At 46.1% G+C, this 57,671-nt stretch carries 45 protein-coding genes and 1 pseudogene (2 of these 46 only partly in view); 7 read left to right on the forward strand and 39 right to left on the reverse strand.

What is annotated here, in order from left to right; all coding sequences use genetic code 11:
- The 4 genes from MHH25_RS30190 to MHH25_RS30205 form a co-directional block, all read right to left on the reverse strand.
- Positions 1 to 553 carry the 5' portion of a response regulator gene (locus MHH25_RS30190; RefSeq protein WP_100526689.1) on the reverse strand. The gene continues 341 nt to the left of window position 1, outside the view, so 553 of the gene's 894 nt are visible here — the first part of the coding sequence; its start codon is at positions 551 to 553; the stop codon falls past the left edge of the window.
- A complete protein-coding gene (locus MHH25_RS30195) occupies positions 525 to 1,844 on the reverse strand; it encodes an ATP-binding protein (protein WP_100526688.1) in 1,320 nt (439 codons plus the stop codon). The genes MHH25_RS30190 and MHH25_RS30195 overlap by 29 nt, the downstream gene beginning before the upstream one ends.
- A gap of 168 nt (positions 1,845 to 2,012) precedes the next feature.
- Positions 2,013 to 5,150 carry an ATP-binding protein gene (locus MHH25_RS30200; protein ID WP_100526687.1) on the reverse strand — a complete coding sequence of 1,046 codons (3,138 nt, stop codon included), beginning with the start codon at positions 5,148 to 5,150 and terminating at the stop codon, positions 2,013 to 2,015.
- A 3-nt stretch (positions 5,151 to 5,153) separates the two neighbouring features.
- On the reverse strand, positions 5,154 to 6,311 hold the full coding sequence (locus MHH25_RS30205) for a response regulator (RefSeq protein WP_100526686.1): 1,158 nt from the start codon (positions 6,309 to 6,311) through the stop codon (positions 5,154 to 5,156).
- Between the two features lie 175 nt (positions 6,312 to 6,486).
- Here MHH25_RS30205 and MHH25_RS30210 point away from each other — a divergent pair, with 175 nt between their 5' ends.
- On the forward strand, positions 6,487 to 6,984 hold the full coding sequence (locus MHH25_RS30210) for a DinB family protein (RefSeq protein ID WP_340018787.1): 498 nt from the start codon (positions 6,487 to 6,489) through the stop codon (positions 6,982 to 6,984).
- A gap of 137 nt (positions 6,985 to 7,121) precedes the next feature.
- Here the strand turns inward: MHH25_RS30210 and MHH25_RS30215 are convergent, their stop codons facing one another.
- The 6 genes from MHH25_RS30215 to MHH25_RS30240 form a co-directional block, all read right to left on the reverse strand.
- Positions 7,122 to 8,072 (reverse strand): SMI1/KNR4 family protein, encoded by a 951-nt coding sequence (locus MHH25_RS30215; protein ID WP_340018788.1) that lies wholly within the window; start codon positions 8,070 to 8,072, stop codon positions 7,122 to 7,124.
- Between the two features lie 214 nt (positions 8,073 to 8,286).
- Positions 8,287 to 9,912 carry a rhamnogalacturonan lyase B N-terminal domain-containing protein gene (locus tag MHH25_RS30220; RefSeq protein ID WP_036611768.1) on the reverse strand — a complete coding sequence of 542 codons (1,626 nt, stop codon included), beginning with the start codon at positions 9,910 to 9,912 and terminating at the stop codon, positions 8,287 to 8,289.
- 352 nt (positions 9,913 to 10,264) lie between these two features.
- Complete coding sequence (locus tag MHH25_RS30225; protein ID WP_340018789.1) at positions 10,265 to 11,137, reverse strand: AraC family transcriptional regulator; 873 nt, start codon at positions 11,135 to 11,137, stop codon at positions 10,265 to 10,267.
- Positions 11,138 to 11,306: 169 nt separating this feature from the next.
- Complete coding sequence (locus tag MHH25_RS30230) at positions 11,307 to 13,415, reverse strand: TerD family protein (protein ID WP_340018790.1); 2,109 nt, start codon at positions 13,413 to 13,415, stop codon at positions 11,307 to 11,309.
- A 339-nt stretch (positions 13,416 to 13,754) separates the two neighbouring features.
- Positions 13,755 to 17,783 (reverse strand): S-layer homology domain-containing protein, encoded by a 4,029-nt coding sequence (locus MHH25_RS30235; RefSeq protein ID WP_340018791.1) that lies wholly within the window; start codon positions 17,781 to 17,783, stop codon positions 13,755 to 13,757.
- 177 nt (positions 17,784 to 17,960) lie between these two features.
- The gene (locus tag MHH25_RS30240) at positions 17,961 to 19,097 is read right to left on the reverse strand and encodes a response regulator (protein WP_253504502.1); all 1,137 of its coding nucleotides are present in this window, start codon (positions 19,095 to 19,097) and stop codon (positions 17,961 to 17,963) included.
- A 177-nt stretch (positions 19,098 to 19,274) separates the two neighbouring features.
- Here MHH25_RS30240 and MHH25_RS30245 point away from each other — a divergent pair, with 177 nt between their 5' ends.
- The gene (locus tag MHH25_RS30245; RefSeq protein ID WP_340018792.1) at positions 19,275 to 22,355 is read left to right on the forward strand and encodes an ATP-binding protein; all 3,081 of its coding nucleotides are present in this window, start codon (positions 19,275 to 19,277) and stop codon (positions 22,353 to 22,355) included.
- Positions 22,356 to 22,621: 266 nt separating this feature from the next.
- On the opposite strand, the gene MHH25_RS30250 is transcribed toward MHH25_RS30245, so the two are convergent.
- From MHH25_RS30250 to nikA, 6 genes are all read right to left on the reverse strand, one after another.
- Positions 22,622 to 24,127 carry a malate:quinone oxidoreductase gene (locus MHH25_RS30250; RefSeq protein WP_237178362.1) on the reverse strand — a complete coding sequence of 502 codons (1,506 nt, stop codon included), beginning with the start codon at positions 24,125 to 24,127 and terminating at the stop codon, positions 22,622 to 22,624.
- Between the two features lie 378 nt (positions 24,128 to 24,505).
- Positions 24,506 to 25,477, reverse strand: a complete 972-nt coding sequence (locus MHH25_RS30255; RefSeq protein ID WP_340018793.1) for a dipeptide/oligopeptide/nickel ABC transporter ATP-binding protein — start codon at positions 25,475 to 25,477, stop codon at positions 24,506 to 24,508.
- Entirely contained in the window at positions 25,474 to 26,274 is an 801-nt protein-coding gene (locus tag MHH25_RS30260; protein WP_340018794.1) for an ABC transporter ATP-binding protein, read from the reverse strand. Before MHH25_RS30260 ends, MHH25_RS30255 begins: the two co-directional genes overlap by 4 nt.
- Complete coding sequence (gene nikC, locus MHH25_RS30265; RefSeq protein WP_340018795.1) at positions 26,271 to 27,125, reverse strand: nickel transporter permease; 855 nt, start codon at positions 27,123 to 27,125, stop codon at positions 26,271 to 26,273. The genes MHH25_RS30260 and nikC overlap by 4 nt, the downstream gene beginning before the upstream one ends.
- Positions 27,122 to 28,069 carry a nickel ABC transporter permease gene (gene nikB / locus MHH25_RS30270; RefSeq protein ID WP_340018796.1) on the reverse strand — a complete coding sequence of 316 codons (948 nt, stop codon included), beginning with the start codon at positions 28,067 to 28,069 and terminating at the stop codon, positions 27,122 to 27,124. The genes nikC and nikB overlap by 4 nt, the downstream gene beginning before the upstream one ends.
- Positions 28,069 to 29,619, reverse strand: coding sequence for a nickel ABC transporter substrate-binding protein (gene nikA, locus MHH25_RS30275; RefSeq protein ID WP_340018797.1), 1,551 nt, complete (start codon positions 29,617 to 29,619; stop codon positions 28,069 to 28,071). The genes nikB and nikA overlap by 1 nt, the downstream gene beginning before the upstream one ends.
- 370 nt (positions 29,620 to 29,989) lie before the next feature.
- Here nikA and MHH25_RS30280 point away from each other — a divergent pair, with 370 nt between their 5' ends.
- Positions 29,990 to 30,415 carry a hypothetical protein gene (locus MHH25_RS30280; RefSeq protein ID WP_340018798.1) on the forward strand — a complete coding sequence of 142 codons (426 nt, stop codon included), beginning with the start codon at positions 29,990 to 29,992 and terminating at the stop codon, positions 30,413 to 30,415.
- A 57-nt stretch (positions 30,416 to 30,472) separates the two neighbouring features.
- Here the strand turns inward: MHH25_RS30280 and MHH25_RS30285 are convergent, their stop codons facing one another.
- The 7 genes from MHH25_RS30285 to MHH25_RS30315 all read right to left on the reverse strand — a co-directional run bounded on the left by MHH25_RS30285 (position 30,473) and on the right by MHH25_RS30315 (position 35,021).
- Positions 30,473 to 30,877 carry an Imm7 family immunity protein gene (locus MHH25_RS30285; RefSeq protein ID WP_076329331.1) on the reverse strand — a complete coding sequence of 135 codons (405 nt, stop codon included), beginning with the start codon at positions 30,875 to 30,877 and terminating at the stop codon, positions 30,473 to 30,475.
- Between the two features lie 79 nt (positions 30,878 to 30,956).
- Positions 30,957 to 31,286, reverse strand: coding sequence for a hypothetical protein (locus MHH25_RS30290; RefSeq protein ID WP_340018799.1), 330 nt, complete (start codon positions 31,284 to 31,286; stop codon positions 30,957 to 30,959).
- Between the two features lie 31 nt (positions 31,287 to 31,317).
- Entirely contained in the window at positions 31,318 to 31,800 is a 483-nt protein-coding gene (locus tag MHH25_RS30295) for a hypothetical protein (protein WP_340018800.1), read from the reverse strand.
- A gap of 125 nt (positions 31,801 to 31,925) precedes the next feature.
- Positions 31,926 to 32,321, reverse strand: a complete 396-nt coding sequence (locus tag MHH25_RS30300; RefSeq protein WP_340018801.1) for a hypothetical protein — start codon at positions 32,319 to 32,321, stop codon at positions 31,926 to 31,928.
- A 98-nt stretch (positions 32,322 to 32,419) separates the two neighbouring features.
- Positions 32,420 to 32,830, reverse strand: coding sequence for a hypothetical protein (locus MHH25_RS30305; RefSeq protein ID WP_340018803.1), 411 nt, complete (start codon positions 32,828 to 32,830; stop codon positions 32,420 to 32,422).
- 2 nt (positions 32,831 to 32,832) lie between these two features.
- Positions 32,833 to 34,032, reverse strand: coding sequence for a WXG100 family type VII secretion target (locus MHH25_RS30310; protein WP_340018804.1), 1,200 nt, complete (start codon positions 34,030 to 34,032; stop codon positions 32,833 to 32,835).
- Between the two features lie 185 nt (positions 34,033 to 34,217).
- Positions 34,218 to 35,021 carry a hypothetical protein gene (locus tag MHH25_RS30315; protein WP_036611803.1) on the reverse strand — a complete coding sequence of 268 codons (804 nt, stop codon included), beginning with the start codon at positions 35,019 to 35,021 and terminating at the stop codon, positions 34,218 to 34,220.
- 164 nt (positions 35,022 to 35,185) lie between these two features.
- On the opposite strand from MHH25_RS30315, the gene MHH25_RS30320 reads away from it, so the two are divergent.
- Complete coding sequence (locus MHH25_RS30320) at positions 35,186 to 35,533, forward strand: helix-turn-helix transcriptional regulator (protein WP_036611805.1); 348 nt, start codon at positions 35,186 to 35,188, stop codon at positions 35,531 to 35,533.
- Between the two features lie 75 nt (positions 35,534 to 35,608).
- Here the strand turns inward: MHH25_RS30320 and MHH25_RS30325 are convergent, their stop codons facing one another.
- The 5 genes from MHH25_RS30325 to MHH25_RS30345 all read right to left on the reverse strand — a co-directional run bounded on the left by MHH25_RS30325 (position 35,609) and on the right by MHH25_RS30345 (position 42,757).
- Positions 35,609 to 37,303, reverse strand: a complete 1,695-nt coding sequence (locus MHH25_RS30325; RefSeq protein WP_036611807.1) for a diguanylate cyclase — start codon at positions 37,301 to 37,303, stop codon at positions 35,609 to 35,611.
- A 333-nt stretch (positions 37,304 to 37,636) separates the two neighbouring features.
- Positions 37,637 to 38,407 (reverse strand): AAC(3) family N-acetyltransferase, encoded by a 771-nt coding sequence (locus tag MHH25_RS30330; RefSeq protein WP_036611810.1) that lies wholly within the window; start codon positions 38,405 to 38,407, stop codon positions 37,637 to 37,639.
- A 160-nt stretch (positions 38,408 to 38,567) separates the two neighbouring features.
- A complete protein-coding gene (gene araA, locus MHH25_RS30335) occupies positions 38,568 to 39,986 on the reverse strand; it encodes an L-arabinose isomerase (RefSeq protein WP_017691494.1) in 1,419 nt (472 codons plus the stop codon).
- Between the two features lie 274 nt (positions 39,987 to 40,260).
- Entirely contained in the window at positions 40,261 to 40,956 is a 696-nt protein-coding gene (locus MHH25_RS30340; RefSeq protein ID WP_036611813.1) for an L-ribulose-5-phosphate 4-epimerase, read from the reverse strand.
- 175 nt (positions 40,957 to 41,131) lie between these two features.
- The gene (locus tag MHH25_RS30345) at positions 41,132 to 42,757 is read right to left on the reverse strand and encodes an FGGY-family carbohydrate kinase (RefSeq protein ID WP_340018805.1); all 1,626 of its coding nucleotides are present in this window, start codon (positions 42,755 to 42,757) and stop codon (positions 41,132 to 41,134) included.
- A gap of 433 nt (positions 42,758 to 43,190) precedes the next feature.
- Between MHH25_RS30345 and MHH25_RS30350 the strand changes: the two genes are divergently transcribed.
- Complete coding sequence (locus MHH25_RS30350) at positions 43,191 to 44,282, forward strand: GntR family transcriptional regulator (RefSeq protein ID WP_036612022.1); 1,092 nt, start codon at positions 43,191 to 43,193, stop codon at positions 44,280 to 44,282.
- 157 nt (positions 44,283 to 44,439) lie between these two features.
- On the opposite strand, the gene MHH25_RS30355 is transcribed toward MHH25_RS30350, so the two are convergent.
- Positions 44,440 to 45,204 (reverse strand): leucine-rich repeat domain-containing protein, encoded by a 765-nt coding sequence (locus tag MHH25_RS30355; protein ID WP_036611818.1) that lies wholly within the window; start codon positions 45,202 to 45,204, stop codon positions 44,440 to 44,442.
- 178 nt (positions 45,205 to 45,382) lie between these two features.
- Between MHH25_RS30355 and MHH25_RS30360 the strand changes: the two are divergent.
- A pseudogene (locus tag MHH25_RS30360) lies at positions 45,383 to 45,529 on the forward strand (ABC transporter ATP-binding protein); the annotation flags it as partial.
- Between the two features lie 277 nt (positions 45,530 to 45,806).
- Here the strand turns inward: MHH25_RS30360 and MHH25_RS30365 are convergent.
- The 4 genes from MHH25_RS30365 to MHH25_RS30380 form a co-directional block, all read right to left on the reverse strand.
- The gene (locus tag MHH25_RS30365; RefSeq protein WP_036611821.1) at positions 45,807 to 46,946 is read right to left on the reverse strand and encodes a 5-methyltetrahydropteroyltriglutamate--homocysteine S-methyltransferase; all 1,140 of its coding nucleotides are present in this window, start codon (positions 46,944 to 46,946) and stop codon (positions 45,807 to 45,809) included.
- Between the two features lie 192 nt (positions 46,947 to 47,138).
- Positions 47,139 to 48,992, reverse strand: coding sequence for a hypothetical protein (locus tag MHH25_RS30370; RefSeq protein WP_340018806.1), 1,854 nt, complete (start codon positions 48,990 to 48,992; stop codon positions 47,139 to 47,141).
- 11 nt (positions 48,993 to 49,003) lie between these two features.
- Entirely contained in the window at positions 49,004 to 51,295 is a 2,292-nt protein-coding gene (locus MHH25_RS30375; RefSeq protein WP_340018807.1) for a glycosyltransferase family 2 protein, read from the reverse strand.
- The gene (locus MHH25_RS30380; protein WP_340018808.1) at positions 51,295 to 52,389 is read right to left on the reverse strand and encodes a bifunctional glycosyltransferase family 2/GtrA family protein; all 1,095 of its coding nucleotides are present in this window, start codon (positions 52,387 to 52,389) and stop codon (positions 51,295 to 51,297) included. The genes MHH25_RS30375 and MHH25_RS30380 overlap by 1 nt, the downstream gene beginning before the upstream one ends.
- Before the next feature lie 452 nt (positions 52,390 to 52,841).
- Between MHH25_RS30380 and MHH25_RS30385 the strand changes: the two genes are divergently transcribed.
- Positions 52,842 to 53,564, forward strand: a complete 723-nt coding sequence (locus tag MHH25_RS30385; protein ID WP_340018809.1) for a YheC/YheD family protein — start codon at positions 52,842 to 52,844, stop codon at positions 53,562 to 53,564.
- An 84-nt stretch (positions 53,565 to 53,648) separates the two neighbouring features.
- On the opposite strand, the gene MHH25_RS30390 is transcribed toward MHH25_RS30385, so the two are convergent.
- The 6 genes from MHH25_RS30390 to srtB form a co-directional block, all read right to left on the reverse strand.
- Positions 53,649 to 53,987 carry a hypothetical protein gene (locus MHH25_RS30390; protein WP_051449797.1) on the reverse strand — a complete coding sequence of 113 codons (339 nt, stop codon included), beginning with the start codon at positions 53,985 to 53,987 and terminating at the stop codon, positions 53,649 to 53,651.
- A gap of 244 nt (positions 53,988 to 54,231) precedes the next feature.
- Positions 54,232 to 54,792 (reverse strand): DUF4303 domain-containing protein, encoded by a 561-nt coding sequence (locus MHH25_RS30395; protein WP_340018810.1) that lies wholly within the window; start codon positions 54,790 to 54,792, stop codon positions 54,232 to 54,234.
- 28 nt (positions 54,793 to 54,820) lie between these two features.
- On the reverse strand, positions 54,821 to 55,099 hold the full coding sequence (locus tag MHH25_RS30400; RefSeq protein ID WP_340018811.1) for a hypothetical protein: 279 nt from the start codon (positions 55,097 to 55,099) through the stop codon (positions 54,821 to 54,823).
- An 11-nt stretch (positions 55,100 to 55,110) separates the two neighbouring features.
- Complete coding sequence (locus tag MHH25_RS30405; RefSeq protein ID WP_076329313.1) at positions 55,111 to 55,728, reverse strand: hypothetical protein; 618 nt, start codon at positions 55,726 to 55,728, stop codon at positions 55,111 to 55,113.
- A 337-nt stretch (positions 55,729 to 56,065) separates the two neighbouring features.
- Positions 56,066 to 56,611: a 50S ribosomal protein L25 gene (locus MHH25_RS30410; RefSeq protein WP_036611836.1), complete on the reverse strand. Its 546-nt coding sequence runs from the start codon at positions 56,609 to 56,611 to the stop codon at positions 56,066 to 56,068.
- Between the two features lie 502 nt (positions 56,612 to 57,113).
- Positions 57,114 to 57,671, reverse strand: partial view of a class B sortase gene (gene srtB / locus MHH25_RS30415; RefSeq protein ID WP_340018812.1) — the 3' portion only. It continues 219 nt past the right edge of the window; only the last 558 of its 777 coding nucleotides appear in the window; its start codon lies off the right edge, out of view; it ends in the stop codon at positions 57,114 to 57,116.

Consider the following 57,671-nt stretch of genomic DNA (forward strand, 5'->3'; position numbering starts at 1 on the left):
GATCAATCGCATACTCCATGAGCGCAATGATGTCCTTGCTACCACTTTCTCCGATGATCCCCAGATCCATTAGAATGTTTCGTGCCGCATCTCGCACCGTACGACCTTGGGCAGGGGCCGGCGCTTCCGCCAGATTCAATCGGGCCATCGACTGCTTGATCTCCAGCACGTATCGTTCATACTTCCACTGGTCATTCACTTTGCTGAGCACATGCTCCACTTCCACCCGATTAATCGGTTTATGAATAAAGAATTCAATGCCGTTTTGGTAGGCCGCTCCTACCATCTCTTTGTTCTCCACCTGAGAGATCATGATGAATTTCCCGGTATAACCCCCGTGCTTCAGCTTCGCCACCGTCTCAATTCCGTCCTGATCCGGCATCAGCAGATCAATCAGCACCACATCGGGACGCAGATCCATGATCATGCGTGCTCCTTCTATTCCGCCCTCCGCCATGCCCGCAAGCTCGCCGATACCACAGGATTCAATGATATCATGCAGCATGCTCCGACTTACCACATCATCATCCACGATCATGATAGAAAGTGTCATCGACATCGGCCCCCTTGATCAGATTTATTTTGGGAATAGCTATAACAAATGTTGTCCCTGTCTCTCCCGGAGGCGCCGACTCTACCTTAATTTGTCCCGCCAACGACTGAACGATATCACGTACATGGGACAAGCCAATGCCCGTCGCAGCAATGCCAACTTCATTGAACTTTGTTGTATAGCCTGGTTCAAAAATAACATCCCGTTTGGCTTCAGGTACGCCTTTTCCAGTGTCCATCACGACGAAATGCACGTCATCTTCTTGCTCATACACACGAATTCGGACCCTCCCGTCATGCTCAATCGCTTCTACCGCATTGGCAATCAAGTTATTCATTACCGTGAGAAGAGGAATGTAATACGGAGACTCACAATCATACTGTTGCTCAATATCGATCTCGACCTGCTTATGCAGCATTTCGCTATATTTTCGGTTTGCTTTGCTGGCAAAGTTCAGTACTTCAGATAGGCTCATGTTGACTGCTTTTTCGTTATCATACAGCTTCAGCAGACCCGCGAGAATGCGTTGTGAATCCTTCTTCACTTCATGAATCTGCTGAGCGATGCCCAGGGTGCGCTGACTGTATTGATTCATGTCCTGCTCCCGGAGATCGCGATATAGATCATAGCTGTCAGCCGTAATGCCTTCGATCGTATTCATCGCTTTCTTCAGGTAAAAGACCTCGCCATACAGACCCGAGTTCACACTCAGCATCTGCTCCATCCGCTTCTCCTGCTCTGCATGTAAGAGCCGCATCTGCCTCACCGCAATGCTGTTATATAGCCCAATCACAAAGTAACTTCGCAGACCACCTACCACAAGCAGATACAACCATTCCTTCATATAAAAGATATTGGTCCCGCTTAACATTCCGCGAAAAAGCAGCTCAACAAGATTAGAGGAGAAATCGATACATGTGATTAACCCGCCGAGCAGAAGAGGCTGCATCTCATGGAATCGATGCTTGAATTTGCTAAGCCCATAGGCAAAGAAAACATAATACATACCTGCACCCAGATTGTCCCGCATGCTTTCCAGTATAGACACCGTCTGTACATGATTGATGAGATCTACCGACTGAAACAGCAAATTCGCGATGCCTGTCAGGATTCCTGTCTTCACATAAGACAAGTGTGGCATGATCATCAGCAGAAATAAAAGGATGCTAACCCCCAGCCCGATTCGGAAGTAATCTTCCCGGAACGGATTTATCTTGAATTGCGCCCCTACCGCAGTGGTAAAGGCAATGGCCGTCATCTGCACATTCTCATTTTTGACCCAATTGCGCATCGATCTCTTCACCCACTATAACAACGTTTAGCGCCCAATGCCGGAACCCGCGCTTCTAATGTTAAATATACTAACATATGAAAGAAGCATTAGAAATAATTAAAATTAGGGAATGAACGCTCAAGCAAAATAAAAAGGCCGGAAGTTTTCACTTCTGCGGCCTTTTCCTTATATCTCATCCGGAATATCAAATGACACCATCGTTCCCTCACCCGGCTCGCTTATAATCGATAATCCCTGACCATAACGTTGTAGCAACCTACGGTTCGTATTTGCAATGCCTATTCCGCCTTTTCCACCCAGTGTAGCACGCAGTAGCTCAGCAACCTTCTCGGGTTCCATGCCTTTGCCATTATCCTTCACCTCAATACGGGTATAACCCTCATGACGAGTGATGGATAGGCATAACGTACCGCCTACATTGCGGCTTAATAGTCCGTGTCTGACGGCATTTTCAATCAAAGGCTGAATCGACAGCGGCGGGAGAAGCAACGGAAGATCCGGTTCGACGTTTAATACCACCGACAAGCGATCTTCAAATCGTGTTTTTTCAATAAAAAGATAGGCTTCAACGAGTTCCAGCTCATATGATAATTTCACCAGTTCCCCTGTGTTGAGATAGTTGAAGCTGATCCGTAAATAGGATGAAAAAGCATCGCCAAGCTTCCGCATATGCTCTGTATCAATATCACTTAAAACCATAAGTGAATTCAACGTATTAAACAGGAAGTGAGGCTGAATCTGAGCCTGTAAATAAGCGGCCTCCATGCGCAGGCGCTCTTGGATAGACTGATTTAGCATGGTCAATGCACGTATCCGATATTTCAGTTCCACCGCATCTACAGGCTTCGTGACATAATCATTGGCCCCCGATGCAAATCCCGTGTAGATATCTGGCGGCTGACTTCGTGCCGTCAACAGCAGCACAGGAAGCTCAGACATCGAGAATTGTTCCCTCACCTTCTGGGTTAACTCATATCCGGACATATTGGGCATCATCACATCTGTAATGAGCAGATCCCACTGACGTGTGCCGAGCAATTCCATCGCTTCCTGACCCGAACCTGCTGTAGTTATATCATATGGTTCCGTCGAAAGAATGCTGACCAACACATCCAGATTCACCGGATCATCATCCACAGCCAGAATGGTAGCTCTCCCCTCTTTTAACAACGGAGCCATCTCTGCTGTCGCCAAGGCTTCCGCGTCCCCCATACCTGGGCGGGGTAACAGGAATCCGCTAGGTGCATCTTCCATCATCTCCGCGGCCTGTTCCCAAATTAGAGGTAGCTGCGACTGAGCCTGATCGGCGGCTTCATCCGCGAGTGGTAGATCGAAGCTGAATACCGAGCCCTTTCCGAGTTCCGAGTGAACCGTAAGTGCCCCGCCGTGCAGTTCTACGAGCTCTTTGCAGATGTTCAGTCCAAGCCCGATGCCTTGTCCATCACTGATTCCATACGACCCTTGTTCATACGGGAGGAAAATACGCATCCGTGTATCCTCATCCATGCCAATGCCTGTATCCGTCACATGAATCAGAGCATGTCCTTCACGAATTTCGGCACTTACGGATATCGTTCCTTCCTCTGTATGTTTAAGCGCGTTATGCAGTAGATTATACAAAATCTGAACGAGCCTTTCTTCATCAGCCATGACCTGAGGGAACGATTCCGGAATCTCCATATGAAGGCGAACTGGTTTTCGTTCTGCCATGAATTGCAGCATGGCGATAACGCCAGGCACAACCGACTGTATGGAAAGAGGCCCCTGACGTAACTCAATGCGGTGCTCCTTCAGCCGGACTACATCCAGTAGATCACCAAGAAGATGTGACATCCGTCTACCGATCGTAATCAGCAACTCCATATCCTCCAGGCTCCGTTCATCCAACCGGTTTTTCTCCCGGGTGATCACGTTATGAGCGATGTTAATGATCCCGTGCAGCGGGGTCCGCAGTTCATGTGATGTATTCGCCAAGAATTGATCTTTAATTTTGTCGCCCTTCTGTAGTTCTGTGTTCAGCTTCATATTCTCCCTGACATTCCTGAAGTATTTCTTGAACCAATAGGCGGAGAAGCCGGTAATCGCAAAGATAATGTCAATGGGATAATAGACTGTTGTCACATCTTTGGCTGTCTCGACCACACTCCATATCAGGTTGGATATAATGCCTCCTGCAGTAAGCAGCAGAAAAACAATATCCCGGTCCGCCTGTTTCCTGAAGATCATCGTTCCGACGATGTATAGAAACCAGATCATGGATACAAGAAAGAATAGGTTAATGACGTTGTAATGGATCATGGCATATGTAATATGAATGGGCACCACCACAATCACGGCCGTATAGATCAAGGTCATGACAACATGCCACTGTAGCCATGCCTTTCGTACATGAACCATCGTTAATCTCTGGAATAACAGAAGGATACAAACATTTTGCAGCAACAATGAGATCAATCGAATTTTAATGCCCCAAGTATAATTAATAGGAAGCCATAACATCAATATATTGTCATGACCCATCGTAACCGTGATGCCCACAGATAAAGTTAATACGGCTCCAACCAGCAAGGAACGTTCCTGTCGATTAAATGCGTAAAGAATACAGGCATACATGCCGTGGAGGAGCAGAACCAGAAAGGTGAGCATCTGAAAACCAATAGAATACCAACGCGAAAAATCAACAGCTGCCTGTGAACCGAAGCGAACAGGTTTGCTAATTCCGCCCATATACGGGCTATCGTAATTGGCTACACGAACCAATAGTTCAATGGAGGTTGTTCCTTCCTGATCATAGGTCGCTGTATATGAAGTGCTTCGGGGTATATATGTACTGCTATCCGAGGAGACCTCACCCATACCCCCGTCGTTGTGTCCATTCATCTCAACCTCGGATGAACTTCGGATTCCCTTGAACCAGAAAGTTACCGGTGTCTGAAGTGGATCTGTCAAAATGCGCAATCGATATGTTCCGTAACCGTACGAACTCTCGTGTTCCTGATTCTGTGCACTCCCCCAGTCTCCTGGGACCTGAACACTCTTCGCACCGCCATTCCTCTTCGCAATATCTTGTTGGGTCAGCAACTCATCCGGGTAAATTTCCCATTCCCCATTCAAGTACATGACAGGGGACTGATCCAGATCCACATCTCTCAAATCAAGCACCCCGTTAACGGCGCGATGCTCATCTACTGTGTGGAATAGCTCAGACCATACCGAGCGCATGCCAATTAACACTCCAAAAATGATTAGCATGATGAACAAATATCTGTAACGGTCCATACGTTTCGTTTGAAGTAATTTCATTAATTATTTTTTCATGACTTTGGTTAAACCGAGCTTCCAGTCCTGATACCATTCGGTAATGTCCTCACTGATCGGTATCTCCAAATCTTGCTCCATTCTGGTGGTTAAGAGACGATACTGCTCCTCCACACCGAGATCGTTGTGCATTTCATCATATAACTTCATTAGCATAAAATAACTTTCTTCTTCGTCCGGAAGCATATGCTGGATACGTTGTGTACTCTCGACCACTTTCTCCGCCAGCCCATGCTGCTGGTAATACAGACTTAGTTGTCTCATATGATACAGCCACAGATAGCGTAATCTTTCCCGCTCAGGTTCAGCCCACATGTATTCGTAATTGCCAAGATAGGTACCCTTATATAGATGAAGCGCTTGCTCATAGGCATGAACGGTACTTGCGTCTACGACTTTCCATTGCCTGATTTCCCGTTCCCACTGCTCACTATCCAACTGAGCCTCACCCAATTCGAGTCGATAGCCTGCCTCCAGGTGTCCACTCTGAATCGTGATCATATTCATATTGCAAGTTTTCAGGGTTTGGCGGACATGATACATTGCAGTGTAGAGTTGATGTGTCGTCTTCTCCTCTTCCATTCCCGGCCACAGAAGCTCCAGCAGAACACTGCGATGGATGACCTGGTTCCGGTGGTGAAGCAAGTATGCAAACAGCTCCTGCGCCTTGCTTGTACGCCATTTGGCCACCTGAACATCCTTGCCTGGAAGCTTAAACTGAATCTGATTAAAACAGCAAATTAAAGGTACGTTTGTATCCTTTGACCGCTGCTCGCGTTTTACGCTCAGTTTCTCTCTTACGCGGCTCACCGTCTGCTTCAATCGATCCTTTTGGATCGGCTTCATCACATAGTCCAAAGCCTGTAATTCGAAAGCATGCACCGCATATTGATCGTAACTGGTCACAAATATAATTTCGGTGCCCGGTGTTGCCGCCTGAATCTGTCTTCCCAGATCCATACCATCCATCTCCGGCATATGAATATCCAGAAATACAACATCAGGACGGTGCTCCACAATACCCGCCACAGCCTCTGTTGGATTCATATATGTAGCGATAATTTCAATGCCGCTTACTTCTTTTTCTAGTGATTTTTGAAGGCCTATCAACGCTAGACGTTCGTCGTCAACCAATATCACTTTCACAGGAGCTTCCTCCTCGACCCTGAGGTCTTGAGATTTATTTTCACTATTATATCATAGGCATTTTAAGTATTTAGCGTTCTTCGTTACCCATTTTTAATTTTTAGCAATTTAATTGTATAATACTAAATAGAAGACAGGTTATCAGATCCGGTCTTGGAAGAGAGGAAGGTTCCATATGTCAGATGTTAATCAAAGCTTTGGGCAAGCCCTTGTCAAATCATTAGTGGGGGAACGCGGTCATATCCGCATCGCCCGTGCTCTACCCGATATCGATGTCACACTTGCTACTCGTACGCACGATGCCATGCCATATACGATCTATCAGTTGGTGAAGCACATGCATTATTGGCAACAATTCATGCTCGAACACTTGGAAGGACGCAAGCCACAGCTCCCTGCTAACGTGAGTGAAAGCTGGCCTGAAGAGAAGGGTCCACAGGACGAAGCGACGTGGAAGGCAGATATTCAGGCATTCTTGGATGGAGTTGATCAAGCCGTAGCCATTGCAGAAACTGCACAATTAGATGATCCACTGCTCTATTTCCCGGGTGAAACTAAAGCAGGACTTCTGCGCAATATCGCCTCCCATAACTCGTACCATCTAGGGGAGATTGTTCTGCTACGTCGCTTCTACGGCGCATGGCCGCCTCCAGGTGGCGGATATCCGGCGTAAACCGGAAAGATTCCGATAGAATGAAGCAAGCCGCAAGGGAATGTATCTCCCTCGCGGCTTGTATTGTTTTTACCATACTCTACATTGTCTAGTTAGCACTAGTATAGAGGCGCTTCAACACAATGATATTATTCATACTAGACTTCTGGAGTCATCAGCCCTTGGATAAACGTCTCAAAGTTCGGTGCCAGCGGAAGGATCTCTTTGGGATTCTCCCTCTTCACATAAACGACCTCAGGTTCTCCATCATTACCGAATGAACGATAATCGAGCATGACAACCCCCGACTCCGAAGGAGATACCGCGATGACCACACCAATCTCCGGATACCCTTCACGTTCAATCAAATTCCAGCTGCCTTGAATACCCGCTAGTGTGCGAGGCTTCTCACGGCCAATGCCCAGTATACCTTCAATTTCAACATAATCCGTAGCTCCCGTATCTGTGTTCGCCACAGGGAAATAACGATTGTACGGAATACCGCCGTTATGTAGCTTCATCATCTCAATGTAGGAAGCCGGCAGTCGGAACACCAATTGCTCCTCAACAGAATCAATGAGGCCATCACTTGGCGGATTGGACACATAGTGCTCCAGTGCCTGCTCACTATCGTTCCAGAATTCGCCGGATTCCGGTCTGGGAATCGCTTCAAAGGTCGCTACAACGTCAACGGGTACATGGAATTCTCCAACAGCCTCTGGATCAGTTTCAACTTCAGGTTCAGATTCGGACGGCTCCTCCATTTTGCTTCGAATCCATCCCAGAAACTCCAGCGTATCTTCATCCTCAGGGTCCAATTCATCCGCTCTTTCAAACGCCTGCAGCGCATGCGCATATTGCTCCAGATAATAATAAGCCAGTCCAATCCGATAATGCCAGAGTGGGTCACCTGTGCCCTCTTTAGCAACCGTCAGGAATTGTTCAACCGCTTCTTCATACTGTTCCAAGTTATTCAGCGCTCGCCCCAAATGGTTAACCAGCTCATAATCTCTTTCTTCCACAGGAATTGCCTGAATTGCATCTACAATTTCCTGAAACTCATCTTCTTCATGCCACTCTTGCAATTGAACCAACAGATCGTCTCTCATTCTCTTTTCCTCCCCGTTCATTCACTCATGATTACGTATTGAAAATTATACCACTATCCGGATCACCATCTCCAGCAAAGCAAGATCCTTAGGGATATCACGAAGCGATATCTTTTCATTTCGGATGACAAAGCTAAAAGAGGTAACCTGAACCTGGTTAAGAAAACCAGGCAGGCTACCTCCTATATTCCTTCCACTATATTGCATTCTTCATTCAATTCAGCAATTCAACACAATCATAGACCCAGCCTGCACTTAACCAGTTACCCAAGTCACTAGAACCGCTGATCGGCGTAATCGTGATAGTATTGGAACCATTCACGAAGTAGGATGCTGGAACATTCCAGCTAAAGGTTGTGTTGTTCCCACGATACGTACCAATGGTGAAGCTACGAGAATTGGGTTGTGAAGATGCAGCAGGATTGGTTAAAGCATGTCCATTAACCGTTACACTCGGTCTGCCATTATTGTAAGCTGCCGTAATACCGATGTTGAGCGTATGAGAAGATGCCGCTTGAGATGCATTCAAATTAAACGTTATTGTGGTTGGAGAATTCTGACCACGGAACTGGATTGCCGGGAATCGATTGGTCGCGCTACCGGTGGCATAGGTGACAGGTCCCCAGCTTGGGTTGCGACTATCGGAAGGGTGACGGATCGGAATCGTCTGTCCATTCAGCAACTCCCGTGGTGTACCATCCCAGTTGCCGATTCGCCAGATGTTAGAGGCTTTACTTGGGTCATTGTTGATCGTACGTGTATTCAGAGTCGTCGTTTGCCCTGCCGTGACATTAACCGTTTCCGTATATACGGCCAGTTCTCCCTTATAAGCTGTCATAGTGTACGTGCCCGGGATCATGCTGTATTTGGCGGCCGCCCCACTTGAAGACGTCCCCACCCAATACTGGGCATTGCTATTAGCGAACCCAATTGTGTAAGCATATCCTGTATCCATCCCGGAGAGGCCATTAAGCACTACGTTCCCCCGACTGGATACCCAACCCTGCAGATTCAGACCAGACATCCAGCTGAAATCGGGTACACTTGGCGTACCTCCCGTTGTAAAGATCAAAGCGTACGGCCCATGTAGACCCAGGCGCCAATTCTCCGTCTGTGCATGTCCCGAGTTCATATAGTTATATACTTCCGTCTCTGTTCCACTTTGGAACTGGATGTCGCGGAAGAATGGACCACCAGAGCTTTTTTCCCGATTGCCGTAGGCCATAAATACACCGACGCCATTCCCCGTAACTCCACGAACGGATAAATCTTTGGCCTGATCATTACCATAATATTTGGAGGCCGACTGTCCATTTGCAAACCCGAACACATCCTGACTTTCAATCGCTCCTGTGTTACCTCGATTATTGGAATTCGCCGGAACACCTGTCAACACACTACCATTACCGCGGAAAATGTACCGCAGCTCCCCGATCGAAGGTTGAGCTGTGATATGCGTGGCCATGTATATGATGTTCTCCCCACCACGCGAAGCATAATAGTGAGTCAGTGTGCTTGTGGATACCGTGATTAACACGGTTGATCCTGAAGGAGAGGTATTCCACGTCACATTGGCGGAGGAACCCAAACCTGAGCCGATATGCGATCCTCTGTTGCTGTTCAGCTCCGTACCGTTCATTTTGGCCGATATAATATCCCCATTGGTTTTGTTCACCACATAGACTAATCCTGATCCGGTGTTTACTTCAATTCTGGAGCCGTTATCCGTAACATTAATGGTTGCCGCGTGTCCGGTAGATGCAGGGTATACAACAGCTGTTGCGATCATAACGATGATTAAAAACAAACCAAGCGCCTTTCTCACTATACTTTTGGTCATGAGTAATTCCCTCCTTGGAACTCATTTAATAAAGCGCTTACATAATAATGTATAATAACTGGCACTTCCGTCTCATATCGATATGTCTGCTATGTGAGCCTGTCCATAATCAATGGAATGTTATGTCTGCGTGCGTATAGAATAGAGTCATCACTTCATGTAAACCTGATCTCGCCACCCCCTTCTTAAATCACTCTTCTAAATACAAGTATTCTTACAATTCCAATAAAATAATACCATTATATTACATAAATTTGCAATGAAAACGGCTCGCATATCCGATAGCAAATTCTGAATACAAAAAACGCAGCTTCAAAAAGCTGCGCCCGCAGATACCAAGCTAGAGACAGTATCATCTCTTCCGAATAGGTATCCATATCTCACTTCTATATTGCTCTACAGTAACATCCTTGTGCTCATTCCATAACATTTCCGGGCCCTCACTCAGCTCATAGTCCGATGAAGGAAACCATTCCGCGTAGATCCGGCCCCACACCTCCTGAAGCGTGCCTGGAAACGGGCCAACGACAGTAAATACAGCCCACGTCGAAGCAGGAACCTCCAGGTGTTCCAGTCCTTTAGGCGTCTCTTTTGTCGTAGCTGCACCAATGTAATGATCCAGTTCTCCCTGTTCCGCCATCCGTCCCTCACTGAAATGGGCTGAAGCACTGATTAAGCCCATAGGTTGGACGTTTGATGCCCCCTTGATCGAATCAATCAATTCCGGTGTAAGGCTCTGGTACATCGCCGCGATCTCCGGATTTACCCCGTTGAATACGATTGGCACCCTTTTACGAATACCCACGATTCTAAACGCCTCTTTATCTTCAATACGGTAGTTCATTTCGCTTCCTCCTTGAATGGTCAGTTGAAATGTCATCCGTGGGAAGGCTTTAAGGGATGGACCATGGTTACGCGCTTCGGAGGGCGTAGTGCCATGCATGCTTTGAAAAGCACGCGAGAAAGAATCCGGCGATGTATACCCGTACTTTAGCGCAATATCAATGATTTTGCTGTCACTGTGGCTTAACTCCATGGCTGCAAGTGTCAAGCGGCGACGTCGAATATATTCCGAGAGTGTTACACCACTAAGAAAAGAGAACATGCGTGTAAAATGATACTCCGAGCAGCAGGCAATCCGGGAAATCACCTTCATGTCCACGACATCCATCAGATGCTCCTCAATATAATTCAAGGCTTCATTTAACCGCCTCAGCGTATCCATATCATCCCTCCCACGATAATTCAAGCTTAGCAAAGTCATTCTCTTTGCATCCGACATTACCTGCACCATTCTGTAGGCTCTTTGCATTTAAACCAGAAAAAAAGAGCAGCATCAGCTACTCTTTTCTAACTTTGATATTCACATATCACCAGTAGTCAAGTCAAACAGGTCAAACCAGATACTCCGCCATAATCTGCTCGATATCATAGGGTGTAATACCTTGATCGACCGAATAGATTGTATCCGCCTGATCTATTGTATCCACCAGTTCTCCTCTAGCTTTGGCGTGGAGCATGAACAAGTCGTGCAGATCGGGTTTGCGTAAATTCGTTAGTGCTTTACCCATCAGCACGATACCTTTCTGATTCCCCTCTACGTTATTGTAGTATTCCGGATATCTGGTCAGCGCCAGGTCTGTCCAGATGACGGTGCGTTCGACCAGATCCATAATGACAGGGATCGCAATCTGCGTATCTGCGGTAATATCGATTTTGTTCGCTACGGTAGACGGTTCGAAAATCTCGCCAGACCCCGGCTTCTTCCTCATCATCCAGCCCACAAAACATTCGGGCAGATCACAATACGGATGACTGGTAAACGATAGCAGTGTCGCCACCACATATCGTCCACCATAAGCCACGATGGATGGAATATGCAGATCAATAAACTCACTTGCTCCGTTAGGTGCAGTCACGATATCTCCGCTATGGACAGCCTTATAGTTAGAGGATCGCAGATTCGTATAGGAAATATGCTCCACATAGTTCCAGTCCTTATCGTACATCACCGCAGACAAGTCAATGTCCACGCGCCCTGTAGACTTTCCATCCACGTCCCCCTCTTTCCACCAGTTGAAGAAACGAATGGTATCACCCTCTGCCATCGGCACACGGCTTCCACGAACGATAGTATGCAAAGCCTTGCTCGCCGATCTCTGGGAAAAGGGTACCAGATAATCATGAAGCTGCGGATCGACATAAGTCTTTCCAAGCGGGGCAAGGGCAGCGAAGCGCTCTACCAATGCCTGTTCGCACAATTGCACGACATTCTGGCACGTGGCTTCATTGATCTCTGGCAGCTCATTCGGAACAGCAAAAGCTTTGGCTACATTGCCTTTCGGGAAAAAGACACGCAAATCCTGCGGTTCATTACGGTGGGCAAAATGCTGTCTTACCTGCAATAACACCGGGGTAGATACTTGCTCCAGTACCTCACCAAATGCCAGCAGTACATACGCTTCATCTTCGGTCATCCGCAGCAAGTGATCCAGTCTTCTCGCAAATTCACCTGGACGCTGTGACAACAGATCAATCAGACTCCAGACATTCCGATATTGGAAGGCAAGCTCCACACTTCCGTTGAAGGTCGAGTAAGGCTTATTATTACGCAAAATATCAAAGGCTTCTTCGCATCGCGGATACCGAAGCTTATATTCCGAAGGATGCAGAATTTCGCCAAGGCGAATCCAGCGATCTTTATAGCGGAGCATATCCTCCGTGATGGAGCCACATTGCTCCAATAATCCGAGCAAAAGGCGTCTCTCGCGGCGTTTGAATTTCCGGAAGGGAGAAGCCGCAGCCAGGCTGACATCACCATCGGACCAGGCAACAGCCAGACGCAGGACATCACTTGCCGTTTTGAAATACGGACAGATCCGGTCGATGTTCGCTTTTTCATGCTTCAACAGCGAGGCAATCACAAAGCCCACATTTTCTTTGAACGGAATCTCAGCGGGTAATAGCGCATCCACGTCTTCCGGGTCTGCATGCTCCAATACCGTGTCGATATCCGCCTTGTCTGTTTCCGAGATGGAACCTTTTGCTTCAATGATCTGACGGATGAGTGTCTGGAATGCTTGCTGGTTTCCCAAACCAATGACTTTCAAGTCCGTCTTCTCCAGCAAAGGCATTCGCTCCACAGATTGTTGATCCGGATAGACCACAGTCAGGTTGGTCAGATAATGAATAATCGCATTGAGATATAACTCGGCCTCATCCGCTTGCATCACCTGCATCGGGAATCCTGCATACATCGGTGTGTACTTCACATGTGCGCCGACCATGACTCTTAGATCAGCCACGAGTTGATGATACACTGTTTCAAATTGTTCCTTGGACAGCTGCCGCATCGCCTGCAGTAACTCATCCGAGAATGTGTATCCGAGTGCTTCAATATTTTTGAGGGCAGTCGCCAGATGTGTCTTAGGCAACTGTTGTTTCCCTTCGTTTGATTCGATAATGAGTTCATTCGCTCTGCGCAAATAGATTGTATTGTTCATGATAAAAGAGTCCAGGAAAGCCACATCCCTATATAACGTGGAAGGTTAGGGTTAGAAGGAAGGAATGTGATAGCCTGGACGCCTCCTCTCTGAAATAAAATCTTCAGGAGAGCTGCGACCCTATGATCTCCAATGATTGTAGAAGGAAGGATCGCAATAGCCTGAAGGCCAGCAGTTCAAAGTTTGTCACCCGAACCTCTGGTGAACCCATCATCTCAGATTCCACGATCTGCCAACAGGGCGAAAGTATTACGACATGAATTTAAGAATTTAATAAAAATAGAAAAAAGCCTTTGCCGACCCCCAATGTCAGCAAAGGCTTTTCATTTTAGATTGTGTTTATTGATCAATCAAGTTGGTTACTTTCAACATTCTTGCAATCAATGCAGTGACCTCGGCACGAGTCATCGTGGTCTTTGGACTCAGCACCTCCGGCCCATTACCTTGGATGACCCCCGCTGCAATCAACTGGGCTACATCTTCTTTGGCCCAATTCGATACATCCGCTGCATCACTGTAACGTTCCAGTTCAGAGTTCATCTGATCCGGGCTAATTGCCGCTTCCGGCTCAATCAGACGGTAGGCACGAGCAACCATAGCAAATCCTTGCTCACGTGTGATCTCCTGATTACCGTTGAAGTTCCCATTATCGTAACCGCGAACGATACCGAATTCATTTGCAAGGGCTACCGCAGAGCGGAACCATGCGGAATCGTTAACGTCAGGGAATAGATTCTGTGGTGCATCCTGACGCATTAAGCCCAGTCCAAGCACAACAATCTCGGCAAACTCAGAACGAGTAACCTGACGGTTCGGTGAGAATGTGTTATCTCCGTTACCCTGCAAATCCAGTCTTGCAGCAATGTTGTTCACATCAATTTTACCCCAATGGGATCTGGCATCTTCAAAATCCTGCGGGTTCCAGATAACCGAGTAACTTCCGCTGCTACGCAAGTCATTAATGAGTGCGTAGTAACGACTACTGATCTTAGTGACAACCGTTGGTACATGGAAGATGCTACCGTCCGGATTAATGATTACGCCTGTAGTAATCCGGTTCGGATCGATACCTTCCGGAAGTGCAATATACTTCGGTGCATAACCGTTCAGCTGGCCGGATCGCACGGTCTGTCCATCTTTCGTAAACGTCAGATCCAGATCAACCGGTGTGACAAGTAGCTCGTATCCTTGGGATGCGGCTCTTGTCTCAGCGCTGTCAATCAAAGCATCCGAGGAACGTGCGATATCAACATGGACATCAATATCATTCAACGCTGCATTACCAAGCTGTCTGGACACACCATTCACGTCCATTTTACCGCCAGGTACCGGATAGATTGCCAGCGGATTGCTAATGTTCAGTTTGGAACCTTGATCCACCAATTGTTTCAGTGTTTCGAGGGTTAAACCGTCCACCTTCATATCCCCATCATTCGGTGAATGAATGGCGAACTGCTGGCCTGTGCCTTGTGACATGGCAACATTCAGCTTGGCTGGATCAACTTGAACCAATGTTTCTTTGTTATTAGATGGTTTGGATGTAGCAAATGGTTGATGGCTGCCATCCCGTGTTGTTTCCAAATTATCCTTCACGGGTGCCGGAGTTGGCGTTGGTACTGGCGCAGGTGTAGGTGCTGGTGCTGGTGTACTTCCGCCGTTACCTCCCGTATTTCCACCGCCGCCATTGTTGCCTCCACCATTGTTACCATTGTCACTGGATGCTCTAGTCACGTTGATTTTATACGCCGTAACATTTCCAAGTGAATCGGTTACTCTAACAACGATCTTATTCCCACCGACTTGAAGCGGTAGATTCTCACTTACACTGCCACTTGAAACCTCGTTCCATTCTCCATCTCCAACAGCTATTTCAATCTTCGCAAGTGGATCAAGTGCCGTTGGCGTTAACTGAAATTGATATACGCTATTCGGAACAGAGATGGTGTACGTGTCTTTAGCCGGATCAAAGGCCGGGGACAAGCTTCCCACGGAAGGGACCAGCGTCTGCAACGTAGATTCATCTGTACCAATTACTTTGGTAAGTCCCGTTCTAGCGTTAGTCAGATCCTGAAGTGCCTTATCTACCAGCGCTTGAGTCGCTGTCGGTTCATTTAACACTCGCTCTGCTTCATTCATCGCAACTTTGAGTGCTTCCCAGCTCGCTGGTGTGTACGCTGACTCTTCGAGGCTTTCACCTGTAATTTCAGTTACTTTCGCTTGCAAAGCTGATTTATCTACAACAGGTACAGATGTTGTAGGGATTAGGCCCGTTCTTGCATCAGTCAGATCCAAAAGAACCTTGTTTACCTGCGCTTGGGTCGCTGTCGGATCATTCAACACTCGCTCTGCTTCATTCATCGCATTATCCAGTGCTGTCCAGCTCGCTGGTGTGTACGCTGACTCTTCCAGGCTTTCACCTGTAATTTCAGTTACTTTCGCTTGCAAAACTGATTTATCTACAACGGGTACAGATGTTGTAGGGATTAGGCCCGTTCTTGCATCAGTCAGATCCAAAAGAACCTTGTTTACCTGCGCTTGGGTCGCTGTCGGATCATTCAACACTCGCTCTGCTTCATTCATCGCATTATCCAGTGCTGTCCAGCTCGCTGGTGTGTACTCCTCTTCGTCCAGTTCGCCTGTTTCGATATTACCGTTAATCTCATCGATTTTGGCTTTCAACTTCGCCTTATCAATAACATCATAACTTTTCGAATTCGACTCTTCTGAATCTGAATAGGCTGGATTGTTCGTCTTCGCTGTTACTGTCACTTTGTAGGTGCCAACTTCTAGCGATGGTACCAATTGCGACAGGTTAAGCGCCATTCCGGTTACTTCCACCGTCCGCTTCGTGCCGTCTTCCAGTTCGATTGTTACTTCATATTTATCTGCATGTGCAACTGCTTCCCATGTCAACTCATCGTCGGTCAGTGTGACGTCGGGTACCGTCAAAGGAGTAGCAGCAGTTGCAATGGTAAAGTACGAGTTCGGACCAAAACTAGAGGTATTCAGGGTTAATTGGCCATTCTCAATTAAATGTAATGAGTTTGGATTACCAAATTTAGCATCATCGCTGATCACAACATATTGAGGCAACGCCGGGTTAGCTCCCGTTTCGTCTACCTGAAGTGTAATCTGTGATTCAGTCCAGTTTGCTTTCTGTACCTTGTAGATACGCTCCATCCCAAGCATTTTTTTCTCATCTTTCGTAATCGGTGTTTTGAATTCAGTACTTGCTCCATTGTCACCAAACGTAAAGAAAGAAGAATCCTTTGAGAATTCATTTTTATTTGCAGAATTGGTATCCTCAACACTGTTGCCCAATGCAATCGTCAACGCAGATCCCTGTTCCTGCGCTTTGGCTTGTTTCTGCATCAATCCGCTCTGATCATCTCGACCGATGCTTGTAATGCGATGGGTAAAGACTGCGTTCTCCTGGGCATCCCAGATCGTAGCCATGTTTGAATCGACATATGAATTGGCTTTCGTCTGATCAAGCGTATAGCCGTATTTGATCGCCAGATATGTGCTGACTTTTTGGCGTTCTGCGTCCGTAAGAGCATGGTCAAATACGATGATTTCTTCAATCGTACCCTGCCAATATCCACTATTGGACGCAGTTGCCGGAATTAGCTTACCAACTACGGCTCCGTCCGAGTTACCAGTATTCCACGCCTTATTAAGTTCTTTTCCCCAACCACCCAGTTCCTGTACCTGCTTCATTTTACTGTACAATCTAGCTATATTCGTTCCAGTGTCTCCACCTGTCCAAGTAACAAATAGCTCGGTCGGGAATGTCATTTCCATAAACTTGTTGGGAGTGTATAAAGTCTGATTACTGTCACTGTTAAATGTTGTCAAGCCGCCCCTTGCGTCAACTTGAAGCATCCCCATACCCGTATAACCACCCGTTTGTACTCCCCATGAAATAACATAATTGATGCCATCAGTTTTATTGGTTTTACTAACGGTAATGATCGATCTGGGACTCTTCCCTTGAGGAAGCTTACTTACATCCAGATTCATAAAACTACTCGTGCCGTTATATTCCAATACCGGATTGAAATTGATATTATGATTTTTATCATCCCAATAGGTCGGTTGATTAGCTTCCGTACTTTGGGTTGCGTTGTTTATTTTACTGCCTTGATCTTCCCAGATACTCACCTTTTCGCCGCTGGCAACTCCGCTTACCCGCTCTGGTCGTAGCCATAGTGAAGGGGATCCAACTCCGCCCGGACCAACAGGAGTCTGGTTAGTTGCCTCCGCTTGAGCCAAACTCATGGGCAACGTTCCAATCGCTAGAATAAAGGAAAGAACCAGCATGGAAATTCTTTGCCATGGTTTCTTCCGGATTTTTGCTGTGTACATAGTTTCCTCCTACTTAATATGTTATTTTTGGACTGCTTACTGACTCAAAACATCATATCTACCCTCATCTTGCTTATTCTACACATGGCCTCTTACCAAACTCTTACCAAACCTTTCACTAGCAAATACAACAAAAAACAGCCTTGCAAATGAAGCTGCAAGGCTGTATATTTCCAATTAACTATTCGAATTTTTCCATTGTTGGTACCATAACTCAACTTCTAGGCCAGGGCGTATACCTGCCTCTTGTTCTAAAGCGATAACCAACTGATTATATTGAGCGACCACAGGATCTTTATTGCCTAATCGATCGTAGGTCTTCATTAAGGCCAGTCCGACTTCCTCCAATGATGGTTCGAATTGCTGTACCCGGTAATATAACGTGAGTGCTTCCGTATTCTGTCCCAGTTCGATGTAATATTGTGCAAGTTGCATGGCATGATTACGCCATAGTGCATGCAAGCGCTGACGCTCCAGTTCAGCCCATACGTAATCGTCCTCACCATAATATTTGCCTTCATATTGATCTGAGGTCTGCCGATGTTCAGTTATTGTAGACGAAGATAATAGAGGCAATCGGGTAAGACGACTCTCCCATTCTTCCGCATCAATCCTGAATTCACCCGTTTCCAACAGATAACCAAACTGTTGATAACGAATGACCATCTTGTCCTCACCCATGAATTCGTTCATCATGCTGCGTAAGCGATGGATCCCACTGTGCAGATTGGATATACCTCTCCGCTCATCCAACTCTGGCCACAACAGTTCAAGTAGCGTATCCCGCTTAATTGGTTTGTTCCGATGGTGGAGCAAATAGGCGAATAACTCTCTAATCTTGGTTGTTCTGAACTTCATATGTTTTGGCGGCTCATTTGGGTGCACTTGGACTTGAAGCATCCCCAGACAACGGATCATCATGGATGGCCCTTCTGTTATATTCAGACTTGCTGACACCGTTCGGCGTTGATACATCTTCATCGTTTTTTCCAAACGGTCACGCGTTACAGGCTTCATAATATAGTCCAGCACTTCAAGCCCATAGGCTGTCAGTGCATGTTCGTTATATGCGGTTGTGAAAATAACTTCTGTTCCAGGAGAAACCTCATGGATACGTTCGGTCGCCTCGATCCCGTTCATCCCCGGCATTTGAACGTCCATGAAGACGATTTCCGGCAGATGAATTTCGATCTGATCTATGGCTTCCTGTGCCGTCAGAAAAGAGCCGATAACTTCGCAATCCTCTCTCTCTTGCAACAGTTTGTTCAACCTGCTCAGAGCGAGATATTCATCATCTACCAAAATCACTCTCATATGCACAACTCCTCTGGCTCACTGATCACCCTTTAATCTATAATTTTACCATAAATCCTAACGTGGGACCGCTATCATTTAAATATAGAATCTATGTTCCGGTATTCAAAAAAATGTTCATCTTTGGCAGAGGGCATGCAGGAATTTGAAGTAAACTGTCGAAAACTAAAGTCTGCCATGAAACCAATAACCTATAAAAAGATACCCCGATATGTAGTGCTGTCGATTCTATTCCTGACTATTTTGCTTGGCTTTCGCTGGATATGGTCCGAGACTTTCACTATACCCGCACATCCTGAACCCATTGAAGGCTTGTTAGACCTTCGAGGCTGGGACCTCGCCAACACTTCACCCATATCCCTGGATGGAGAATGGGAGTTTTATCCCCAGACGTTAATCTCTGATCGTGACGCGAAAATAGCGGATAACCCATCCACACCGATTCAAGTTCCCGGTGACTGGCGTGATGCATTACCACAATCCTCATCGTCGTTTGGATATGGGACATACCATCTTCGCATACTTTTAGATCCATCTGTGGAGGAAGTCTCTCTCTGGGCTCAGAAAATCCAGACATCATCGATTATCGAGATGAACGGCACCATTGTTGCCGAATTCGGCCAACCTGCCACTCATGCCGAAGCCTATCGACCAGAAAGGACTGCATTTACAACTTCCTATGTGCTTGACGGTTCTACCGAACTCAATCTTTTGGTGCAGACAGCCAATTTTGACGATCCTTATAGCGGAGGGATCACACGCTCTCTCTATTTTGGTTCTCCAGAAGCCATTGGAAGTGAACGAGGACTATCCATTGACTTGCAAAAGATTACATTCGCTATACTGCTTTTGCACAGCCTATACGCTTTTGTCATGTTTCTATTTATCCGAAAGGAACGAGCTCTTCTGACGTTCTCGATGCTAACGCTGGTAGCTGCCCTAACGGTCGCTTCCGACCATGACAATCTGTTATTGAGTTGGATTCCACTCAACTTCACTTGGATCGTTAAGGCCAAAGCGTTGTCCTATCCGTTGTTCGCATTCTTTCTTTTACAAATGGCTAAAAGCTTCTCCCATAATCTACAATGGCGTAAACTGTTCCGTATCTATGCCAGCGTGCTTGGCGTTTACTGTTTATTTTTGCTCGTCGCACCCGTGACCCTGATCTATCATGTACTTGAGATTGGGCTCTCTGATTTCCTTTATCTGTTTGCCATCGGCTGGTCTGTGTACCTATTCTTCCGAATGGCAGCCGAGAAACGAAGGGACGCAAGCTTTTTGCTCTTTGCGGCTACTAGCAGCCTATCAAGCGTGTTATGGGGAATTGTGAACTCACATAGCGAAATTACCAACGTGTATTATCCGATCGATGTGATCGCGGCCATGTTCGGCTTCTCCGCCTATTGGTTCAGAAAATACTTCCGTAATTCAAGTGAGATCGAGAAGCTGTACGAACAGCTCAAAGAAGAGGATCGCCAAAAGGATCAGTTTCTTGTGAATACGGCTCATGAATTGCGTACACCGCTGCACGGGATCATCAATATCGCCGAGAGCATCGCGGTCCGTGAACGTCGTAAATCAGGTGGGCAGCAGGCAGAAGACATGAAGCTGTTAGTTACCATCGGCCGACGCATGTCCCAACTGGTTGATGACCTCCTTGATGTCATTCGTTTGAAAGAAAAACGTATTACGCTTCAGAAGAAACCTTTATCTCTTGCCTCTGTCATTCCAGGCGTGATCGGTATGTTCCGATTCATGGCAGAGGGCAAGCCCATCCATATGCAGGTGGATATTCCTGAATCACTGCCGTTGATTCAGGCCGATGAGAGAAGACTTGTTCAGGTGCTCTACAACCTGTTGCATAATGCACTCAAATTTACCGATGAGGGTACCATTACCGTGTCCGTTCGGGAACATGGAGAGTATGTCTTGATTCAAGTTTCAGATACAGGTGTTGGTATGAGTGAGGAGATACAACAGCGAATATTCGAGGCCTATGAACAGGGGACCCCAGAGGCTCGTTTAAGCGGAGGAATCGGCCTCGGTCTCAATATCAGCAGGCAGCTCACAGAACTCCATGGCGGCCAACTCACCGTGCAATCCGTACCTGGGCAAGGATCGACCTTCCAGATCTCACTTCCACGGGAAGACACCGCATCGCTATCGGACCAGACTGAGCAGCAATGGGACGCTCACAGCTTCGATGAAATTGCGATTGCAGAGCCGCAGCAGCAGACCGTCTCTCAAGATAAGACTGCTGCAAGAATTCTTGCCGTCGATGATGATCCTGTAAACCTGCGAGTACTGATCTCCATGCTGGCGAATGAACCGTATCATATTCAACCCGCGGCCTCGGCGCTTGAGGCACTTGAATTATTGGATAAGGAGCCTTGGGACTTACTGATTGCCGATGTCATGATGCCTCATATGTCCGGTTATGAACTGACCGAGAACGTACGCAAGCGTTATTCGGTATCCGAGCTTCCCATCCTGTTGCTGACGGCCCGTAACGAGCCAGCGGATGTATACGCCGGATTCATGGCCGGTGCTACAGACTATGTCACCAAGCCCGTGGATGCCGTTGAATTAAGACATCGCATCGGGTCTCTGATCGTACTGAAACAATCTATTGATGAGCGACTGCGCATGGAGGCTGCTTACTTACAAGCACAGATTCAGCCCCATTTTCTTTTTAATACGCTCAATTCAATCATGGTTCTTAGTGAGATGGACACGGAGCGAATGCAGAAACTGGGCGATGCTTTTATCGAGTACCTTCAGACCAGCTTTCATTTTGTCAATTCGGAGAAAATGGTTGAGGTCACTCATGAGTTGGATCTCTCCCGCGCCTATCTCTACATTGAGAAAGAACGATTCATGAATCGGTTGAACGTCATCTGGGATATTCCCGATGATCTTGATCTATCCCTGCCGCCACTCACCATTCAACCGCTCATTGAGAATGCTGTTCGACATGGTATTCTCAGCAAAGTTGAGGGTGGAACCGTGCATATCCGAATCATCAACCAAACAGCGTCCACCTTGATTGAGATCGAGGATGACGGTGTGGGGATGCAGCCCGAGCAGATCGAACGGGCACTCGCGTGGCCCAAGAAAGGACCCGGCGGAACCGGAGGCATTGGATTAACTAATACACATCGCCGGTTGACCCAGATGTACGGACAAGGTTTGACCATCGTCAGCTCGCCGGGCCAAGGTACGAAAGTTTCCTTTGTCATCCCTTTGGACCGCAGTTGAGAGCCTGAGCGATAAGATCGTTCTATAACTCTACAGCGGCATATTGTACGATCCATATCCGTATCCGTCCGCTTAAGTGCACGGTCAACAGGGAAAACGATATTAGCTTACATGTTCAAGTTCAAGTTCAAGTTCAAGCCCAGGCTCGAGTTCAAGTTCAGGTTCTGATATACCAAATAAACCAAAAGAGAGCTAAGCACGGGTTTCGTCCCGGCTTAGCTCTCTTTTCTATGACTTCATTATGATCTAACACGATAAGCTAAACGTTATACGTGCATGACATGTTTTTCATCCGATAACCCCAGCGCCTTGGCTGTTGAAGAATGAACCTCTTTGAGGAGATCCAGATTCTCCACAAGGGATATGCCGTAAGAAGGAATCATTTCCTTGATCTTTGGCTCCCATGCCTCCATATGCTGCGGAAAGCACCGCTGAAGAATCTCAAGCATGACCTGAACCGCGGTGGATGCACCCGGTGATGCACCTAGCAGAGCCGCAATCGTTCCATCTGCAGACGTGACCACTTCTGTACCGAATTGGAGCGTACCCTTGCCACCTTGAACGGTATCCTTGATCACCTGCACACGCTGGCCCGCCAGAACCATATCCCAATCCTCGCTCTTCGCACCCGGAACAAAGTCACGCAATTCTGCCATACGTTGTTCTTTGGATAACATCAGTTGTTGGATCAGGTATTTGGTCAAAGAGATTTCTTTGACACCTGCTGCAAGCATCGTAAGCAGATTATGCATCTTAACAGACGTGATTAAGTCGGCATTGGAACCCGTCTTCAGGAACTTCGGCGAGAACCCGGCAAACGGTCCAAATAACAGCGACTTCTTATTGTCGATAAAACGGGTATCCAGATGCGGAACGGACATCGGCGGAGCTCCTACCGAAGCCTTGCCATATACTTTGGCATGATGCTGTTCCACGACTTTTTGATTTTTGCACACCATAAAAATCCCACTGACCGGGAATCCGCCGATATGTTTACCTTCTGGAATGCCCGTCTTCTGGAGCAAATGTAGACTTCCGCCGCCTGCGCCGATAAAGACGAATTTTGCCTTATGGCGTTCGACTGCACCGCTCTTCAGGTTTTTCACGGATAATTCCCATTGTCCATCGCTGGTGCGTTTCATATTCTTCACGCTATGTTGGTAGTGGACGCCCACGTGTTGTTCCTTCAAATGTTTGATCAGCATACGCGTTAAAGCACCAAAGTTAACGTCCGTACCGGAGTCAATTTTGGTCGCTGCAACAGGTTCATTACTGGTACGATCTTTCATCATCAGCGGCATCCATTTCGCCAGCTCTTTCTTGTCATCCGAGAATTCCATGCCTGCGAACAACGGGTGATTCGACAAGGAGTCATAACGTCTTTTCAAAAACTGGACATTGCTCTCTCCATGTACATAACTCAAATGAGGAATCGGCATAATGAAGTCCCGCGGATTACGAATCAGACGGCTATTGACGAGATAGGACCAAAATTGCTTTGAGATCTGAAATTGTTCATTCACTTTAATCGCTTTGCTAATATCTACGGTTCCGTCTGGTCGTTCAACGGTATAGTTAAGTTCGCACAATGCAGCATGCCCGGTTCCGGCATTATTCCATTCGTTGGAGCTTTCCTCTCCTGCAGTGGCTAGCTTTTCGAAAACCTTAATATTCCAGTCTGGTGCCAATTCTTTTAGCAAAGTTCCCAAAGTTGCACTCATAATTCCGGCACCAATCAAGATAACATCTGTACTCGTTTGTCCCTGGCTCATGTCTACCGTCCTTATATCCTATATTTGCCAAAAGGATGTAAGCGTTATCGATTTGGCATTTGCAGCAAGCCCATTCTTGAACGGGATCGCACCTTCTCTGAATGATTATAACCTTGATCTAGTGTATCAATAATATAGAGCAATTTAAATATGCAATTTCAAGATATTTGCTATTCCATCAGTATACGCTAGTTTACATCGGAACGTTAGCCCGGTTATAGGCCTGAAAGATATATTTGTTCAAAACAAAGAAAGGAACCCGGTTTTAGGGGAACTTTGGTGATCAAATGGATGCACTAAAAGCCGCTCTCGAATCTCTTCGTAAGGCGGCTTCATATATAAATTAACGATTACCACCCCCGGCGTCTCCGGGAGTACTCAGAAGATTGAAATCAGTTCCTTTGTATACGGATGGCGTTCTTCAGCGAACAACGCATCTGCACCAAAGCGGTCAACGATCTGACCTTCGCGCATAACGATGATGCGCTGGCTCATGCGATGTACTGCAGCCAGATCATGCGAGATGAACACGTATGATAGACCAAGCGACGTCCGGAGATCGGTGAGCAACTGCAAAACTGCTCCTTGCGAGATCACGTCCAGGCTGGCCGTCGGTTCATCCAGAGCAACAACGTCCGGTTCAATGCCAATAGCACGTGCAATCGTGACGCGCTGACGCTGTCCACCACTGAGCTCATGGGGGTATCGTCCAGCCAAATCGCTAGGAAGCTCGACCGCTTCAAGCAGCTTTTGGACGTATGCCTCCTTCGATGTGTAGGTAAAGTGGGACAACTCGGCGTTCCGTCCAAGTTGTTCGTACGGATCGATTAGTGAATCAGCAATCTTGAGCTTGGGATTCAGTGCTGCCATTGGATTCTGGAAAACAATCTGAATCTTCCGGCGATGAGGCCGCAACCGTCGGCCGCTCAGCCGTGCAATATCCTGTCCACCCAGTGTAATCGAGCCTGCATCTGCATCTTCGATCCGTAGCAGACAGCGGGCGAGTGTACTCTTGCCGCACCCGCTCTCCCCAACCAGGCCAAGGCATTCGCCGTGGTTCAGGGTGAAGGAAATATCGTTCACAGCCGGTCGGTCTGCACCCGCGTACGTTCGGCTTAGATGTTCCACGTGAAGCACAGGATTGCCAGGGGTGCTGAGCGATGAAGATTTGTCTGAACCGGCAATATCTATATCCGCATCTATATCTGTATGATCTGAATTTGTAGTATTTATGACTGCATTGTCTGTGTCTGCATGGTTTACGTCTTTTGCAAAATCGTGGCTTCGCACACCAGATTCTTCTTCGGACTGCACGAGTCCAAGATGTTCATCATTTGCGGTCGTCTTCATTCGGTTCCTGCCTCCTTCAATCCCGACTTCAGCGAACGACTCAGAACGGGAGCCGCATCAATCAGCTGGCGCGTATATTCATGTTGGGGATGATCAAGAATGCGATGTTTCCCGCCAGATTCGACGATCTGCCCTTCCTTCATGACAGCCAAGCGGTTGGCATAGCGACGTACATGGCGCCAATCATGCGTGATAAACAGAATGGCACATCCCGTCTCCGCTTGTTTGCGTGCCAGCAGTTCCAACACGCGATGTCCGGATACACTATCGAGTGCCGTCGTTGCCTCGTCTGCAATTAGCAGACGAGGAGACAGCATCAGCGAGGTGGCAATTGAGGCCCGCTGAAGCTGTCCACCGCTCAACTGGAACGGATAGCGGCGCAGCAATTCAGCGCCAAGGCCAACCGATTCCAGCGCTTCCTCCGCTCGTTTCTTGCGGATGGCAGAAGACTTTTCTCCATGTACCTTCTGGTATTCATCAAAGTGCCCACCAATGCTGCGAAAGGGCGTAAATGCTCCCTGATAGTCTTGAAAAATATATGAGATGCGGCTTCCCCGCAGGGCGCGCATCTCCTTTGGCTTCCGTTCGAGCAGGTTGCTACCTTCGAACATGACTCGCCCCGACGCATGCAAGTTGGGCGGCAGCAGACGACCAATCGCTTGCGAGAGCAAGCTTTTGCCACTACCACTCTGTCCAACCAATGCCATGAACTCGCCTTCGCGAACAGCCAGAGAGACTTGATCTATAATCGTACGATCCCGACTGGAGATGCTCAGTTCCTCAATGGAGAGAATCATGGCTGCACCTCTTTCTTCACGTCAAACCGGTCTCTTAGATAGTCGCCCAGCATGTTAGCGAGCAGCACTACCGAGACAATGGCAAGGCCCGGATAGATCATCAGCTCTGGCCGAGACTGGAAGTAAGGCCGCGAGTCGTTCAGCATCGCACCCCATTCAGGTGTTGGTGGCTGTGCGCCAAGGCCAATGTAGGACAATGATGAGATGAGCAGGATGATTTTGCCCAGATCGAGACTGGCTAACACGAGCACATGGCCTGCGATATGTGGAAGCAGATGTTTTCTCATGATACGACCGTCCGATAGTCCGTTGGTCCGGGCAATTCGAATGTAATCCTTTTGTGACTCCGATAAAACCGTACTTCGAACTAGACGGGCATAGCTGACCCACTTTATGATCACAATCGCCAATACCAGATTACCGATTCCCGCGCCAAGCAAGCCACTGAGCACAATCGCCACGATGGTATCAGGGAAAGCAAGAAAGGCATCAGCAATCCGCATGAACAGCTTATCGACCCAGCCACGTTTGTATCCTGCGATCAAACCAAACGGAATACCGATCAGCAGTGCAGCACCGAGTGCCAGCAGACTATAACCCAGTGTTTGGCCGCCGCCAAGCAGCAGACGTGTCAGTACATCGCGGCCCAGATGATCGGTGCCGAACGGATGGAGAGCACTTGCGCCCTGCAATCGTCCGCGCAGATCGGTTAAGGTATGATCATGTCTCAGAACTAAAAAGGCATACAAGGAGGCCGCGATGACCAGAAGTGCAAATAGCAAACCAACGATCGCCTGCCAGCTATGTTTTTTAGATTTTGTAGTTGAAATGGGCAGGGGCATGGTTTTCATCGGTGGGCCTCCTTTTCCTTGAGTTTCATTTCAGGATTCAAATAACGATAAGATAGATCAACCGCCGTATTCACGAAGAATACCACAATAGCCATGATCAGGATGTAACCCTGAATCAGTGGGTAATCACGCTGGCGGATCGCGTCCACCACGAGCTTGCCGATGCCCGGATAGGCGAACAACACTTCAATCACGACAACTCCGCCAATCAGGCTGCCGAGGCTTACGCCGAATACCGTAATGACAGGCGGCAGACTGTGCCGAAACGCATGAAGCATGAAGATCCGGCCTTCGGATAACCCTCTTGCCCGGGCGGACCGAACGAACTCCTGGCTAAGAGAATCTAGCAGGCTGGAACGCAAAAGACGCACATAAACGCTGGAGATAGCAAGTCCCAGCGTCAGAGATGGCAGAATAAGTGAGGTGAATCCATCCCGGCCCATGGTCGGCAGATTGCCAAAGCGTACGCCGAACATGTCGATCAGGATCAGACCCAGCCAGAAGCTCGGCACCGCCGCACCCACAATGGAGAGCATCCGGCTGCCGCGGTCAATCCAACTGCCGCGATGGAGTGCTGATAGCGAGCCGAGCGGGATAGCTATGACGAGCATGACCAGCAGGGCGCCAATCGTGAGTTCAGCCGTAGCAGGCAGCGCACGCATCAGGGTCTGCATGACGGGCTGGCCTGTTGAATACGATACACCGAAGTCGAGACGAACAAAATCGAGCAACCAGTTGCCAAACTGGACAGGAAGCGAATCATTGAAGCCCATTTCCTCGCGTACAGCTTCGACCTGCTCCTGACTAACAGACAGTTCGTCCACATTCAGGATCGTCAGCACGGGATCACCCGGAGCCAGACGAATGAACAGAAAGCTCACAAACATAATGAACAACAGAAAGATAAATACCTCAAGGAACTTCCGAAGCAAAATGCGAAACATTACATCACATCCAGCTTATTGGTAATCATGTAATATTCACTGCGAGTGGTAACCCAATTCTTGATCTTCTTGCCGTTGTAGGCAACGATCGTACCTGGATGCAGCACGAATGAATTCAGTACGTTATCATGCACATAGTTGGCTGCCTTCTCGGCAAGTTCCGCGCGCTTCTCCGGTGCAACTGTGAGATTCAGTTCGTCGATGATCCTGGTCAATTCTGGATCTTCCGATCCACTGAAGTTAAGAGCACCCTTCGGATGGTACGTCGCATTCAGGTAATAGCCTGCATCCCCACGAGGAGCCGTCAAATTACTGTACGTTGCAATATCCCAATCGCGGTTGGATGCCATATAATCTTCCGGGGTGTCAATCTGGCGAATCTGCACGTCGATACCGATCTTCTTCGCATCAGATTGGAACACTTGGGCAATCAATGGCAGATCGGCACGAGCCGAATATGTCAGCAGCGTCAGCTGCAATGGTTTGCCATCCTTAGTCATCACGCCGTTTTGCAGTGTATATCCCGCTTCTTGGAGATAGTTCACTGCGGCGTCAGGCCCGGATTGCGTAGCAGTCTCAGTATAGTTTGGCGCAAATGGCAGCGATGGCAGGAACGGTCCGATGGCTGATTCACCATATCCTAGCAGGATCGTGTCGACGATACCCTGACGGTCGATCAACGCATCCACCGCACGACGGACGTTAATGTCCTTCATACTCTCCCGCTGCATGTTCGTCGTCATCTGATGCACGCGGAACGTCGACGTGGACTCCACAGTCATGCCATCCATTGCTTTGAGCGATTCGAGGCTCTCGACCTCTGGACGGTATACGATATCAACCTGACCAGATTTGAGCGCTAGTGTGCGGGCATTGGCATCTTCATTGAATGAGAATGTGATGGAATCCAGTGGAGATGCTCCATCCCAATATTCATCATAGCGATCCAGATCCAGCTTACTGCCTGGGGTAAAAGAGGTCAGCTTGAACGGGCCCGTACCAATGGGCTTGTTCACAATGTCCGGCTCACTCACATCGATAATCGCCGTATTAGGATTCACCAGCTCTGAAGCAAATTCCGGGAAAGGCTGAGTTGTGGTAATCTCCAGCTTGTCACCCTCGGCTTCAATCGAATCGATCTTCAGCGCGTTCTGGATGGCTACATTCTCTTCCAGCGCCCGCTCAAGGGATGCCTTAACGGATTCACCCGTCATTGGCTTGCCGTTCTGGAATGTCACATCATCTCGCAGGTCGATCGTCCAATGCTGCCCATCTTCGCTCTCCCAGCTCTCGGCGAGCCATGGAGCAACCGTCAAGTTCTCTTCATCGAGACGAACCAGCGTTTCCGTAATGCCCGCGCGCAACGGCACATAGCTGGAATCCACATGTGGATCTAGCGAACTAGTGGAGAAGTTATATAGGAAATGAACATTTTTATTATCGGTGGATGACTGCGCAGCGGGACTGGACTCAGATGATCCGCAGGCGCTCAACAGTCCAGCGCTCAAGGCCAAGGAGACCAGCGCTAGCAGTGGCGTCTTTTTATTCAAGGTAATGCCCCTCTCTCTTAATCGTAATCATTATGATCTAAACAATGAGTATTATCATATCGTAATGATTACGTTTTGACAAGAGTTATATTGGTGTTAGAACGAGAAAGAATCCGACTCTCGGATGAGAGCGGATTCTTCATGTTTTTTGTTACATATGAGGGCTTTATTATGGTTTATTTCCTTTACGATCCGGGATTGTTTACAGGTAGAACCATGCAAGACTCCTCGAAGAGTTATAACCCAGTTTCGTAGTCTTCCAGCAAATGTGACCAGTAACCTCGATGTACTTTAAGGATTAAACAAAATAGAGTTTATGCGGAACATTTCAAATGCAAAATTCGTTTAGGGACTAAAGAGGGGGAGTACGATGAGAAGATATTCACTTATCGCCTTAATGTTTGCTACTGTTATGGCCCTGATTCTTAGCGGCTGCCAAAGTTCTAATCAGCCCGATCAAGTCGAAGTAAATAAAGTCCAGAAGGAATTACACACCTTTTATCCTGGCGATATTACACAGGTTGACTCTATTGAAATGATGACTGGTGGTGATGGTACTAAAAAAACAACTACAGATCAAGTGCTGATTCAGGAATGGATTGAAAAGGTACGCGATTTAGAAATTGTAATTGATCCAGATCAAGAAGATGCTACAGGGGTATTGTTCCATGTAACAATGTTTGAGCAGGGAGAAGAAGTGCTGTATATGACACCTACCGATATGAATCATCAGCGAATGCAGCCACAGTTGGAATTGGCTGACCGAATGTCGGAACTTTATGATGCCATAGAATAAGAGTGTTCTTATATCCTGTATTCAAAGTGACTACATGCTTAAAAGTTCGATTTGAAATTATCCTTCGTAATCATCTTCTAGTTTAGGTATGAATGGGGAGAGAAAGGGATCATTATTCTCCATTACTTTACCTCGGACTAAAGTGTAGACCTTAAACTGATTGAAGGTTTCCGTATCATCACTATCTCTTACATAAAGAATTCCATAGGAGCCTGGAGCTATTTCACCTACTTTTCTAAACACTTCGGTGGGATCATACTTTGATACAGGTTTATGATTATCTAGGCCCGCTATCCATAGTTGAAAGTCACCATTAACTGCTCTCACGTCCAAAACACCTGTAGGCCAATTTAGCTCCTCTACATATTCCCGAAGATGTTGAATAACTAAACCATATTGATACTCATTTTCTTCAAACGACGCACACTCTCTAATGGTTGCCCAGCCATGATATTCGTACATTACCTTTTACAGCTCCTTTATCCGTAAACTATGTAGACAGTGCTTCAAAACTATTTATCTTCTATAGTCGTTACTAACCTCAGAATATATACAGGATTGTACTTGCACTAATAAATGCGCTAGGTAATATATCTTGTACATTTTCAATTCTACTCGTCATATAATCTAACTCACTCCCGTTTAAATGTTGCTTTGCCCACTCCCTTAATCGTTTTAACTCAACTTCAGCAGCTTCTAATTGGTGAAAATATATTTTAGATCCATCCCGAATCAGGGCTATTCCTAATTCATGTATTGCTGCCTCCCAGTACTCATCGTAAAATTCCTGAGTAGCAATATTCTCACTGAGTGTAAGTTCACAGTTCCGATCTTCTATATCCCCGTTATATCTGTATAGGCCTACGGACATTACTATCCCCCCAAGTTTGATCAACATGATCCTATACGATGTCGCTAATATCTTGTACTGAAATATTTAAATGTCTCCAATAATTAAGAGGATAAGCTGAACTACCTACAACCATTTCGCCTTGTCTTGTGATGAAACTCCCACCTCGTTCAAAGAATTTTATCATCGGTTCGTAGAGGTCTATGTATTGAATTGCCTCATCCACTCCTTGATCTGCTAATTCGGAGACTTCTAAATAACCGTAGCAAATTACCTTTACATAAGGATTTCCTAGCGTGTCGAGTTTTGAACAAGCTCGATATACCTTTTCATCTATAGTTTTTCCAAGAATTTTAGCAAAACTAAGTAGGGGATATTGATCTATTGAAGCATCCATCTCGTTTAATAATTGATTAACGCGTCTAAGATATTCTTTAATCAAAACATGAGAAGAAGATTCTATTAAGCTATCTTCTGTATCCTCAAATGAAATAGACGATAATCGTTCAATAGCTTTGGTTAGTAGCTGCCCCATGTATTGCTCTCCTCTCGATAACTATTACACCTATTAGAGTTACGTACAAGGTAACGACTAAATAACGCAGCCCTGGCAACTGCGTTATCGTTTTAAAGTATGTTCTTTAATCTCAATCAGTCGTATTAAATATACACGCTACAAGCGTTCGTTTTGGCTAATTCTAAAAATGTTGTTATCTGATGTGCTACTTCTGGGAGAGTAGGGACAATGTTCTTAACATTCTCTATTTGCTCGCCAATTACTTTACTCACATTGAAGGACTTAAATAAATGAATAGCTGAATCAAGGTCCTGTATTTCCCATGGACTTTCCTCAAACCAACCTTTATGCGCATAGTATTCTTGTAGAATACCAATGTCAGTAGGCTCATAATGACACATAAGATCCAATAATGTCTCAAAATATCCATTCCACATCTTTAGGATATTTTTCTCCGCAGAGTTTTCAAATACAATTAATATTTCCGGTTGCCCCTCGTAACCAACATAATAAAAGTCATTAACTTTATCTTCTATCATAGCTCAACTCTCCAACGCTTAAATGCCAATAGATAAATAATAGGCAACCCTTCCCACTCCATTTAAGTAAAGTTTCCATCCAGTAAATCACAAGGACTTTAATTTAAGGGCTGTAGAACCGCTATGAACGGAGGATGTCCCGTTTCTTGGTTTTGTAACAAACTTGGTTTACGAAATCTTAAACTCGTCTGCAGTTCAATTACAGGTGCTTCAGCCCTGACTTCTTTAAGCAAAACTTTTATCCAAAGGGGGCACAAGGGTACTCTACAACCCAACATCTTTATTACAGAATCAATATCGAACTCGCGTCCATCTAAATTATTCGAATTTAACATTCCCCGGTAAAGATATTCGTCTGTAGAATTTAAAGATTTACCCCGCTCCTCAATCGGAGTAATTATGAATTTACTGTTTTCACCCAGTACTTCGTTATGATAGGTGGATAATTCATCTACAGTTTTTAGTAAGTATTCCTTAAAAGAATCTAAGTCCATATATTTGATCAACATGATCACTCCTTTAATTTCTTTATTATTACTGGTTTGGAGTCTACAACATAACCATCTTTGTCCGTTTCAAACTTATAAAGTTCAAGCCAAGAGCTCTTCACCTTTACACCTGCGTTCTTTAGCAAATCGGCGTACATACTTGATTCTTCCGGAGAAGGACGGTAATGCCCTGACTGATTAGTAATCTTTCTTACTTCTCCTTGACCATTAATCTTTAATTGCCCAGCAGCAAGGACCTCTTCCCGTCCTCCTAATGTATGATGTCGCTTCCCAATGATTAATTCTCCATTTTTATTGATAACGAAATCAACTTCAGTTCTACCATCAATTCCTTTTATTCTTCCACTTTCTAAATGATATGTGAGTACTTTGCCGTCATGTGGAAAGTCTTCATTCGGAAATTTATTACTAATAGTTGAACTAGAATTCACTTTTCCATGTGTAGCTCCTAAATTTTGTTCAGCCTTCTTTATATTATTCTGAATCTTAGATGCCAAACCAGATGACGACGTTTTAAATGGTCCTGAACGTCCCGGCATACTCCCACGAACCATCTGAATCGCCATGAATATCTGACTAAACTTCAGAGAGGTCACCATCATCTGAGCATACTTATCTGATACAGGCTCGCCCGTCGTAGGATGAATCCCCATCTCAAATGCCTTGATCTGTAACGCAAAAATATCTTCCCCAGGCGGTTCAACGTTCACAGCTTGCATGCGATTAAAGTCCAGATTTCCCTGATCCCTCTGATAAGCCCGAAGAGCAGCCTGATCCGCAACACCATTCTCGTTGACAGGCATCCATACCAATTTACCGAACATATTGATTTGCGCCATCCGATAGCCCTTGTCACCCGAACCTGAACCACCTGTTGATTTGGTCATCATAGCTGCGGCACCGACTGCTCCAAACGCACCACCCAGACTTACCTTCTGAGCATCTGCATCTTGGAATCGCGTGGCGATATCCTTCAATTCCTTGGATGTATTCACCATACTCTCTAGCGCTTTATCCAGTATAGGTCGTGACTGCTCGAACTCATAGTAAAATCGCTCCTGCGTCGCACCCATCCACATCATCTGAACGAACATGATCTGTCTCATCAGATCACTTCGTATACTCTCCAACTGCTGTCTGGCTTGATCCACCTGATTCGATACGTGATTTAGTTGTTCAGGGGTAACTTTGATTGTACTCATACGTTTCTCCGCTCATTCAAAATATGATTATCCTATGTTAGCAGAAGTGTAATATGTAAACTATCCGGCTAACATCCTGATTTCACCATGGTAAAAACACAAGCTGTGCTCCTCATCGGTGCTATGGTCCTATATGCATATACCCACTTCAAGGCATATCCTACCAGTTTCAGTAAATACCTTTCCTACTTCATTTCCTCCAACATGACCCGATACCGCCCGATCTGCTCCGCTGTCGCCTCTTCCCGCAATGATTCCAACAATGCTATGCACCTTATAAAATACCGATCCAACCCAAGCTTATCCGCTAACCGAATCCCCTGCAAAATGAATTCCACGGCCTCCTGCGGTCTTCCCATCCACCGTTCATACAAAGCCCGCTGATAACAGTAATGGTACATATCATCGTTGTTTGAAGAATTCATTTTTGTGCCATCGCCCAGCATCTGATCCTCAATCACCTGTAAAACCCGATCAATCTGCCACCTATGCCGCACTGCTGCCTCCGTAATCACTTTCAGACCTGCCAACCATTCCTCCGGATGCTCAAGCAAAAAGTTCACAAACTCCTCCAGCAGTTCCACCTGCCCAGCTTCAATCTCAAGAGCATACCGATTCACCTGTGCCTTATGCCTGAACTCCTGTACCACCTGCATGCCTACCTCATCCAGATCCTCCATCCACCCCAGTTCTGCGTACTGATCGATACATGCCCGCGCCTGATCTACCTGTCCCATCTTCCGGTGAGCCATACCCCGCATTAAGTGACTGAACCCGTAATAGTAGACCAGGGGCTGCTCGATGTGTATATGTGGTGCAGGCACTCCCTTTGACCGATACTCCTGCCGCTCTTCATGGATCGACTGCACACATTGATATAACATGTCTGCCCTCTCCATCACCTTGTTCCAATTTTCAAAAGCCACAGCCATCTCCAACATTTCAACAATGATGTCAGGTTTGAGTGATTTTAGGATAGATTTCCGCAAAGATAATCCTCCTTAATTATCGATTTTCTTATAATTGTATAGATAAATCAAAAGAAGATCAATATAAATTGTACTTATAAGTACTGTTTAATAATCATTTCCTTTGCACATATTAGTCTGTAAGGATTCTATAACCTCTTCTAACCTTAAGTGGAGGTGATCAAATGAGTTTACCAGAGGACGTAGGAAATCGAATACGTGAGTTAAGGAAAGCAAAAGGCTGGACTCAGGAACAACTGGCGGAAGCAGCAGGTCTTCATTACAGCTATATTGGTGGAGTTGAACGGGGAGATCGTAACATTTCTTTGGAGACTCTTGAGAAAATAATCAATGGATTGCAGGTCACTGCTGAAGAAATCTTTAAATTCAAAGAAGACTCTGAGTACAAAAGAGCCTTGGATGAACATATAACTTTAATAAGCGGCAAAAGTACAGATACAATCGTATCATTGACCAAAATTAGCAAAGAATTTTTAAATGCTATCGAAAAATCACATAAAAATTCCGAATAAATATCTCTACATCAAAATCATACGCTAACACCAAAAAGAGTGGAGTACGTCTCCACTCTTATCTTATTTCTCTTTTCAAATAACTCCCCGCTCAAACTCCGCAAACTCCACTCTGTTACGCCCATTCTGCTTCGCCTGATACAAGGCCTTATCCACCGCAGCGAACAGCTGAGTCAAATACCCCTCCGGATTGTCCGGTACATGCACAACTTCAAAGTCCTCAAAGGAAAGAATCCCAATACTAATCGTAATCGACACCTGCATAATCTCGTGATCCACCATAATGTGGTTGGACTCCACAGCTGTTCTCACGCGCTCTGCGATTTGGTTCGCCAGATCATGCTCCGTATGCGGAAGGTAGATCATGAACTCTTCCCCGCCATAACGCGTCAGGATATCGGTACTGCGAATGGATTGTTTGACCGCCTCCGCCGTACGGACGAGCACTTCGTCCCCGATGACATGCCCATAGCGATCATTGATCGCTTTGAAGTAGTCGATATCGAGCAGCAGGAGTGAAAATGGTGTTTTGTATTGAATATTGGTAATGACCTCGTGATTCAGGTGTTGGGTCAGATATCGACGGTTGTAACAGTTGGTTAAACTGTCCGTCAGCGCCAGTTCCTCCAGTTTGCGATTGGCCTCGGATAACTCCTGACGGATCAGGTCTAGAGCCTGATTTCGCTCTTGAAGCGTTACGTTCTGGCGATTCATCTCTTTCACATAGAAGCGCTCTTGCGAGACATCCTGGAACGTGAGTATATGACCAATCGGCACAAGAGCCGAATCCACAATCGGAGAAGATTGCAGGATATAGTGCCGGATATTGTTGTCCCGCTCCACGATCACTTCGATGTGAGAGAGGGTATTTTCTTTTTTCTTATAGTGATTCACGAACTCCCGACAGCTGCCCACAACATGAACAGACTCCAGAAAGGCTTCCATATCAAATGAATCCCCCACATGCAGATCCATAAAGGATCGTGAGGCTTTGTTCGCTTCAACAATGATTTCATTCTCATCCAGTACCAGGATGCCATATGGAATGGTATTGATTACGTCCTCATGGGCGATGGAGACCAGATCGAACACATTGTATCTTTTGATCACATAGACAAAGAACAGGTCCGACAGAAAGATCCCCAGCGAAGTCATGCCAGGAATGATCGGCAACCAGCGGGCTAGAACGACATTCAGAATCGCATCAATTGTTGCAAAAACAGCCAAGACGAAGATGCCCCACAGGGTAATCCGCACCTGTTTTTTGATCATGGCAGACGTCTGCGAAGAATACACCGCCCGGAATAGAACCACGAGAGAAGTCAAGAAATAACTCACCAGAATAGTCATCACAACCCAGAACCAAAGGCCGTAATCCCGCTCGATGTACCCGCCCTCCAGTGGAATGACGAACTCGTTCCATGGATTTGCGACCACACCTATAGCCCCGATCACCGCAGGGATAAATAGCAAGAAGGTTCCTTTTGCACTCAGACGCTCTGAATAACCGGTAATAAAGATCGTCAGTAGAAGCCACCCGCTCCCAAGCAGAGAGACCGCAACGAAAGATAAGGTAACGTAGAACAATTGCAGACCGGAATCATCCGTGAGCGTACTCGCAAATTGACAGAAAGGCCAGAGCATCATCAACCCGTGAAATAAAAAGTACACTTTATGTAAGTTCGTAATTCTAACCGTAGCAAACACATATACACCTACACCAAACAAAAGGACAAATAAAAAGAGATCATACCATACTAAAGGGTTCACGAATCTTCTCCTTCTTAGATGCTACAATGACAACGTGGTTGTTCATGATTCTATGTGATACTTATATATAACTTCAATAAACACCTATACAATTCTGCTACGCCAAACTTATTGGTTAATTTAACCATATCTTATCACACCACCATAAGGGTGAGTAGCCCATACACTGGAAGTCCGACCAACCTCTGATCGAAATGCTGATCTATTTCTGATTATTTTGAATGCTTTTGAAGGTTAGAGTACAAACAGGAGAGGAGATCATCTGCTCAGGAGATATTCGGGTATCATCAAGTGGTCGATATTGAGCCATCCGGCTACCGGACGGCCCTTGTATCATTCGGTTACTGCATGTAGAGGGAGATTGTCCGTGAATAGATCGGGGTTATGCTTGAGCATCTCCGTAATTACCTCTTCTGTCTTAGCCGCATCACACACTCTTACGACCGCATCGCCGAGCTTTCCTATACGCATCGCACCTTCGCGAACCAATACCTCGTCTACTTTCCAGAAATGCTCCGACCATGGCAACCCACAATGTCTGCGGGATGGTACTGAAATCTGGCTTCCATCCGGTAAAACCGTATACAGCATCTCATGCTCGTCCGTCATTCTGCCAGGGATGTCCACCCACTCTTCGACCCCGTGGATAAATGTATTCCGCTTCAAGTCAACGCCTACTAACAAGATCGACGCTTTCCGATCAAGCAGTTTCCCCCATGCTGAACCTCTCGCACACGGTGTATCGAAGAGATGATCGTCCTTCGTAAATGCCTCTGCGTCCCTTCCCAGTGCCGCTACCGAATGCGTAGGGTGCCACGAACGAACTACGCCCGCACGTTTACGAAAAAGTTCAGGCAGAATGCCCACGCAACAGGTAGTATTTTCCACGTGGAACACTGGGTTATCCGCATTAATGGTAGACCACGTATGAGTGGGAAGCACCAACAATCCCTCTTTCATATAGTCACTAAAGGCATCCAACACCGTGTCTGCTCCACCTTCAACCTCGCCTATACTTTTCATTGAAGAGTGAATGAGCAACGTGCCTTGCCTATCCATACCAAGCTGCTCTAGCTGCTGCATCAAGCTTTCTTTTGTATACATGTCCTTCCTCCTTCATTTCTTATCCCTTTTCGATGAAAAAGCAAATCCTTGCTCAGCTTCACATCATGCTTCTCAGCATAACAAACAAAGGGCCGAGGGTTAACCCCCGGCCACAGAGAAAAAAATTGTATGAGTTCAGGCAGTAGCTGCCAATCCACTTTTACTTAATAATAACGTACTCCAGATTCACCAGCTTCGCATACGTCACGATCTGATCTGTAGTCAGGTTCAAGGATACAACCGTATGGTGACCACCACCATTTTCGATCCATGCCTTCACTCCATCTTGGAAGTTCGGCTTCACGCTCCACAGAACACGTGCTACTGGCAGATTAGGTGCTGGAACGGTTGGTTCAAAAGCAGATACTTCGTTGATCAGCAGTTTGTAATGTGTACCGAAGTCTGCCATGGATACCACGACACCTTCACCTGCTTTGCCGTCGAATACGAGACGAGCCGGATCTTCACGATCGCCAATGCCCAGTGGGGACACGATGATTCTTGGTTTGGTGCTGGCAAGTGTCGGATCTACTTCAAGCATGTGAGATTGCAGGATAGCTTCCTGTCCAGCAGCCATCTCGTATGTGTAATCTTCCATGAAGCCCGTGTTCTCGTTATGGGCCATGATTTTCAGCAAACGATCCAGCGCAGCTGTTTTCCAGTCACCCTCACCGGCAAATCCGTACCCTTGAGCCATCAGGCGTTGTACAGCCAGACCCGGAAGTTGTTTCATGCCATGCAGATCTTCGAAGTTTGTAGTGAAGGCACTGTAACCACCTTCGTCCAGGAAACGTTTGATCGCAATTTCATAGCTCGCTTGCACACGTACACTGGCTTCCCAAGCTTCCTTGCTGTTCGTGCCGTAATCGAATTCGTAGAGGTCTCCATACTGAGCAATCAAATCATCGATTTCCTGCTCTGTTACAGCGTTCACGTATTGCACGAGGTCGCCAATGCCGAAGTAATCAACCGTCCATCCGAATTGGATCTGTGCTTCCACTTTATCACCTTCGGTTACGCCCACGTTACGCATGTTATCACCGAAGCGAGCTACTTTGATGTTAAAGCTTTCATTATAAGCTACCGCTACGTCCATCCAGTCAGCAACCTGTTGTTGCACTTCTGGGCGCTCCCAGTAGCCAACAACGATTTTATTTTGTTTTCTCAGACGGGCATTAATGAAGCCATATTCACGGTCACCGTGTGCCGCTTGGTTCAAGTTCATGAAGTCCATATCGATGGTTGCCCAAGGAATGCTTTCGTTGAATTGGGTTGCCAAGTGCAGCAAAGGTTTTTGCAGCAATTTTGTACCACGAATCCACATTTTCGCCGGGGAGAATGTATGCATCCATGTGATCACACCCGCTACTTCGTCGCGGTAATTGACTTCTTTCATCGTGCTCGTGATTTTATCTGCGCTTACCGCCAGATCCTGCAATACGAGCGGGTACGGCAGTACGCCACTTGCATTAAGCGCATCCGTAATTTTCTGTGCGTTGGCTTTTACTTCACCCAGTGCTTCTTCTCCGTACAAGTGCTGTGAACCGACCACAAACCAGAATTCTTTTGCTGCTGACATATAATCATCCTCATTTCATTATTTTATAGTTGAACAAATGGGTTACACTAGAACACTGCGATTGCAGTACCATCTTCCGATCGCTGGTTATCCCCGGATTTCTTTGATCAATTTTAATAAGGATGATATCCGGTTATAAAGGCGAGCGCTTCGCTTCTACAGATTGGTACTGCACTCTCCGTTATCGTGTAAAAGTTTGATACAACTTCATTGGTAGTAGTAACAAACAACCTATTCGCTTGAATTATTATCAACCGATCGCTATATAACCTAATTACTTTTGTCCGTAATACGCGTCTTTTCCGTGTTTTCGCAGATAGTGTTTATCCAAAATGCCTTGTGGCAGTTCTTTCGCGAAGTTATTCAATTGCCGCGCGTACAGGTTCATTTTGCACACTTCCTCCAGCACGACACTGTTTACCACCGCAGACTTGGCATCTTTCCCCCACGTAAACGGCGCATGACCATGAAGCAATACAGCCGGAACAGCCATAACATCAATCCCGCGCTGTTCAAACGTTTCAATAATGACGCGTCCCGTCTCCGCTTCGTATCCTCGATCCACCTCGTCCTGATTCAGGAAACGTGCACAAGGCACCGCTCCATAGAACGTGTCTGCATGTGTTGTTCCCATAACAGGGACGTCCAGTCCGGCTTGCGCCCAGATGGTCGCCCATGTGGAGTGTGTGTGCACAATGCCGCCAATCTCCGAGTAATGCTTATATAGTACGGCATGTGTTGCGGTGTCCGAGGAAGGTCGCATCTCACCCTCCACGACGTTACCGTCCAGATCAACCACAACCATGTCGCTTGCTTTCATCGTATCGTAGCTGACGCCACTTGGTTTGATCACGAACAGACCGCTTTCCCGATCGATTGCGCTGACGTTACCCCATGTGAATTTCACAAGTCCGTGCTTTGGCAGTTCCAGATTCGCCTGAAATACCTCTTCTTTCAGTTGTTCTAACATGTTATTCCCTCCCGTTCTCTAATAGTGCGTGTTCAAAAAGTCGGTTTTCAGTACCGAGAAGATGGGATGAAGCTAGAAATGGAGTAGCGGAGCGTAGATCGAGCTACGTGAGCAACGGACATTTCGGCTGAATTCCATATTCGATGTTGATGATGCCACTAGGCATCCTTCGTAATCAAAAGCGGTCTTTTTGAACAACCTCTACCAGATGATCTACGGCTGATTGCTCAATCGCAAGTCCACTCCGATAGCGTTCGATAAATGCTTCAAACCCTTTCACATCCGATGCATCCGGTGCCACTTCGACACCCTCCACATCGTTAAAGACTTTCTGCTCCAGGAACACATCCAGGCTCTCCTCTTGATCCTTGTTGATCATGTAGGAAGCTAGAAGCGCCATGCCCCATGCGCCGCCTTCACCAGCGGTAGACATTACCGATACCGGTACGTTCATCGCAGCAGCCACAATACGTTGTCCCACCACAGGAGTCTTGAACAAGCCACCGTGCGCCAAAATACTATCAATGGCTACATTCTCTTCCTCCGTCAAAATGTCCATACCCAACTTGAGTGCACCGAAGGCACTGAACAGATGTGTCCGCATGAAGTTTGCCAGATTGAAGTTGCTTTCCGGGGAGCGGACAAACAATGGACGGCCTTTCTCAAGTCCCGTAATGTTCTCGCCTGAGTAGTAACCGTAGCTGAGCAAGCCACCACCATCAGGGTCTGCCTCCAAAGCCTTGTTAAACAACACGCTAAACAACTTTCCGTTGTCCACTTCATATCCCATCGCTTGAGAGAATTCACGGAACAATCCAATCCATGCATTGATATCACTGGAACAGTTGTTGGCATGCACCATCCCTACTGGACTGCCATCCGGCGTGGTGACCATATCGATCTCGGGATACACTTTGGACAATTCCTTCTCCAGTACGATCATCGCAAATACGGATGTGCCGACGGAGATGTTGCCCGTACGTTTTCTCACGCTATTTGTTGCCACCATACCCGTTCCGGCATCGCCTTCTGGCGGGCAGAGCGGAATGCCTGCTTGCAGATCTTGTGAAGGGTCGAGTAACTTGGCTCCCGCTTCCGTTAGCTCACCCGCATTCTCACCCGCGAGATATACCTTGGGCAGAAGGTCCTCAACTTTCCACGGATAACCTTTGCCTGCGATCTGTTCGTCGAACTGTTGGATCATGGATGGGTGATAGTTATGTGTAGACTCGTCAATTGGGAAAATGCCTGAAGCATCGCCGATCCCAATCGCCTTATTGCCCGTCAGCAACCAGTGGATGTATCCAGCCAAAGTTGTCAGGTGATCGATCTGTGGCACATGCACCTCTTCGTTCAAAATCGCTTGATACAAGTGGGCAATGCTCCAGCGTTCCGGAATATTGAATTGCAGAAGTTCCGTTAGCTCTCTTGCAGCTGCTCCCGTCGTAGCGTTACGCCACGTGCGGAAAGGTACCAACAGTTCACCAGCGCTATCCAAAGCGATATATCCGTGCATCATGGCCGAGAATCCGATAGACCCGACCGTGCGCAGCGTAATACCGTATTTCTGTTCCACATCTTGCTTCATCTCACGATAAGCCGTTTGCAGACCTGTGATGATATCCTCCTGGTTGTACGTCCAATATCCATCTTTCAGGAGGTTCTCCCATTCATAACTGCCTGACGCGATGGTCTCAAAACGCTCGTCAATCAACACCGCCTTAATCCGCGTTGATCCAAATTCAATACCGAGCGAAGTAGCACCCTTGGTAATGGCTTCTTTCAAGTCCAATTGACTCATAATCACGTGTATCCCCTCTCCGGTCGCGATTTCACATCCCAAAGGATGCATATATAAGGTGAATCTCTTACTTATAGCAGTGACTAATAATATTTTTGTATAAATGCTTCCTGTTGTGTTTTCAAAGAATGCGCTTTCCTTTTCTGACAGCCTTAGTATATTTTTTGTACGTACATTTGTCAATAATATATAATAGTTATACTTACAAAGGACACATATTGTACTCTATTTAACCATTCAAAGGTCTTATATGGCTATAAATTGGCTATGCTGTAAGGTACACCTCTTTCTAAAAAGACCTGATATGTACGGTTTATTTCAAAAATTGTGCTGTTTTATATGCATTCAAACTGAATCATGCTAAAATATGTACGTACAACTATTTGAACAACTACGTTTATATAGATGAGTAACGATGAAAGAAGTGGACTACGTGAAGCCAAAATATCAGGTCATCATTGATGATATAAAGAGTCATATCCTTTCGGGGACATATAGCATAGGCGAACAGATCCCCACCGAGTTGGCTTTACAGGAAAGCTACACCGTAAGTCGCCAGACGGTGCGGAAGGCTATTTTGGAGTTATCAAACGAAGGGTTTTTACGAAGCGAAAAGGGTTCAGGAACTTACGTTAGCAATCAGTATCGATCACGATCAGGTGGCCATACGTCTAAGAAAACGATTGGTGTGATCACGACATACATCTCGGATTACATCTTTCCGTCCATCATTCGCGGTATTGAGAGTCGTCTGAATGAGGACAACTACTCGTTACTGCTGGCCAGTACTAATAATGATGTAGCGCAGGAGAAAAAAGCCCTCGAAATGATGCTCTCCTACGGCGTGGATGGCCTGATTGTCGAACCAACCAAAAGTAATCTCTACAATCCCAACATTGCATACTACCTATCGTTCAAAGAGCAGGATGTGCCGTTTACGATGATTAATGCATTTTATGAGGAGCTGGAGGTTCCGTTCTTCTGCCTGGATGACGTGCAATCCAGTTATCTTGCCACACGTGAATTGATCGCCAAAGGCCATACCCAGATCGGCATTATTGCCAAAATGGATGATCTACAGGGCAAGTACCGGATGAAGGGGTACATCAAGGCGCTGGGTGAAGCGAAGTTACGGTTCCATCCTGAGCAAGTGCTTTCCTTTGATACCGCATCGAAACCGGATTTATCTTCTAGTGTAGCCACATATCTGGACGAAAACAGGGATGCGCTCACCGCGATTGTTTGTTACAACGATGAAGTGGGACTGGAGGTCGTGCACGCCTGCAGGCAACTGGGCATCTCGATCCCGGATGAGTTATCCATCATTGGACAGGACAATTCGTATATTGCCAAGAACGCCAACATAAGGCTTACAACGCTCACCCACCCCCAAGAGCAAATGGGCCGCGATGCTGCCGACTGGGTGATCAAGAATCTGCAAGGCAAAAAGGATCTGCCAACGAACACCTACTATCAGCCTGTGCTGGTTGAAGGAGAGACGGTGAAGGAGATCGAAGTGGAATAATATTGTTGTGGGACGGGCGTTAATTTGTTACCGAGCGTTTCTGTTCAGCATGTTTAAAGAAGGCCGTCAGAATATCTGCGGCCTTCTTTGTTTTTGTTCAATATAATGAGGGATTAACTTCTTCTTACATATACATATACATTTTTTCTAATCGAAACTACTTCGCCTGATCCGCTTCATCGCTTACCAGACTTACAAGGACACCTTTCTTCTCCAGCTTTTTCACAACCTGCTCTGCTCGATCATTCAACGGATTGTTAGCCAAATATACCTCTGTTAGATGTGGGATGGTTTCGAGCACTGAAATATCCTCAATGAGGTTATTTTCTACATATAGATACTCCAAGGTCGGATGATTTTTTAAAGGAGTCAGATCCTGAATTTTATTATCGTTCATAATGACCCATTCCAGCTTTAACTTCTGAAGAGGAATTAGATCAGTCACCTGATTACCACTGGCGAGCAGACTGGTCAGCTTATGCATATTTTTTAATGGAGCCAGGCTTTTGATTTTGTTATCGTCCATAACCAGATTTTGCAGATTAGTCAGACCTAAAAGTGGCGAGATATCTGCAATCTGATTGCCTTCAACAGCTAAGAACGTCAATTTCTTTAACTTGTAGAGTGGCTTAATATTTTTTATATTTTGACCAGGCAAGAATAGATCCGTCATATTAACGGCATGTTCAAGACCTTGCAGGTTAGAAATCTTACTTTTTAATTCCATAGCATATAGAGATTTTAATTTTTTCAAATCGGCAGCCTTTATTTCCTTCTTAGCCGACATCTTCAGATCTGCTCGAATAACTTTGGCCAAGACCGGGTCCTTAATAAGTGACGACGCAGCCAAAACGCTCGTTGCTGGTAATAATACAAAAACCAAACAAAGAACGATCAACTTTTTGATGAATTGATTATGCATGTAGAATCTCCTTACATTATTTAATAATACAAATATACCATGATCTGGAATGTAATACATGGATATTATTTTTATCCTAATTTAATAGAACCCCTCCTGCTCTCATCCTATAACTGTTCCGTTAAGAACGGATAATGGACTACTTCATCAAGGAATGTAACCCTCTGTGCTTCATACCGGGAAACTTGTGGCTGAGGGTAAGCCCGCAGAGGTGATAACCGCCCCACAGGTTAAAGACATTTTCGGATTGGAATGTACGGTCATAGAAGACCCCGTCTCGGGATCGCCCATGGTGGTGCCTAAAGGACGATATCATGCGAAATAGACAAATAGCGGCAGTTGCGACAAAGATCCCTTTGTCCTAACTGTCGCTATTTTATTTCGTCCACCACACCTCTTCCTGACTCATGCCGATTCCCTGAACCGTTACTCGCATCTCTACCCATTGCTTCACTCTCTTGGCTATTATGGACTCTGATCAAACATCCACTCTACAATGAGGACTACACCAAAAAGCCATACGGATGATGGTCCGTACGGCTTTTTAGCGAATTTTTACTTATGCATAACATGTGCGTGAATGATGAATGACGTTGAAAAAGTTACTTCCAAAGCTCTTCAGCAATTTCCTTAATGAAGGCAAGTTTGCGCCATTGCTGTTCCTCGGTCAGATGGTTGCCTTCTTCCGTGGAAGCGAAGCCGCATTGTGGACTCAGGCAGATTCGATCCAGATCAACATATTGTGTAGCTTCCTCAATCCGTTTCAGGATATCTTCCTTGTTCTCCAACTCTCCGAATTTGGAAGAGAAGAGGCCAAGTACGACCTGCTGATTGTCCTTCAGGAATCGAAGTGGCTTGAAGTCTCCAGCCCGTTCCGTATCAAACTCCAGATAGAATCCAGAGTAGTTATCGATGCTCAGAAGTGTCTGCGCAATCGGCTCATAACCGCCACCGACTCCTGCAAATGTCGAAACATAATTACCGCGGCAGACATGAGTGGTTACCACGAGGTCTTCCGGCAGGCCAGATACCACATCTTCGTTCAGTTTTGCGAGTTCATTGGCGTACTCTTCCACATTAACACCAATCTGCTCCATCACTGTGATGAACTGTTGGTCACACAATGCACCCCATGTGCAATCATCAATCTGGATGCTACGGCAGCCGGCTTCATAAAAAGCCAGGATGGATGCTTTGTACGCTCCGACAATGTCCGAGAGAAGCTCTTGGCGGTTCGGATAGATGGCCTGTGTGCTTTCCTTATTATCTGCCCGGTCCAATTCGAATAGGAACTGAGCTGCTGCTGGAATGGACTGACGGGCAACAACGTCTTCCCCAGCCGCTTCTTTCAAGAAGGCATAATGCGCTACAAATGGATGACTGCTATAGCTGATTTTGCCGCTCAGACGAGCTGTTTCCGGTCTGGATGTCGCACCGTTGAATCGGTAGCCTTCCTCAATGATTGTCCGCTCTACACCATCCAGTCCCCAGAAAAAGTCCAGATGCCACCAAGAGCGGCGGAATTCGCCGTCCGTTACAGCCTGAAGTCCAACCTCTTTTTGCTTCTGTACAAGTTTCACAATCTCGGCATTCTCCACTTCATTCAACTGTTCCGTGGTAATTTCGCCGTTCTGGTATTTTAATCGGGCATCCTTCAACGCACTCGGGCGCAGGAAACTGCCAACAATATCATATCGAAATGGAGTGACTGTTCGTTGTTTAGGTTCTGTTTGTATGCTCATAGTTTAATCTCCCCGTTTATCATTATAGAATTAAATATAACATATCCGATCGGAATAGCTGTTCTACGAAAGAGTTATAGCCCGCTATAGGTATTAGCTATAGCGGGCTATATTTAAGGAGACTCTATATACAATCATGTATTCCATCTATCCTGACCTGATGCTCAGAACAGGATCTCAACAATTATGATCTCACGTCAAAGTAAGAACGATCTGATCCCCGGCACGGGTGATTTTGTAGATCCCCTCTTGCATGTCGATGCCATAATGTTTTTTCAGCAACCACTTGGCATTGAGGTCCGTCTCCACAACCACCAGATAATCGTAACCGCTCAGAAGGTTATCCATATTATCCTCATAGAACAACACAATTCCGTCCACATGAGGAGCATACAAGAAATACTTCCCTACATATTGCATGTAATAGTTCGTGACCTGTTGGTCCCTGTCTGAGGCGTAGAAGAGATATCTGTTATTATCCTCTTGCCCATCTGAGTACCACCGATCACCAGTAACCGCATGAATCTTGTAAGGGAGCGTTGTATCATAACTTTGGGCGATAGACACGATACCATTATATTCGGACAAAAGGATGGTGGCCGCAACCGCCATACAGCCGATGATGCCTTTTTGATAATGACCTTTGGTCTCAACCGTCTTAAAGGATTGATAATCAGGCACTTCACCAATCCGATAGTGAAATGATCGCTCCAGGTCGATCGCAGCACACAACACCAGCCCACCGGCGAACAGCACCACGATACTGGACGCATAACGCTCAAATCCAGCTAGGACAATTGCTTCATCCAATGGCATGGAGAAGAGATACAGGGCCAGGATCCCTGCGTAATACAGTAACAGAACAACGTCCAGTGCAATTAGTGCTTTCCACAAGTTCCACTTCTTCTTGAGCACAACGATAGCAAATACCGAAGCTCCGATCGCGATAAGTTGAAAAAGTACAATGCCGAGCACAGGCCTGGACGTGATATCTATGCTTGATTTCAAGAAGAGCGTCAGAATCTCCCATTTCTGTTCTCCCGTCTTGCCCGCTTTGATCACCGAGGCTGTTCCCTCGAACTTGTTATTAATGCCTTGGAACACCGTCGCCATTCGCCAGCTCCAGCCGAAATACGGAAGTAGTGAACCACCAATGGTACCAAGCACAGCCAGTCCGACTTTCCAGTTCGAGCGTTGCCCATTTCTCAACCATGTATACACCAGGAAGATCAGGCCGATCGCGGCGAAAATAATACCCGTGCTTTTGATGATGGTCAGCAATCCGGCAAGCGGAAGAACAACAATACATGCCTTCATGATCTCATTCCGATATTGGTAAATAACCGCCAGGATCGCGAGTGCGTAGATCGGAAGCAAGAAATCCACGAGTAGATTGGTGATCCGAATCGTCAGATTGAAAAAAGAAAGCGTCGATAACCCGAGTCCGAGAAAAGCGTACAGAAGAAAACGTTTCTTCTCCGAAATAATGCCAAACATGGCATAAAAACAGGAAAAGATAAGCAGACCCTGTGCCAAAAGCATCACGGACTGGGAATGCCCCATGAAGCGACAGACATAATAAATAAATGACGAAGTCCCGAGCGGATAGTTTTTAAAATCAATCAGATTGGAGTCTGGCGTCGGAAAGGCATTTGTACTCAACATCTGCTTCAATACAATAGCCCAGTGCGAGAAATTATCGTAGTGTGTCAATTGATTTTGGAACAGAATCAGCAAAAAGATGAACGTTCCGCCCAGAAAAGAAAACTGAAATAACGAGAACAATACATTCGGCTTGGTCCCTCGTCGGACAGCTCGAACCAGCGTATCTCTAAAAAGAAACAAGCCGAGTATCATCACGATAATACTTCCTATAAAGAGCTGACCTGCCAAGCCAGCAAAATATACGATGCAGGCAATCGAGGAAAACACAAATACAGGGATAAACTCCCACCGTAGTGCAAATGTCTTCCGAACAAACTGCATATAACCAACAAAGGAGATTATCAATAAAACTCCCATCACAAAATGAAGCACAATGAGCATCTTTATCTCTCCTAACCCTCTCTGGTGGAACGATCGGAATGTGGCTCAATCAAATCAGTCAACAATTGGTCGATCAGGCCCTTCTCCACAATATCATCGATATTCTCCACCGAGAGAAGCACTTCGCGCTCACGAGCTGTCGTTTTTCCCGTATGTTGCAAAATGACTTCAATATTACTCTTCGTATAAAAAGTAACGACCGCTCCTGCCGCAATATCACCATGGAAACCCGTCGCGGAGAAGAAACGATAATTGAAGCTACGCAGCGTACAGCTAGCATCATTGGTGAAATGAACTGGAAGCTGAAGGGAAAGCCGCGGCATTTTTCGCTGATCCGATCTGGGTTGAACAATCCGTTTTTTCACATTACGTAACATATCGTCATAAGCCGTATCCCACAGATTCATCTGCTCTGGCAACGAGTGTTTACGGTCGTAGATGATTTGCATGTATTGGCGGTTATCATTCTCATCAATCGGCTGAACCGTTGCGGAGTAACGCCAGCCCTCTCCATCCTGTTTCACATAAACGATGACTGCATCGAGATTGGCCTTATACCGGTCGGTTTTGACAACCAAAGAGATGATCTTCTGCTCAGCCAAATAAATGGGATATGGGACATAGAAGGCAATACCTTGCTCAGATACATCCACCGTCTTGGCCTGATAACGCAGATTGTTGGCTTGGTCGCGAATCGTGACATCTTCCTGCGCCCGAATCCGTTCTGTCTCCCGGTACGCACGGCGGCCAACCATGAAGAACAGGGCGTAACACAGCGCAATCATGTTATGAATCAGCCAGAAAATAATAATACTGCTGAAGAACAGCGCAATGCCGTACTTGCCATTCACATACCGAATCACGGCTGCAATGGAAAGCAACAGCAAGAAGATATGCGGAAGTGCATATAACAGAGCAGACATCCATTGCCGACCGCTTGCTCTGCTTTTGTTGGTGACTTTGAATTTTTTCTCACGAATACCCAGCGTCTCCAGTAGAACTGGCCAGATCAGATAAGGCATGAATATGGTATCGATAACCTGACTCCATCGCTGATTCCGAATATTGCTGGACAGATATCGCATGGATACACTATAGAAGAAATAAGATGGAAGCCAGAATATTAAGATTTGCCAGAAAGTTGTGTTCACAATCTGGAAGTCGAACAACGCAAACAAAATAGGTGCCAAAATGAAAATCAACCGATTAAAGAAGGACCACCAGTATAAGAAACTGCTTAAATAGGTCACTCTCGTCCAGAAAGGAAGCTTGCCAGATAAGGGTGCACGCGTATTCTGCAGGCTCTGAATGATACCCCGTGCCCAACGAATCCGTTGTTTAATCATGCTCTTCACTGTTGTTGTTGTCTGCCCGGCAGCTTGAACCTCTTGAGTCGCATAGGTAATATAACCTTCCTGCTGCAAGCGGATGCTTGTCTCAAAGTCCTCGGTGATTGTATTGAGCGGAAAACCTCCGATGTCTTCCATACCTTGGCGGGAAATAATCGTATTACTTCCTGTATAGGCTACCGCATTGGAGGCATTACGCAGGATGTTCACTTCTCTGGAGAAGAAATCCTGTTCATTCGGAATACCTTGCTCTGCATACAGGTTAAACTGGAATAGATCCGGATTGTAGAAGCTTTGCGGGGTCTGTACCAGACCAAGCTTGAACTTAGGGTCCATCTCGTCCTCTCGGCGAGGACGCCATACCTCATTCTCCTTAATAAACGTGGAGAGCATGAAATAGGGTACCGTTTTCATCAAAAAGGTGTGCTGTGGAATCATATCCGCATCAAACGTTGCAATGAGCGGGGAAGAGCTTTTGCTCAGTGCATTGTTCAGATTACCAGACTTGGCATCCTTGTTTCCGGGGAACCCCAGATACCCCACGCCAAACTGTTTGGCAAGCTCCTCCACCTCTGGTCTCGCTCCATCGTCACAGAGATAGATATGAACCTTCTGCTTGTCCGGGTAATCCATGAACGTACAGGCATTAACGGTTTTATATAACAGATCAACGGGCTCATTATGCGTAGCAATAAATACATCCACATCCGGATAATACTCCGGCGGAACGATTGGAAAATCGAGCTGTGTACGTTCTTTTTGCATCTTTTGAAAGAATAATTCAAAGGTTGTCAGTACGGTGACCGTTTCAGCCACAATCAGCAGCATACCAAAAATGACGTTCAGTACGCCCTCACCCCATGGCAACGTAAAGAACGTGCGCCATACCAAATAAATCGACATCAGGATCATCGTGATGACAAAAAAGATATTCTGCCTTTTTTCGTTTTGCACTACAACTGCTTCCTCCTTGCTGCAAATACCCATCTTCGCTGCAATTGGAAACTGAGCAGGAACAGCAAGGCATCACAGACGAATTTCGCCAATTTCTCATCTACGAAGAGAACGGTATGGAATATATATACACCGGTACTGGACAGCAAGATCACTACTCCGCATAACGTTAGATAGCGCCATAGACTTCCCTGGCTATCCTCTTTGCGAAATACAAAGTGTCTGTTCAGTACATAGTTGACTACAATTGAAATCACTCTCGCAATCACAGTTGCAAGCAGAATTCTTAAATAGTGCTGCTCACCCAACATGGGCCGCAACGCGTCGATCAAAAACCAGGCGATACCCAAATCAACAACAGAACTGGCCACAGATGATGAAATGAACCGCAGAAAATTGGAGAACAACACACCCATTACTCGGGCACTATCCTGGATTGCTTTAAAATGAGTTCCCGCATTGCCATTTTCATAAATGACTTGGATTGGCATCGTATGAATCGGTATGCCAGACTGAATGCACGAGATGAGCATCTGCAGCTCATATTCAAATCGAGTGCCGCGAACATCCTGCATAAACGCAAGTAACCCTGGACCGAAGGCACGAAGCCCAGTCTGGGTATCTGACAGTTTTTTACCATAGAGCATGGCAAAAATAAAGGAGGTCATTCGATTGCCTAACAGGGACTTTGGGGGTATATTCCCCTCGCTGAAGTTTCTTACCCCGAGCACCAATGAGTCCGGATAAATCCTTGCTTCTTGGGCTATGAGGTATACATCCTCAGCTGCGTGTTGTCCGTCTGAATCAGCGGTTACGACGAAGGAAGATGCGTCGAATTGCTTCCCAATATACTCAAATCCGGTCTTGAGTGCCGCACCCTTCCCCTGATTTTCCGCATGTGTTAGCAGAGCACAACCATTCTCACGAAGCTCCTCGAAAATCGACTGGTAGGCCTCACCCGATCCGTCGTCCACAATAACAATATTGGTCAATCCATACTCTCGCAATTGCCGTACATAGGTTGGAAGTCTCTCATCCGGTTCAAGTGATGGAATGAGGATGATCGCTTCGCCGTTTTGTTTACCTATAATCATCCTGATAAGCCTCAATTCGACATATTTCAACAAATTTTTTGAATATTGTGAGTATAACATCGAAAAGTCATACAGTAAACGAATAATTTGTATATATATTGGTAAAAAAGTCGCACTTTTTTATAAGCTAATTTATAGGTAAAAAGTACTAGTGGAAGGTCAGTCTAGTACTACTCAAACCATTTCACATTTGGCTCTTGTTTCAGTACATGTACCAGCACGGCATGCCGTTATCCACGGTGGTGATAGAAGTGAGCCTGCGTATCCAGAAGCACTCAAAGCGTGAATGAGCGCCTTCCCAGAATGCAGTAATTTCCGCAAAAGTTCATCTTCTGTCTCCATCGACCGATTGGACATGCATCGACTTACAAATCTGGACGAATGGTCACTTATGCGAATCACGAATTTGAATTAGAATTACCATAGACGATTAAAAAAAGGCTGTGATTCCAATGTTATTCGAAAGAGACAAATGGTTGCAGTATGGCATTCTGCGCGATGAGCCCTCTCTCGCTGAACGGTTGCCAGAAACACAGTTGCTTGAGAAGGATACGTTAACGAAGATGCTTCTTCAGTATCCCAGCGTTGTACTGAAACCTCGTAATGGCAGTTACGGAAGGGGTATCCTGTTCATTAAACGAAGCGGTGCAAAGGCTTATCGTATTCAAAATGAAAATAACACAGTCACCATGAGAGACAACGAGCAGTTACTGGAATGGTTCGAACAAACAATCAAAAGTGATGAATATATTGTCCAAAAGCGTCTGCAGCTTGCTCAAATTAAACACAGGCCGTTCGACATTCGGATCATGGTTCAGCGCAAAAAGAGTTCCTCGTCCACTTGGAACGTGACAGGTTCCTATGCTAAAGTCGCTGCACAAGGATACCAAGTCACCAATGTGAATAACCGCCCCATTCCCGTTTTTAAAGCACTGAGACTGGCTCGAATTGGAGATCGGCGCTTACTTGTCAGAGCGGAACAAGTTGCACGATTAGCTGCCAAACGATTGGGAGAGCATTACCCTATGCTTAGACAAGTCGGGTTCGATATAGCCATCGACAAGAAACGGCGAATTTGGATTATAGAAGGCAATTATCAACCAGCCTTACGGCCTTTCCGACTTTTGAAAGATTCCTCGATGCACCGCAGAATATTATGGTACAAAGAACATTAAAGCAAAAGAAGACGACCTGCCTGCTAGCCCGGGCAAGTCGACTCTTCATGTTTCGTACCTAATCTCGATATTAACCCTCTTCGGTTATTTCCGGCATTTTCTAATCGCACTTGTAACACGTGTCACTCGGAACTGATTTACCCCTACCTGTATAATGGCGAACTGGCTGTACGAAGTACCAGAAGAGGTATACGGTTCAGCCTCAATATTTCCACTCGGTGTTCTAACCGTCGCGGTGATTCTAGTTACCAGGCACACACCACGGTCGGAAGATCTCCAAGTCTCGTCACGCTGAACACTATATCTATCGTTGCTACAAAAAATCGATGCATACTCCACTACTCCACTCGCATTAAACGAAGTCGAGTTATAGATCTGAACAGGGTCATAACCACTAGGTGCTCCAGGTCTTCTATTTCCCATTCTCAAAACCTCCTTTTTATTGATAATCTATTAGATGCAATTAAATAGTTTTGGTGAGGTATAAATGTGGACAAGGCAGAAAAAGTGTGTTTGTCCGAGGGTCGCAGACAAAAAAAAGAACCACCCTTTAATGTACAAAGGTAGTTCGGGAAATTTGATCGTCTACTATTTTCCGATTCAGTAAGATTGTCGAGATTAAGTCGTATGTATGCCTTGCGAGCATCGTAGTAACGCTCCTGATGCCCTATTCTGCCGCCTCCGCCAACCATGCTTGCATAGCCGGAGATTCCGCCCGATTCAAACGTAAGGCAATTTCGGTATTGATCTCATCCGGCGGCATGACTTCAACAAGGGCACATACGGACTCTCGCGATTGATTTAAGGCAAATACGCCTTCATCATCGAGCATTTTCATCGCCAGCTCCATGGCGTTCAGCCTCACATCCAACTCGCGCTTCCAATCATCATTCTCCAGTTCCGCAATGAAAGGACGCTCGTTATATCGTTGTTTGACATCGTCAAAGTGATCATCCCCAAAACAACAATAGGGCGAATCCGCATACGACCATTTGATGAGATCCGCAATCGTGGATACCGGCGTATCACTTTCCTCTGCTTGTCTAGCCGATTCCAACGCCAAAGCTTCCCACGACCATGCAGAAATGCTTGGCGCATGTCCTTCGCCAGTAGTGTATAACGTACAATAATAGTAACGTTCACCATTTTCAAAAAGGGTGCAAAAAGACTTTCTGGCGGCAGCAGCGATCTCTATGGCCAGTGTCTCTATTTCTTGCATTGGCTTCATGAATAGAGTTCCCCTTTCCATTCGTTGATCATTTGCCCCTTCGACATGAATTGGCTATTTGGACTAGATACCAGACACCTGCACCCACAAGGGCAGCAAACACCAGATTGATACAGCCGAACACGATGAGTGACTTTGCTTGGCCTGGACCAATCCGGAAAGCGGTAACAAGCTGGAAGACAGCCGGTAGCAAAAATGCCAGCCAGGAGATGGTTATAAGCTTTTCTGTTCTGAAACTCCACCATACTGCGGAACATGAGGCAACTAGCAGTACCCAGGTACAGATAATATTTAGGGCGAACGTCATTTCAGCCCCTCCTATTTGCCATGAATCACAAGTCTATATTTACTGAAGATCCACGATTGGCTCAATTTGTGCATTGCATCATGGCTTATACGCACAGAGGGCTTTTGCTCCTTCATCGCATCTGCATCAAGGGCTGAGAAGCGAAGGGGTTTGGTCATTTTTTTGATAGAGTCTCTGATTTCATCGAAAAACGCATAGGTCAGTGGCTTATGGTCCCGGATATCCTCATATATATAGTACTTTCCTTTTTCATCTTCCAAATTAACTTGGAAACCTTTCGGGAATGAAATCAAGATACACGGCAGTTCATCCTCTGCCCATTGTCCGTGATATGGAAAAGAAACCCCTTCATTTCTCACAAAAAATCCTGAACTTTCTTGATCCGATGCAATAGAAATAGAGTAAACAAAGAAGGGATGGATGTCATCTCTCTTTTCTCCTGCCACAAAATACTGATAGAACGTCTGATACTCCTCGTACACCTGATTATAATCATGCTCTGTTCGGGCAGCATTGGTACGATGGAATTGCGCTTGCCGATGCTCCAAAAGCTGCAAAAGGCTTTTAAACTCTTCAGGAGTGATGAAGAATCTCAGTTTATAGAATCCGCTATTCTTTAATTTGTCCATTTCTTTTCGCTCACCGCCCTGTTTAGAAATGTTATGCCAATGACCTTAGCAGTTCGGGTTCAACTATATATGTATCTTATTTCCATTATAGTGATTACCTTTCCTGAGTCTACCTACTTTACACCTGAATTTTGCGAATGAACTTTGAAAGGGTAGCGAAATATCAGGATCATTGCGCCTGTACGCGAGCAAAAGACATACGTAAGGTGAATTCCAGACTACCCGTCCTTGTGAGGATGGGAGCACGCCATCATCTCGTAATCAGCACAAATTAGCCGTACGGATGATCACCCGTACGGCTAATTTTGACTTATTCAGCTTTGCGAATTTAGAATTGTTAAGGTTTAACTACAGAGAGAAGAGACTCATTCCCCTCAGAGATCACCGTCACATCTGGTGCAAACGTAGCATCACTTACATGTAACGTTTCACCAAGGTCCATAGCACTAATGTCGAATTCAATCGACGTTGGCAAGTGTCTCGGCAATGCCTCCACTTCAATAGAAGATAATTGAACTTGCACGACTCCGCCCTGCTTTGTGCCAATCGGTGTGCCGTTGAACTTGACAGGAATTTTAGTACGCAGGATCTCATTGGTCTGGACCTGCTGAAAATCCACATGAAGTAAATCCCGTGTAACTGGATCACGCTGGAGATCTTCCAACAATACCGTCAATGAGCCTTTCTCTTCAAACTGCAGTTCGATAAAACCAGACGTACCCTGCTTCAACCATTTTTGAAATTGTATTGTTGGAATATGAATCATTTCATTCTCCGTATTTTTGCCAAACACAATACCTGGCAAACGCCCGGATTTACGTAAATCCCTAAGTCGGGATGTATTTAATGGAATGCGGTTCTCCGCTTGAAAACTAGTAGTCATGCTATGTTCGCTCCTCTTTATTAAATGATATTTTCACATTTTTCATACTCATCCAACCATCCCCTGTTGGGGCTAAAGAGAGAAACATAGCATCACCACCTCCATATACGATCCAATTGATTTTAAAATACATTTAATGTAAGCACCCATAATATACATGAAGGCACTCTACTCCGAAGAGTAGAATGCCTATGGGATGCTTCAACCCTATCATAGAAACATAGATTTGTCGATTTAACCCCATAATATGATCAAAAGCGTCTCCTTCCAGTCTGCGTCGTTGATCAGCATAGAGACCACCCCAACGATGGAGTGGCCTTCATGTCCTCATCTCAAATGTATACATCCTCGATACTCGTTGGATTCGTCAGAATTTATCATTCTGCGTAATTCCTCAATCCACATGTCCATGAGCACCTTATTTCGGGGACAAGAAAAATCGCGTCCTCTAAGGAGAGAACGCGAGATAAAGCAGATTGATTTTGTGTTTCAGCATCGTCAATTAACGCTTTCGAGCCACCACCGCTAACCTACCGTTTTCGGTTGAATACTCGCATGTGGACAGCACAATAAGCTTGTCACCATACTGTGCTGTTACACCTGTGTCATAAAGAGAGAGTTGTTTGATATTCTGAACATATGAATCGAACTCGGCGGGCGTACTTACATTCTCAATCTGGTAGTATTTAAACACGTCGTCCGATTTGCGATAAACTTTTGACAGAATAACGGCAACAATCTCATACTCTTCCTTTTCGTAAAGCGTGCTGAACTGGAACGTCGCATGTTCTTGATAGAAGCTTTCGTTCCTGTACTTCATTAAATCTTTAAACATCCAACCACTTTTCATGTGATGTCCATGAATCAGCAAAATGTCCGAATGGTTGGTCGTACTAGACTCGTCCAAAAAAGGAAGACCGCCTTGGTTTTCTTTTTTATCAAAATCATGATTGAGATAGTACTCCGAATCCTGTGGATTCTGCATAACCGGGTACTCAATTCGGGTACCGTCAATCTTCAGCCAGCCGACGATGTCTGAGTTCCTCTCGTAAAGATCTCG

The organism is Paenibacillus sp. FSL H3-0457, assembly GCF_037981725.1.
GTDB classification, from domain to species: domain Bacteria; phylum Bacillota; class Bacilli; order Paenibacillales; family Paenibacillaceae; genus Paenibacillus; species Paenibacillus amylolyticus.

What these genes read in the sequence shown, in the direction of transcription:
- MHH25_RS30195 (WP_100526688.1), bottom strand. Translation starts at nt 1,844, where the DNA reads ATGCGCAATTGGGTCAAAAATGAGAATGTGCAGATGACGGCCATTGCC.
- MHH25_RS30200 (WP_100526687.1), bottom strand. Translation starts at nt 5,150, where the DNA reads ATGAAATTACTTCAAACGAAACGTATGGACCGTTACAGATATTTGTTC.
- MHH25_RS30210 (WP_340018787.1), top strand. Translation starts at nt 6,487, where the DNA reads ATGTCAGATGTTAATCAAAGCTTTGGGCAAGCCCTTGTCAAATCATTA.
- MHH25_RS30215 (WP_340018788.1), bottom strand. Translation starts at nt 8,072, where the DNA reads ATGAGAGACGATCTGTTGGTTCAATTGCAAGAGTGGCATGAAGAAGAT.
- MHH25_RS30220 (WP_036611768.1), bottom strand. Translation starts at nt 9,912, where the DNA reads ATGACCAAAAGTATAGTGAGAAAGGCGCTTGGTTTGTTTTTAATCATC.
- MHH25_RS30225 (WP_340018789.1), bottom strand. Translation starts at nt 11,137, where the DNA reads ATGGATACGCTGAGGCGGTTAAATGAAGCCTTGAATTATATTGAGGAG.
- MHH25_RS30230 (WP_340018790.1), bottom strand. Translation starts at nt 13,415, where the DNA reads ATGAACAATACAATCTATTTGCGCAGAGCGAATGAACTCATTATCGAA.
- MHH25_RS30235 (WP_340018791.1), bottom strand. Translation starts at nt 17,783, where the DNA reads ATGTACACAGCAAAAATCCGGAAGAAACCATGGCAAAGAATTTCCATG.
- MHH25_RS30240 (WP_253504502.1), bottom strand. Translation starts at nt 19,097, where the DNA reads ATGAGAGTGATTTTGGTAGATGATGAATATCTCGCTCTGAGCAGGTTG.
- MHH25_RS30245 (WP_340018792.1), top strand. Translation starts at nt 19,275, where the DNA reads ATGAAACCAATAACCTATAAAAAGATACCCCGATATGTAGTGCTGTCG.
- MHH25_RS30250 (WP_237178362.1), bottom strand. Translation starts at nt 24,127, where the DNA reads ATGAGCCAGGGACAAACGAGTACAGATGTTATCTTGATTGGTGCCGGA.
- MHH25_RS30255 (WP_340018793.1), bottom strand. Translation starts at nt 25,477, where the DNA reads ATGAAGACGACCGCAAATGATGAACATCTTGGACTCGTGCAGTCCGAA.
- MHH25_RS30260 (WP_340018794.1), bottom strand. Translation starts at nt 26,274, where the DNA reads ATGATTCTCTCCATTGAGGAACTGAGCATCTCCAGTCGGGATCGTACG.
- nikC (WP_340018795.1), bottom strand. Translation starts at nt 27,125, where the DNA reads ATGAAAACCATGCCCCTGCCCATTTCAACTACAAAATCTAAAAAACAT.
- nikB (WP_340018796.1), bottom strand. Translation starts at nt 28,069, where the DNA reads ATGTTTCGCATTTTGCTTCGGAAGTTCCTTGAGGTATTTATCTTTCTG.
- MHH25_RS30280 (WP_340018798.1), top strand. Translation starts at nt 29,990, where the DNA reads ATGAGAAGATATTCACTTATCGCCTTAATGTTTGCTACTGTTATGGCC.
- MHH25_RS30285 (WP_076329331.1), bottom strand. Translation starts at nt 30,877, where the DNA reads ATGTACGAATATCATGGCTGGGCAACCATTAGAGAGTGTGCGTCGTTT.
- MHH25_RS30290 (WP_340018799.1), bottom strand. Translation starts at nt 31,286, where the DNA reads ATGTCCGTAGGCCTATACAGATATAACGGGGATATAGAAGATCGGAAC.
- MHH25_RS30295 (WP_340018800.1), bottom strand. Translation starts at nt 31,800, where the DNA reads ATGGGGCAGCTACTAACCAAAGCTATTGAACGATTATCGTCTATTTCA.
- MHH25_RS30300 (WP_340018801.1), bottom strand. Translation starts at nt 32,321, where the DNA reads ATGATAGAAGATAAAGTTAATGACTTTTATTATGTTGGTTACGAGGGG.
- MHH25_RS30305 (WP_340018803.1), bottom strand. Translation starts at nt 32,830, where the DNA reads ATGTTGATCAAATATATGGACTTAGATTCTTTTAAGGAATACTTACTA.
- MHH25_RS30310 (WP_340018804.1), bottom strand. Translation starts at nt 34,032, where the DNA reads ATGAGTACAATCAAAGTTACCCCTGAACAACTAAATCACGTATCGAAT.
- MHH25_RS30320 (WP_036611805.1), top strand. Translation starts at nt 35,186, where the DNA reads ATGAGTTTACCAGAGGACGTAGGAAATCGAATACGTGAGTTAAGGAAA.
- MHH25_RS30330 (WP_036611810.1), bottom strand. Translation starts at nt 38,407, where the DNA reads ATGTATACAAAAGAAAGCTTGATGCAGCAGCTAGAGCAGCTTGGTATG.
- araA (WP_017691494.1), bottom strand. Translation starts at nt 39,986, where the DNA reads ATGTCAGCAGCAAAAGAATTCTGGTTTGTGGTCGGTTCACAGCACTTG.
- MHH25_RS30340 (WP_036611813.1), bottom strand. Translation starts at nt 40,956, where the DNA reads ATGTTAGAACAACTGAAAGAAGAGGTATTTCAGGCGAATCTGGAACTG.
- MHH25_RS30345 (WP_340018805.1), bottom strand. Translation starts at nt 42,757, where the DNA reads ATGAGTCAATTGGACTTGAAAGAAGCCATTACCAAGGGTGCTACTTCG.
- MHH25_RS30355 (WP_036611818.1), bottom strand. Translation starts at nt 45,204, where the DNA reads ATGCATAATCAATTCATCAAAAAGTTGATCGTTCTTTGTTTGGTTTTT.
- MHH25_RS30365 (WP_036611821.1), bottom strand. Translation starts at nt 46,946, where the DNA reads ATGAGCATACAAACAGAACCTAAACAACGAACAGTCACTCCATTTCGA.
- MHH25_RS30370 (WP_340018806.1), bottom strand. Translation starts at nt 48,992, where the DNA reads ATGCTCATTGTGCTTCATTTTGTGATGGGAGTTTTATTGATAATCTCC.
- MHH25_RS30380 (WP_340018808.1), bottom strand. Translation starts at nt 52,389, where the DNA reads ATGATTATAGGTAAACAAAACGGCGAAGCGATCATCCTCATTCCATCA.
- MHH25_RS30385 (WP_340018809.1), top strand. Translation starts at nt 52,842, where the DNA reads ATGTTATTCGAAAGAGACAAATGGTTGCAGTATGGCATTCTGCGCGAT.
- MHH25_RS30390 (WP_051449797.1), bottom strand. Translation starts at nt 53,987, where the DNA reads ATGGGAAATAGAAGACCTGGAGCACCTAGTGGTTATGACCCTGTTCAG.
- MHH25_RS30395 (WP_340018810.1), bottom strand. Translation starts at nt 54,792, where the DNA reads ATGAAGCCAATGCAAGAAATAGAGACACTGGCCATAGAGATCGCTGCT.
- MHH25_RS30400 (WP_340018811.1), bottom strand. Translation starts at nt 55,099, where the DNA reads ATGACGTTCGCCCTAAATATTATCTGTACCTGGGTACTGCTAGTTGCC.
- MHH25_RS30405 (WP_076329313.1), bottom strand. Translation starts at nt 55,728, where the DNA reads ATGGACAAATTAAAGAATAGCGGATTCTATAAACTGAGATTCTTCATC.
- MHH25_RS30410 (WP_036611836.1), bottom strand. Translation starts at nt 56,611, where the DNA reads ATGACTACTAGTTTTCAAGCGGAGAACCGCATTCCATTAAATACATCC.